The following is a 56,685-nucleotide window of genomic DNA, read 5'->3' as shown; positions in this document are numbered from 1 at the left end:
CGTCTGCGCCATGCTCCGAGAGCCTGTCGTCGCGCAACCCCGAGCAGGGCGCAGGCGGCCTTGGCCTGACTGCACGCGGCTCAGCGGGCATCGCATCAGGAAAGTGGAACCTGAAATGCGTCCATGTAATTATATCCGCATGAAGCATGACCTCCGCTCAATCATGAGGTAATCCCCATGCGGACCGTAGATGACTGGCTCGAAGACTGGCTTGCCGAGCATCGCAATGTCAGGCTGGAAGACGCGCACCCGATGGCCAATGCCGTGCGAGCCGCTGCGCTCGCCGATGGTTATAGCCTGGAGCTACTTCGTGATGCCGGCGACGGCGACATAGAACGGTTTGTAGGTCCCGTGGTGGTTTCGCAGGTTATCGCGGGGTCTACCGTAGCGCCGCTGGAGGGGACAATCGGAAGAGTTTAAGGCGGGCTCAGAGAATGCCCTGTTCGGCTTCCACCTCAGCAATGGCCGCTTCAAGCTTTTCCATCATCCTGCGCAGTGCCGCCTCTGACGGCCTTGGATCCAATCGATCCACGCTTTTGGTCACGCCCTCCCGCGCCTTGGCGTATACCTCAAGGCGGGCTGTTGGCGTGTTTTCCGGTAGCCGGGCGAGAGTGCTGCGCAGAATGATGAGGTAAGGGTTCATGGCCTTGGACCGTACCCGAAGCATGTAAACCGCGTGTTAAGCTCAAACTTGGCCGTCCAGCCTGGCGAGTATCCTCAGGGCCTCCACACGGTCAGGCTCCCAGAATTTCAGGCGGGTCCTTCCGTCCTCACCGGTAGTCACAGTAAACGCTTCGCGGTGCATTCCCATTTCGAGCAGCCGCTCTTCCACGGCCGCTATGTTTCCGGCGAGGGACGACAGCGGATCCACGACCACGTATTGAGCGCGCATCTGTGCCAGCATTCGTTCCCCCTTGCCGCTGAGGAGCCCCATCGGGTGAAAACTCTACAATTCAGAGATGCTAAGCAAGGACATGCCTGAATGTTGGTAAGCAGGTAAGGTTACCCGCTGAGGCGACAATTGATGCCGGGCGGAGCAAGTCATGAACGCACGACCAGACAACCTTTAGATGGACGAGAATTGACCGCAGGCGGGTCGCCGTGAAAGAATTCGTGGTGCCGGGATTGAGCAGGAAGCGTTGATCGGCTCGACGGCATTGAACCGTCCCGGCTTTGCCGGAGACCCCAACTCGTGAGAAGTAGGGTCTATTACAAGCAAGACGACAAACAAGTTTTCTCCTGAAGTCCGCGGCCGCGCCGTTCGCATGGTGTCGGAACATGAAGCCGAATATCCGTCCCGCTGGGCGACGGTCTGCTCGATAGCGGCCAAGATCGGCTGCTCGGCACATACGCTCAATGAGTGGGTGAAGAAGGCCGAGATCGACAGTGGCAAACGGGCAGGCCTGCCCAGTGATGCCGTCGCCAGGATGAAAGAGTTGGAGCGGGAGAATCGCGAACTCCGGCAAGCCAACGAGATTTTGCGAAAGGCGTCAGCTTATTTTGCGATGGCGGAGCTCGACCGCCCACTGAAGCGATGATTTCCTTCATTGACGAACACCGCTCGGCGCTCGGGGTCGAGCCGATCTGCAGACTGCTGCCGATTGCCCCGTCCACCTATTACGAGGTCATCGCCAAGCGCAACGATGTGGACCGACTGTCGGCCCGCGCTCGGAGCGACATTGCCATGAAGATCGAGATACAGCGTGTGTTCAACGAGAACTTCCAGGTCTATGGGGTTCGGAAGGTCTGGCGGCAATTGCGGCGGGAAGGTTACGGCATCGCCCGCTGTACAGTCGCTCGGCTTATGAGGGGCATGGGGCTGCAAGGCGTTATTCGAGGCAAGCCTGTCAAAACCACGGTGGCCTACAAGACCGCGCCATGTCCGCTCGACCGGGTGAACCGGCAGTTCTTCGCGCCAGCGCCGAACATGCTCTGGCTTTCTGATTTCACCTATGTGGCCACTTGGCAGGGCTTCGTCTACGTGGCTTTTGTGATCGACGCCTTCGCTCGCCGCATCGTCGGTTGGCGGGCAAGCCGGACTGCCCATGCGGGCTTTGTGCTCGATGCCCTCGACCAGGCACTTCATGATCGGCGGCCCGGCCACCGTGGCGGACTGGTCCATCATTCCGACCGCGTCTGGCAATATGTGTCCATTCGCTATTCCGAGCGGCTGGCGGAGGCAGGCATCGAGCCTTCCGTCGGAAGTGTCGGCGACAGTTACGACAATGCTCTCGCCGAAACGATCAACGGCCTTTACAAGGCCGAGGTCATCCATCGGCGAGGACCGTGGCGAAACTTCGAAGCCGTGGAGTTCGCCACGCTGGAATGGGTAGATTGGTTCAACAACCGCCGCCTCATGGAGCCCATCGGCAACATACCGCCAGCCGAGGCCGAAGAACGATACTATGACATGCTGGACGCGCCAGCCATGGCCGCATAACTTAAACCAAACGGTCTCCGGTAAATTCGGCGCGGTTCACATCGCCAATGCAGCGATGATTTGAAATCGTCGACTTACGACTTTGAATTGGCCGTAATTTGGTTTAAAAACAGTCGAATGAAGACTGAAGATTCGTCGCTACATTACTACGATCGGAAAGTCGCCCCGAAAATCCGGGACTCGCTGGAAGATACCCGTGTTGTTCTCATTTCCGGCCCACGACAGGCAGGCAAGACAACCCTTGCGCGGCAGTTCGTCGCAAACGGTCGGCCATATTTCACCCTCGACGACATAGGTACCTTGGCGGCAGCCCGCAGCGATCCCGTCGGATTTATCCGAGGGCTGGATGGGGCAGTTATAGACGAGATCCAAAGAGCCCCGGAGCTTATGCTCGCGCTCAAAGAAAGCGTCGACGTCGACACCAGACCGGGTCGGTTCTTGATTACTGGCTCTGCCAATCTTGCGACGGTTCCCGCCATAGCAGATTCCCTGGCAGGTCGTATGGCCGTAATCTCGCTATTTCCATTGGCTCAAGCCGAAATCGTCCGCGCGCCGGGCGAGTTCCTGCACCGGCTGTTTTCAAACGAACCGTTTACATCAGCAGGGTCGCCCGTCAATGCGGGAGACCTTATCGAGATTGTCCTCAAAGGGGGATATCCCGAAGTCTTGCGAAGAAAGAGTGCCAGTCGAAGACAAGCGTGGCTAGACGACTATATCTCCTTGATTCTGGATCGTGACGTTCGTGATATCGCAAATATCGACCAACTCGATCGGCTTCCGAGGTTGCTGAGCGTATTGGCCGAACACGCGGGTCAACTTACGAACAATTCCAGTTTCGGATCGGCGCTGGCGATCTCCAGCGTCACAGCTCAGAAATACGTCGGCATCCTTGAGCGCCTCTATCTTCTGAAATTGGTCTCGCCTTGGTCGACCAATAGCCTCAGCCGTCTGATTAAAACCCCGAAGATGCACTTCGTCGACAGTGGCCTGCTTGCTGCCGTGCGCGGCGATGATGAGGAGAGGCTACGGCGAGACCGGGGGCGCTTCGGACCCTTGCTCGAAAGCTTCGTCGTATCCGAAATCCTAAAGATCGCAGCCTGGACCGATCTCCGGCTATCGTTCTCTCACTATCGCACCAAGGACCAGGATGAAGTGGATCTCGTGATCGAGGACCGTCGCGGTCGGATTGTTGGGATCGAGGTGAAGGCGTCGGCAACAGTCCGTCCGTCGGACATCAAGGGTTTGCGCCAGCTCAAAGCTGCGACAGGAGATCGTTTCCTGCGTGGGCTCGTTCTCCATGATCACGATCGGGTCACGCCGTTTGATGAGAATATTTCGGCAGCTCCACTGTCAACACTATGGACGTTATAACATCACATAATGCGATTTATGGAACAACACTTTAAAAGTGCGTGCCACCAGTCTTTAACCAATTCGATTCTAAGTATCCGGAAAATGCCTATGCCGATACCTTCTACGGCATGATGGCCAATCAAACCGCGTCAAATATGAAGGCAGCCAACACTCTCCGCTACACCAACTCGTGACGATCGATCAAGTTGGGGAGGCGGCCTTCCTGTTGGCCGAAAGGCCCGCTGCATTAGCGGCCAGACCATTATGTGGATGCCGGATACAGCGTGTGGGTCAATCTCGTGGCCGCCCTCCCCGGCGAAAAATTGGCCTCTCGCTACAGACTGCTGAATGGGCAAACCGCTCCGCCGAGGACCAGTGGCGGCATTTCAACCTACGGCCGAGGATGAGGCCATTTCCAGTCGCGGATTTCCGGCATGTCCTCGCCGAATTCGCGCACATAGGCGTGATGCTCGGCAAGCTTGCCCTTCAGCGCGTCTACCATAGACACCGACCTTTCGCCCGGAACCGGCAAGCGCTCGATGGCCTCGATGGCGAGGTGATATCGATCGAGCTCGTTCATTACCGCCATGTCGAAGGGCGTCGTCGTCGTGCCCTTCTCGATGAAACCACGCACGTGGAAGTTCGGATGGTTGGTGCGTTTGTAGACCAGGCGGTGGATGAGATAGGGATAGCCGTGATAGGCGAAGACCACCGGCCGGTCGCGCGTGAAGATCCGGTCGAAATCCGCATCGGGAAGCCCATGCGGATGGTGATGCGGCGATTGCAGCGCCATCAAGTCCACCACATTGACGACGCGGACGCGCAAATGCGGCAGCGCCGCGCGCAGGAGAGCGACGGCAGCAAGCGTCTCCATTGTCGGCACGTCGCCTGCGCAGGCCATCACGATATCGGGGCTCAGCCCCTCTTCCGTGCCCGCCCAGTCCCATATGCCAATCCCGGCCTCACAGTGGTGTACCGCCTCGGCCATCGTCAGCCATTGGGGCGCCGGCTGCTTTCCGGCGACGATGACGTTGATGCGGTTCCATGTCTTCAGGCAATGATCGCCGACCCATAGCAGCGTGTTGGCATCCGGCGGCAGATAAACGCGCACAATATCGGCGCCCTTGTTGGCGACGAGATCGATGAAGCCCGGATCCTGGTGTGAGAAGCCGTTATGGTCCTGGCGCCAGACATGGGAGGTGAGCAGGTAGTTGAGCGAGGAGACCGGCTTTCGCCAGGGCAGTTCGCGCGCCACCTTCAGCCACTTTGCATGCTGGACTGGCGCGAGGTATCGTCGTCGTCATGGACGCGGGCAAGATCACCGACACCATCCTGCATTGGACCGAGCTGTCGGTTGCCGGACTGGGCAAAGTCGCCTTTATCAACGTCATGTACTGGCTTCAGGTGCTGCTGTCGTTCTTCGTGCCTTCGTCATCGGGCCTCGCGGTTCTGTCCATGCCGATCATGGCGCCGGTTGCGGATTTCGCCGGCGTCAGCCGAAGTCTGGTTGTCACCGCCTATCAGTCCGCCAATGGCCTCGTAAATCTCATCAACCCGACCTTCGCGGTTGTCATGGGCGCGCTTGCCATCGGCCGCGTGCCCTATGAGCGCTGGCTGCGCTTCATGTGGCCGCTGCTCGTGATCCTCACCGTTATCATCATGGCGAGCCTCAGCATCGCCACCATCATTGCCTGAAGGAGATTTTCAATGGCTATCACCTATGGTGTCCACTCGGAGGTCGGCAAACTGCGCCGCGTTCTCGTCCACCGTCCCGGCGCGGCGCTTGCCCGTCTTACTCCGTCGAACTGCCACGAACTGCTGTTCGACGATGTCATCTGGGTGAAACAGGCACGTATCGAGCACCTGACCTTCGTGGACGTCATGCGCCATCGTGGCGTCGAGGTCGTGTTCCTGCGCGAAATGCTGGCGGAGACTCTGCAAATTCCTGAAGCCCGACGCTGGCTTCTTGAACGTCGCGTCAACGACGACACCGTGGGTACCGGTTTTGCGGACGATCTGCGGGCTTATCTCATGGAAATCGATGCCGACGCCCTTTCGCTAATTCTGATGGGCGGCATGAGCAAGGCGGAGCTCCCAATTAAGGGCGGGGGTCTTCTGGTGGAGACGCTGCGCCCGGAAGATTTCGTTCTGCCGCCGCTGCCCAATCATCTGTTCACGCGGGATACGACCTGCTGGATTTATGGCGGCGTCACGCTCAATCCCATGCGCTGGAATGCACGCAAGCTCGAAACCGTCAACATCGCCGCCATCTATCGTTTCCATCCGGATTTCCGCGATGCCGGCTTCCCGGTCTGGTGGGGTGATCCCGACAAGGACCACGGCCTCGCCACACTGGAGGGTGGTGACGTCATGCCGATCGGCAACGAAACCGTTCTCCTCGGCATGGGCGAGCGGACGACACCGCAGGCCATCGGCCAACTCGCGCGCTCCCTCTTTGCGCAAGGCGGCGCAGAAAGAGTCATTGCGTGTAAACTGCCGATTGAGCGTGCTTCCATGCATCTCGATACGGTCTTCACCTTCTGCGACCGCCATCTCGTCACCCTCTTTGCGGAGGTGGCAGATAAGATCGAACCATATTCGATCCGCCCAGGCGAACAAGAAGGAACGATCGATGTGCGGAAGGAAGAGCGTCCGCTCATCGAGGTCGCGGCTGAGGCTCTGGGTCTGAAGCAGTTACGTGTAGTCGAGACGGGCGGCGACGCTTATGTCGCCGAACGCGAGCAGTGGGACGACGGCAACAACGTCGTGGCGCTGGAACCGGGCGTTGTCGTCGCCTATGACCGCAATACCTACACCAACACCCAGCTTCGCAAGGCGGGCGTGGAAGTTATCACCGTGCCGGGCGCGGAACTCGGTCGGGGTCGCGGAGGCGGCCATTGCATGACATGCCCGCTGATCCGAGACCCCGTGTAACAGAAGGAAGCCATCCATGCCCATCAACATGCACGGCCGCAGCGTCCTGACGCTTCTCGAATTCTCACCTGACGAAATTCGCTTCCTGCTCAAACTGGCCGCCTCGCTGAAGCAGGCAAAATATGGCGGCTACGAGCAGCCACGTCTGACGGGCAAGAATATCGCGCTGATCTTTGAGAAGGATTCCACCCGCACGCGAACCGGCTTCGAGGTTGCGGCCTATGATCAGGGTGCCCATGTCACCTATCTCGGGCCGTCCGGAACCCAGATCGGCAAGAAGGAATCGATGAAGGACACCGCGCGCGTGCTTGGTCGGCTCTACGATGCGATCGAGTACCGCGGCTTCGGTCACGCCGTGGCCGAGGATCTCGCTCGCCATGCCGGAGTGCCGGTTTATAACGGCCTGACCGACGAATTCCATCCCACGCAGATTCTCGCCGATTTCCTGACGATGCGCGAATATACGCGCAAGCATCTGTCGGCGGTCAGTTTCGCCTTCCTCGGCGATGCTGGAAACAATATGGGAAATTCGCTGCTGGCGGGGGCGGCCCTCATCGGAATGGATATCCGTCTTGCGGCGCCAAGGCAATACTGGCCGGATGCAGAACTGGTCGAGCGGTGCCGGGCCATTGCGGCGAACACCGGTGCCAGGATCACCTTGACCGAAGACGCAAAGGAGGCGGTCGCGGGCTGCGACTATCTCTATACCGACGTCTGGGTGTCGATGGGCGAGCCGGATTCCGTCTGGGCCGATCGCATCGAAAAGCTCACGCCTTACAGGGTCACTGCCGAACTGATGGCGGCAACCGGCAATCCGCACGCAAAGTTTATGCACTGCCTGCCCGCGTTCCACAACCGCGAGACCGAAATCGGCGAGAAGATGTTCCAGCAATTCGGCATCGACTGCATGGAGGTAACGGAAGAGGTATTCGAATCGCCGGCGTCCATCGTCTTCGACCAGGCCGAGAACCGGATGCACACAATCAAGGCGATCCTCATCGCGACAATCGGAGGCTAGCAATGCTCATCGTCATCGCATTGGGCGGGAATGCGCTGCTGCGACGCGGAGAGCCTCTCACGGCCGAGAGCCAGCGCGCCAACGTCAAGCGCGCCGCGGCCGCCATGGCCGAAGTGATCGGCGCCGGCCACCGCGTCGTCGTCTGCCACGGCAACGGGCCGCAGGTGGGCCTGCTGGCGCTTCAGTCGGAGGCTTACAAGCCGGAGGAAGCCTATCCGCTCGACGTGCTCGGCGCCCAAACCGAAGGCATGATCGGGTATATCATCGAGCAGGAGCTCGAGAACGCACTGGCCGGCCGGAAACGCGTCGCGACGTTGCTGACTCAGGTAGAAGTCGATGCGGACGACCCCGCGTTCCGCAAGCCGACAAAGCCGATCGGCCCGGTCTATTCCGGTACGAAAGCCGAGAAACTGGCGCGGCAACGGGGTTGGAACATTGCGGCGGATGGCACGGGCCACCGGCGCGTCGTTGCGTCTCCCCTGCCAAAGCATATTCCGGATGTGTCGGTCATCCGGATTCTCGTCGAGCAGGACGTGATCGTCATCTGCGGAGGCGGGGGCGGCATTCCTGTCATCCGCCGGAGCGACGGCAGCCTCATCGGGATCGAGGCCGTCATCGACAAGGATCGGGTGGCGGCACTGCTCGCGGAAGAGTTGGGCGCAGACATGCTGCTGATGCTGACCGACGTCGATGCCGTCTATCGAAACTGGGGCAGTTCCTCCAAGGAACCCATCCGAACGATGTCAATCGATCAGATCCGGTCGGAGGAATTCCCGGCCGGCTCAATGGGGCCAAAGATCGAGGCCGCGCGCGACTTCGTGGCGGCGACAGGAGGTACCGCCGGCATCGGCGCGCTCGGGGATGCAATCGGGATCATCGAAGGCCGTTATGGCACCCTGATCTTTTCCGGCGACCCGACCGACATTCCCCCGGTTCCCAAGTTTAAAACAACTGGAGATAAGAGATGATACTTCCCAACGATGCGACTATTGCCGTGGCGGACGGCAGACGGATATCCCTGTTCCGCAAATAAGGGAGCCGAGCCGCATATCCGGCTTGTCGAACTGCCGGAACCGCAGATCGACGCCTTAAACCACGGCTCAGGCGCACGACACCGCAGCGCAGCGGCCAACCCGGATGCCGCCAGACGCTCAAAGGCGAAATCGGCGCCCTCGTCATCGCCGATCCCAGGACGCTCGGTGAAATGCGCCGCCATTTCCACGACGCCGTGAAGGCAAACCTGATCGGCGAACTGGCCAGGGTTTTAGAGAGCGGCACGAAGCCAGCTCACCCCGCGGAGGCCACGTCTTGTCAGCCTGCGAAGGAATTCCGTCCAGATCGGCTCAGCTTCTGACGTGCCGACCGCATGATCACAAACATTGATCGATGACGAATTCATCCTGCTCTGCCGACCTTTGGCCACTGATGACAGCGTCTGCCGATGGTAGTCTGTACAGTGCCCACAGCACCCAATGTCGAGGGGACGGCGTCTAAGAGATGCCTTCCCCTCGTTTCGTGTAGATCTGAGACGACCCTTTGCCTCAGATCTCATCTCAAACTATTGCAGCAGCGGGTGTCGTTTGGCAGTTAACCGCAAGAATCTGCCTCAACATTTTCAATAAGATAGCGCGGCACCTAATTTGATACTCGGCAGTTAATCTGAGAATGTCGCATGGAATATGGCATCTAACTTGAGAAACAGCGGGCCACGACGTCGAGATGAACTTTGATGATTTCGCAATCGCTGCGGCGGAAATAGAGGTTTGGAATACCTCGTTTCTTCAACAACTTGGCAGCTCGTCCAGGCCAACTCGGGATAGCCCATACCTGCAACTGATTTGCAACGGCACTTGACGAAGTTCTCAGATTAAATGCCAAACGAGATCCAAACATCCGCATTCTTACGATTAAGTGCCACGCGACAATCTCCTCTTGGACCGTTCGCGGATACGAACATTGCCGAGTTAATTCGGTATCGGCCCGTTCTGGAAGCCAAGACCTTCGCGAACTTCTGTCAAAATGCCCAATTGTGCCCTTCTGCAAGCGACGCCGGATAGGGAACTGCACGACAAGTTGAGGGCATTGGAAATGCCGGTGAACCCTTCGTTATCGCCGCGCCAGCGGTACCGGAAGTTGCTACGCACTCTCACGCGAGATGATCTCAAATCCGAGCCGCGTCGCCCGCCCGGACGGGGTTTTGCCTGCCAGGCGCGCCAGGAGCATTCGGCCCGCCTCCATACCGGTTTCCCGCACCGGAAACCTGATCGTGGTCAATCCCGGCCTGATCCAGCCGGACACGATGCTATCTCCAAAGCCCGCAATCGCGACGCGACCGGGGACATTCAGGTGCAGGTCAAAGGCGTGGCGGATGGCTCCAACCGCGACATAATGACCGGCAAACACGACTGCATCCGTCTGCGGATGTTCGCGAATGATCGTGCCGATGATCTCTCCACCCTGCCCTGTTCCCGGCGTGGCCGTGATGTCGTAGACGACCGGCGCATCAAGACCGGCTTCTTCAGTCGCCAGGTGCAGACCTGCGAGACGATCGGCCATGCGACTGTCGTCAAGTCCGACATGGCCGACGAATGCCAGGTGCCGACGCCCCCTGCCTATCAGGTAGCGCCCGAGTGCTGCACCGGCATCCACATTCGACGAGCCAACGCTCATGTCGAGCGGCTCAGGATTATAGTCAAACATCTCCACCACGGGCGTGCCGGAACGGCGCAGGAGATCGACGCAGTCTGGACTATGATCCTTGCCGGTCAGCAGTATGCCATCCACCCTATGCCCCAGAAATGTCCGCACGAGCTCGCACTCAGCCTCAACGGAAAAATGCGAGTGGCCAAGCAGGATCTGGTAGCCCGCCGGTTCAAGCACGTCAGCGGCCCCTTGCATCACCATGGAATGGATCGGGTTGGCGCTCGTCGGAACCACAACCCCGATCACCCGGGTGCGTGCGGAGGCCAGGCTCGAGGCTTGACGATTGGGGATATAACCAAGCTCGGCCGCGATCGTCAGCACGTGCTCACGCGTCTTGCGCGAGACGCGGTCCGGATTGCTGATGCAGCGAGACACGGTGACGGCAGACACGCCCGCAGCTTGTGCGACCTCCTGTAAACGGACGGGGGTATTTAAGGGTGAAACTGGTTGCGACATATCCGTCCAGGGTTGTGAGGCCGACTTGAAGGAGCCGGCTGCGAATGAACAAGCTTGCTTGACTTCTCCATGCCATAGATCCTATCAGAATGGAAAGCGTTTTCCAAATGAGTTTCTCCATGGCGAAGATCCGAGCCTCAGTTATCGGTGCTGGCTGGTACGCAGCGCAAAACCACATCCCTGCTTTGGCGCGGCGCAGTGACGTCATCCTGGATGGGGTATCGCGCCTGGGCCAGGAAGAACTTTCAAAGGTGAAGGAGCATTTCGGCTTTGCCTTTTCGTCTGAAGATTTCCAGGAGGTTCTTTCGCGATGCCCCGATGTGGTCATCGTCGCCTCGCCCCATCACCTGCACTACCAGCATGCCCGCGCAGCGCTCATATCGGGAGCGCATGTGCTTTGCGAAAAGCCGATGACGCTGGATGTGGGCGAAGCCTGGGATCTGGTGGCCCTGGCGAAGGAGCATGGGCGCCATCTTCTCATCGCCCACGGCTACAATTATCTGCCGCACGTCGATCAGTTGACCCTCAAGATCGCCGAGGGCGCGATCGGAACAATCGAGCATGCAGCGGTCAGCTTCATCTCCGCCACGCGCGATGTCTTTCAAGGCCAGGCGGGTCTGCGGCAGTGGGAAAGCGCGCTCTTCAGGCCGGATCGCAGCACCTGGCAGGATCCTGGGAAAGGTGGTGGGTTTGCCTATGGGCAGCTCAGCCACGCCCTGTCGCTCTTGTTTCTTCTCACTGGCCTTGCGCCGACGAAAATAAGCGGATCGACCTTCGACCGCGACGGCATTGACCTTGCCAATGCCGCCAGTCTTTGCCTATCCAATTCAGCCGTGGCAGCAATCTCGGGGGCTGCAGCCATGCCGCAGGGAAACCGGGCATTGATGCGCATCTATCTCGCCGGCAGCTGCGGTGTCGTCGCTGCAGAATTTGATCGCGACTTTTGCGAAATTCGCCAGGCAAGCGGCAGGGTTGAGCGCCTGGGCCTTTCCGATGGAGACTGGGCCTATCGCTGCGATGGCCCGGTGGATGCGCTCGTCGATCTTGCGCAAAATGCCGGTACGAACCGGTCCACCAGCATCAACGGCGCCCAGACCGTCGCAACCATTGCGGCACTGCTGCAATCGTCGCGGCAGGACGGCCAGGTTCAAACCATCCGGGCTCATCTGTGATGGCAGAAGCGATGGGCTCCACCAAGGCATTCCTGCTTCGCATCCGGCAAGGCAAGATTGCAGAATACAAGCGGCGCCACGCGCAGATCTGGCCGGAGATGGTCGAGGCGCTCGAACAGCTCGGCTATCGGCACTACGACATCTTTGTCCATGAGGGCAGTGGCTGCGTCTTTGGCCATGTCCTGATCGATTCCACGGTCACTGGCCAGGCTGATCATCCGACCATCTTGCGATGGCGAGCCTATATGGCCGACGTGCTTGAGATGGATGGCGAGCTCCCAGTTCAGGAAGTCCTGGAGAAGGTGTTCACGCTTTCAAACCACGTGAAAGCGGCGCCGTAGCATCGATCAGACCCGCTGCCCTATTGACGCGTGCAGTCGGTTGGCGTAAATGGACAGCGCTTTCCATTTTATGGAAATGGAGATCGCGGAGAAGCGGCGCGAGGCCGCGCAGGGGGCATGGGGAGGCCTCTTGTCACTTTCGATTGGGAGGAGTGCATGCCAAAATTTCGTTCAACTGGGGCAAAGAGTGCCGGTGCAGCCGTCTTGGCCGCCGTCTTGCTCTCCACGACAATGGCCTATGGCCAGACCGTGCCGGATGTGCCGCGCAATCGCACCTTAATCAGCCAGGGTTGGGATTACTATAATGCGGTCCCGTCGACAGAGAATTTCAATCCCTATGCAGGGGTTTTGCTCCACCAGCGCAACAGCCTGCATTACACCGTCAATGAAGCGCTGTTTTACACCAATCACTTCACTAATGAGCTGATCCCCTGGATCGGTGAAAGCTACAGCTACAACGACGACTATACACAAGTGACCATCAAGCTGCGCGAAGGCGTACGCTGGAGTGACGGTGAGGCCCTGGATGCCGAGGATGTCGCCTTCACCTTCTCCATGCTGAAGGCCGCAGCACCGGATCTGCTGTTTTCGAGCGCGATCGACGAATGGGTCGCCTCGGTCGACGTCATCGATCCCTTGACCGTCAAAGTGTCCTTGACGAAACCAGGTCCCAGATGGGCTGCCGATTTTCTGGCAACGGGCCAGTCAACACGCTTCGTGGTCGTCCCCCAGCACATCTGGGAGGGGAAAGATCCCAAGACCTTCAATAATTTCGATCTCGCCAAGGGCTGGCCGGTCGGCACTGGACCGTTCAAGCTTGTCAAATCGGATGCCAGCTCACTGTTTCTCGATCGGCGTGATGAATGGTGGGCACAAGATGCTGGGCTTGTTGAGGCAATGCCGAAGGTGGAGCGGGTCATCTATGTCCCCGCGACCGCCGAAGCCATGCCCCAGCTTTACGCCACCAACCAGATAGATATCGGTCGCAACATTCAATCAGGTGTGTTCGAAGCGATCCGCTTCCAGAACCCAAACCTGACAGCCTGGAACAATGAGGGACCTGTCTGGGGCGCCCCGAATGGCTGCGTCGTCGGCATCCGTTTTAATACGCAGCGCCAGCCTTTCGATAATGTCGCCCTGCGTCAGGCGATCAATGCCGCAATTGACCGCGACCAGATCGTCAACCTCGCTTATGAGGGCTCCGTCAAAAAGGCAATCTTGCCGTTTTCGTCCTATCGTGGAATGCTCGACTATGTCGATCAGCTTGAAAAGAGCCTCGATGTCAGCACCCTGGATCAACACGATCTTTCCAAGGTCGAACAACTGCTTCAGGGCGCCGGCTTCACGAAGAGCGCCGGCACATGGGTGCAGCCGGATGGAAGCCCGCTGCAGATCGCTGTTCAAGTCGGACAGGGCGACCCCGTCGGCCCGGTTCTCGTCCAGCAACTGAAATCGGCAGGCTTCGACGCCATCGTCAATGTCCAGCAGGTGACCGCCCAGACGGAAGCGCTGTCGACCGGCAATTTCGGATTAAGCGTCTATCCCCATTGCGGCAGCCTCTATGATCCCTGGCAAACCCTGGAGCACTTCCATTCCAAATACGCAGCGCCAGAAGGGCAGGCGGCGAACAATCTGCGCGCCGTCACGCGCTACGGCAATCCCGACCTCGACGCTTTGCTCGACAAGATGGAAGCGTCCCAACCCTCGCCGGATAATCCCGAATACACAGAGCTCGTTGAGCAGGCGACCGCTATCTTTGTCCGCGACTTGCCGGAAATCCCGCTGTTTGAGGAAATTCAGACGCAACCGTTCAATACGACCTACTGGACGGGCTATCCCTCCTTTGACAATCCCTATGTCGCCCAACCCCTGCCGTGGGAAGGTTTTGCATTGGTGATCCACCGTCTTCAGCCCACCCAGTAACCCCTGGCGAGCGGGTCTTGCCAAAGGCCCGCTTTCCACGAGCTTTATGACTAGAGTGAACGCGGTGAAAATCAAGCAGATCAGAGCCTTTGCCATCCGCAGCGAGATGGTCGGTGCGCTTTACAGGGAAAAGACGCCTTCGGGCGCACAGCCGCGGCGAGATCCATGGACCCGCCAGGCGCGGGTGGCGGGCCCGATGTCCGGCTACTCACAGTTTAAGGCCAGCAGGTCGAGCTGGCGGCTCGATGGCGCAGTCGGATGCCTGGTCACGGCCGAAGACGGTACGACCGGCTTTGGCGTCAGCCGCCATGGGCGCGCCGTCATCAGTCTGATCAATGATCATTTTTCCCCCTTGCTGGAAGGTCAGGAGGCACTTGCCACCGATCGGGCCTGGGACATGATGATGCGGGCCTCCTCCCCCTATGGATCCTCAGGGATCGCCGCCTATGCCATCAGCGCGGTCGACCTTGCGCTGTGGGACCTGAAGGGCAAGGTTCTCGACAGACCCGTTTATGAGCTGATCGGCGGGCCCGTCCATGACAGCATCTTCTGCTATGCCACAGGAAACGACACCGACTGGCACATGGAGCTCGGGTTTCAGGCAACGAAGCTTGCATGCCCCTATGGCAGCTTTGACGGGCTGGCAGGACTGACGGCCAATGAGGAGCTCGTTCATCGAACACGCGAGATGATCGGCCCGACGGTGGAGCTGATGCTTGACTGCTGGCTCGCCTTCGACCTGGAATATGCCGTTCGCCTTGCAGAGCGTCTTCGCCCCTATGGATTGCGCTGGATCGAAGACTGTCTGCTGCCCGATCAGTTGGAAGCCCATGCCGGACTTCGCAACCGACTGCCGTGGATGAGCCTTGCAACTGGTGAACACTGGTACACGCCCTCAAGCTTTCTGACTGCCGCCAGCCGTCAGTTGGCCGATATTTTCCAACCCGACATCTGCTGGGCTGGCGGGTTGACCGGGTCAATGCGCATCAATCACATTGCCGAAGCGGCCGGGATCGAGGTGATCCTGCATGCCGGGATGAACACACCCTATGGGCAGCATCTCACCTATGCGAGCGCCAACATGCGCTGGGGGGAATTCTTCCTCGGCTCGGCTCCGGGCGTGCCGCTGAAGGACGCCTTGATATTTCCTGGCATGGCCGTGCCCGACCAAGGCCTACTCATACCCAATGCCGAACCCGGCTTTGGACTGGGTCTGACCGAGGCGGTTTTGCAAGACATGCTGATCTGAGGGCTCGCCATGTATTTCCGCTACGTCACTCGCCGCTTCGGCCTCATGCTTCTGGTCATCATCCTAGCTGTCTCGATTAACTTCCTGCTGCCCCGCCTGATGCCCGGAGATCCCGTCGAGGCCCAGCTCAACCAATTGCTGGCGACCGGTAGCGGGGGTGGCGACATCTCGGCAATGGTGGAGTCCTACAGAAGCCGTTTTGGTCTGGATCGGCCATTGTGGGAACAATACCTGTCCTATTGGGGTGCCACGCTTCGCCTTGATCTGGGTGTATCCCTTGCGGCCTATCCCGAGCGTGTCGTTGATGCCATCCTGGCCGGCCTGCCTTGGACGCTTGGCCTTTTGGGCTTTGCGACACTCGTCAGTTTTACGCTTGGCACGCTGCTTGGTGGTCTGATGGGCTGGCCGCGCGTGCCGCGTTGGCTGCAGCCCTTCGGGTCGTCGGTGGTTCTATTGTCCTCTGTTCCCTATTTCCTCATCGGGATGGTGCTGCTTTACGTCTTCGCCATCGTCTGGCGCATCTTCCCCGCGGGCGGAGGATTGCCCTTCGGCATCCAGACCGGCTTCAACTGGGAGACCATATCGGCCATTGCCATGCATGCGGCGCTGCCCGCCGCCTCCATCATCCTGGCCGAGATCGGCGCCTGGGCGCTTGGCATGCGCGGCATGATGGTGAGTGTTTTAGGCGAGGACTACATCTCGCTGGCTGACGCCAAAGGGCTGAAGCCACGCCGCATCTTTTTTTGGTACGCAATGCGCAACGCGTTATTGCCACAGCTGACAAAGCTTGCCCTGGCAATGGGCCACATCGTATCGGGCGCCATCCTAGTTGAGGTAATCTTCTCCTATCCGGGGATTGGCTTTCGCCTCTATCAGGCCATCCAGTCGAATGACTACTTCGTCATCCAGGGCATCGTCCTGGTTCTTTCGATCTCGATCGCCGTGGCGATGTTCATCCTTGACCTCATCTATCCTTTGATCGACCCGCGTATTGCTGCGGAGGAGGCGTGACCATGGCCGCCATTTTCGTCCAGCCGCGACAGCTTTTGCGAAACCGACCGCTCGCCTTCGGTCTTGGAATTTTGGCCCTCATCTGTCTCATCGCAATCATCGGTCCTTTGCTCGTCGATCCTACAGCCGCGCGCGTCGGCGCCACGATTGCCCGCCAACCCCCCTCTCCCGATCATTGGCTTGGTACAGACGGACAAGGTCGCGACATGGTGACCGTGCTGATCCATGCCATGCCCAACACGCTGACGATCGGGGTAGTCGCCGGCTTGATCAGCCTGACCCTGGGAGTGGCCCTCGGACTGATCTCAGGCTTTGTCGGGGGGGTGGTCGACACCATCATCCGCGTGCTGACCGACGTCATGATGACGATTCCAGGGATTGCCATCCTCGTCCTGGTTGCCGCCAATGTGCGCGAAATGACGGTGGGATTGATGGCGGTCATCGTCGCCTCCCTGTCCTGGATGGTGGCAACGCGCACCATCCGTGCGCAAACCCTGTCCTTGCGCGAGAGGGGCTATGTCCAAGTGGCGCGGCTCAATGGCAGCAGTGGCCTGAAACTCGTGTTCGTCGAGGTCCTTCCCAATCTCCTGCCCTTTATCGCGGCAAGCTTCGTTGTCACCGTATCGGGAGCCATGCTGGCCACGATCGGACTGGAGGCACTTGGTCTTGGTCCGCAAAACCAGCTCACCCTTGGAACGACCATCTATTGGGCCCAGTTCTACGGCGCCATCCTGCGCGGCATGTGGTGGTGGTGGGGTCCGCCAATCGTCGTGATCTCCATCATCTTCGTCGGCCTCATGCTGACCGCAATGGGACTGGACTCCTTCGTCAACAAGCGTCTGGGAGGCCACGCATGAGCGATCCTCTCCTCGATATCCGCAATCTCACCATAGAATACCCGACCCCTGCCGGTCGCTTTGTTGCCGTCGACGACGTCAGCTTTGACATCGGCGCAGGAGAGCGGTTCGGGCTGGTGGGCGAGTCAGGCTCGGGCAAATCGACCACCATTCTTGCACTCATGCGCATGCTGCGCGGCGGCGTCGTGTCGAAGGGGCAGATGCTGTTGAACGGACGTGACCTGGCGCAGGTGCCGGACGCAAGCTATCGCCGTTTGCGGTTTGCCGAGATGTCACTGGTGCCGCAGGGCGCCATGAGTTCGCTGAACCCGGTGCTGCGGATCGGCCGCCAGATCAACGATATCTTTGAGGACCACGGCGTCATCCATCCGCCCAAGGACAGGGTTTCCATCATCGAGGACCTCCTGCAGCGCGTCGGCCTGCCTGCTGCCGTGCGCCATCGCTTCCCCCACGAACTGTCCGGTGGGATGAAACAACGCGTCTGCATCGCCATGTCGATCGCGCTAAAGCCAAGCGTCATCCTCGCCGACGAACCGACCAGCGCCCTTGACGTGATGGTGCAAAAGCAGGTCCTGGCGACGCTCGGGCGGGTGCAGAAGGAGCTCGGAGCCGCCGTCATCCTGATCGGCCATGACATGGCGCTGATGGCCCATTTCGTCTCGAAGCTGGGGGTCATGTATCGCGGAAAGCTCGTCGAGATGGGACCGGTCAAGGAGGTCTTCGCCAATCCGCAACACGACTATACCAAGATGCTGATCAACTCCCTTCCCACCTTTGAACGGCGAACTCGTGCCGCTGCGGCCGATAGGAGGTCAAGTTAATGGGACTTCTGGAAGTTAGGGCGGCAAGCGTCGTCTTTCATGCGGGGCGAGCAAGCGCCAAGACGGCCTTGCACGACATTTCCTTGTCGATTGGAGGCAAGACACCCTCAATCACGGCGGTGGTGGGCGAAAGCGGCAGCGGCAAGAGCACGCTGATCCGCCTCTTGCTTGGCTTCCGGAACCCGACGCTCGGCGAAGTCCTGTACGACGGAGACAACATAGCCGGCTTGACGCGTGATGGCGCGCGCAAGTTCCGGCGCCAAGTTCAGGCCATCTTTCAGGATCCTTTTGACGCCTTCAATCCCTTCTACAAGATCGACCATCCGCTGGTGACACCCCTGCGCAGCTTCGGCCTCGCAGCATCGAGGGATGAGGCCTATGCGCGTATCGAGACAACGCTGAGAAGCGTCGGCCTCGTTCCCGAAAACACGCTTGGGAAATACCCTCACCAGCTTTCGGGAGGTCAGCGGCAGCGCATCATGATTGCCCGGGCCTTGCTGCTCGATCCAACCGTCATCTTGGCTGATGAACCGGTCTCCATGGTCGACGCCTCCTTGCGCGCAACCATTCTCGACATCCTCTATGAGCTCCGGCGGGATCTTGGAATATCGCTCATCTACGTGACGCATGATCTGACGACAGCATATCAGGTCGCAGACACGATTGTCGTCCTGCATGGCGGTCAGATCATGGAGGTCGGCGCGGCCGAAAAGGTCGTGCATGACCCGCGCCATGCCTATACGAGGGCGCTGATCGATGCCGTCCCGTCTCCAGATCCGGATGTCGCTTGGAACCTTGATGACGACATTGCGCCGCCCGAGGCCTTCCTGGCGGGTAAAACCAAACTCGCCCTTTATGCGACCGAGCCGGATCGCGCCATTGCGTCGGTGGCAAGACCCGGGCAAGCACCCGTGACGGCCGCCGAGATCCAAAGAGTTGTCTCTTTGCAAAAAGCGCTGGCCGCATGAGGATCGACGCCCATTGCCATGCCTGGCGCCGCTGGCCCTATCAGCCTGCGGTTCCAGATGCGACAAGCCGTGCCAGTGCTGCCAACCTGATCCATGAATTGGACCGGTTAGGCGTAAAACAGGCCGTGCTGATCGCTGCGGCAATCGGAGACAATAGCGATAATACCGACTATGCCTTCAAGGCAGCTGCGGACTACCCTGGCCGGTTCGTCGTCTTTCCCGACCTGGAGTGCTGGTGGTCTTCAGCTGTCGGGCAACCGGGGGCGGCCGCGCGCCTGGAGGCGGCACTGTCGCGCTTTCTGTTTCGCGGCTTCAGCCTCTATCTCGCCGAAGACGAAGATGGCAGCCGTCTGGTGGGTCCGGACATGATGGACTTTTTCAGGCTGACCCGTGATCAAGGCCTGATTGCCAGCCTGTCTGTAATGCCGCATCAGATCGAAGCAGTCATCCAGCTGGCCAACAGGATGCCGGAGATCCCGATCCTGCTGCACCATTTCGCCTTTATGGGGCCCCGAAGCCGCACGGGCCCTGGCGACAGTGAAGCCGTGATTGCAGCCGCCGCCTGCTCCAACATCTACGTTAAATATTCCGGTATGGGGAATATCGCTGCGAGCGACCATGAATACCCCTATTCCCCCTTGCGCTGGATCCCAGATTGTTTTGCGCAAGCCTTCGGCCCCCACCGGATGCTCTGGGGGTCCGACTGGCCGGTCTCAACCAAACACATGACCTATCCCCAGACCCTGTCGCTCCTGACGCGTCACGGTCCGTTTCGGGGCGAGGATCTATCGGCGGTGCTCGGCCGCAACATGCATGACCTTCTCAACCGCCAACCCAATGGAGCCCCAAATGAACCAGATTGATCTGATCGGCAAAATAGCTGTCGTGACAGGCGGCGCTCAAGGAATCGGCTTCGCAGTCGCGCGGCGTCTTATCGCCTCTGGCGCCTCAGTCAGTCTCTGGGACATGAACGAAGACCTGCTGAAGGCGGCGGTCCGCGAACTCGGTGAGAAAGCTTCGTCCGTCGTGGTGGACATCAGCGATCATGCTGCCGTCGCTGCCGCGGCAGAACATGTGGAGGCCGGTCTCGGCAGTCTCGATATCCTCGTGCACTCCGCCGGTATCGCCGGCAAGAATGCTCCCCTCGATGTCTATGAGATCGATGAATGGAAACGAGTAATCGACATTGACCTTAACGGGACGTTCTACGTCAATCGGGCCGTGATACCGGGCATGAAGAAGCGCAATTACGGCCGTATCGTCAACATCGCGTCGATTGCCGGAAAGGAAGGTAATCCCAATGCGGCGGCCTATGCCGCGGCCAAGGGTGGCGTGATCGCGATGACCAAAGCCGTCGGCAAGGAATGTGCCGGATTTGATATCGCCATTAACGCGATCACACCGGCAACGGCAAAGACAAGAATTCTCAATGAACTGAAGCCGGAATTTATTGACTATATGTTAAGCCGGATCCCGAGAGGCCGTTTCCTGGAGGTCGACGAGGCCGCCAACATGGTGGCTTGGCTTGTCTCAGCCGAAAACAGTTTCACGACAGCCTCTGTCTTCGATCTTTCAGGAGGCCGCGCCACCTATTAGACAGGTGTTGGCGCCATAGTCACTCCATTGGAGAGATAAGGTTGCGTCCCAGCATCGGGTGCACCGGGAAGGGTTGTCAGGGACAGACGTCCCAGCCGCCGACTTTTCATCCTCGGCGGCTGACCGTTTCTGGCTGACCCGTGATATCCAGGATCGACGGTCTGCAGTGGGCGAACGTCAATCCTTGGAGCGCTTTCACTGCGGATTGCAGATATCCCTCACCGACTGCTTGACCGCCGCTAATGAAAAGATACGATCAAGCCAGTCATCCCTGAAAATCAGCGGGCGAGCCTGGCGGATGGCGTGAAGAGCCCCGTCTGAGAATTTTCCCTCCGGAAAGGCTTCGAAGGCTATCCCGAGTTCGATCTTCAGGTGGCCCAGCATGAAGTCACGTGCCGCATCAGCAGGAACACCCATTGAAACGGCCCGATCAGTCGCATCGCGAAGGGCAAGCGCCAACGTTGCGCCCACTGTCTCTGATAGGGCCGGTTCGAGGATGGCAATGCTCTCCAGCGAGCAGCGATACGCCCGAGTAACAGGCGCATATATCGTGCGGGCGATCTCCTCACACAACTGATAGTGCTCCTCGGGTCCTTGAATCAAAGCGCATACGATTCCTTGGGGGCCGCTGATGCCACCAAAGAAGTCCTTCTGGGCATCTACGTCAGGTGTGAAATCGAATAATGCCGGATGGCATGGATGGGTGCAGAAGTATGTCACATCTGCGCGTTCCGGCATCTCACCAGCATAAGGGGCAGCCGCATCGAGCACAATAATCGCAGCACCGGGCTTGAGATGATCGATGATCGCATGGGAGATTTTCCCGATGAGTCGATCCGGCACGGCGAGAATGACGACATTGGCATTCGCCAAGGCGGCGACTTGATCCACAGTTTCAACACCGACTTCTTCGCGCAGCCTTTGACGTCCCTCGTCGGAAATTTCGACGTGCGAAACTGTAAAGCGGGACGGCTTCAGGTTCTTTGACAGGCGCACGCCCATCTTCCCGCCAGCTCCAAGCAGGGCGATATTGGTCATTGGTTTTCCTTTCCCGTTGCGATCTTTTCGGTAACGCTTGATGCTCATGCAGACGCAGGGCCTTGACTGCCAAAGCGCTGTTGCGCTGGCAGGAGGCAGTTGACCCGGTATTACTTCTGTTCTTGGCTGACGTGCCGCTACGGCGGTTCGATGTGTTCCATGTCAGGTTCACCTCATGACGATCTAAGGGGGCGAATTGTCCGCGCGAGTTTGTCGCGCAGCCGCCGGCCCCGTATTCCGTCGGCGACCATGGCTGCGAAAATCACCGTTCCCAGTATAATCGGCTGCATGTAAAGGTTGACCCCGGTGAAGACGAGGCCGAGTTTGGCGGTCTGGATCAGCGTTGCCCCAGCAACAGCACCGAGCGCAGTGCCGACACCCCCGAAAAGGCTCGCTCCACCCAAAACCGCTGCTGCAATGACATCGAACTCACGGCCCTGCCCAAACCCCACATCGAGGCGGCCGATCTGCGAGATCATCACAAAGCCTGAGATCGCAGCGCAAACCGCGGAAATCATGTAGGCCCTGGCTTCAATCCGCCCGACCGCCAAACCAGCCTTGCGCGCCGCTTCTCGATCATTGCCAAAGGCGTAAATCTGACGGCCGGCGCCAGTGTGACGCAACACGATGTGAATGATCACAGCGGTGACGACGAAGACGAGGATAGGCGTGGGGATCCCCAACACGTTCGACAATCCGAACGTCCGCATGCGCTCAGGAAAATCGAACTGGGTCGAACTGGTGAGCCAGGTCCCGAATCCTCGAAAGACAAAGAGGCTCGCAAGGGTGACGATGAAGGGTACGACTCGAAGCACGACAATGAAGAAGGCATTGAGACCGCCAAGCCCCGCGCCGACGACCATGGCCACGACGAAACCAGCCTCAACCGGCAGCCCGAAGGATCGCATCGCCATGCCGGCGATCAGCGGTGCGAGGAACATCACAGACCCGACCGAAAGATCGATGCCTCCCGTGATCAATACGACCGTCATGCCAAGTGCCGCGATGCCGATGAAGGATGATTGCTTGATGATGTTGGCCAGGCTCTCAGGCTGCAGGAATTGTGGGGCCTGAACTCCAAACCACAAAAGGATCAACACAAAGAAAACCGCCGTCGAATGGCTGAGCGTGAAGCCGACCAGTCCTTTCATGATCCGCTTCATTCTGCGATCTCCCCAAATGCCAGTGCGAGGATGCGCTCGCGATCGAAATCCTGGCGCAGAACCTGTCCTTTGATTTCTCCGCGGTTCATCACGACAATCCGATCGGCCATTCCCATCAATTCCTCAAGCTCCGAGGAAATCATCATTATGCCGCCCCCGCGAGCGGCGATCTCATCGATCAGGCTGTAGATTTCGTATTTGGCGCCAACATCAACACCCCGTGTGGGCTCATCGAGGATGAATAGATCGGGATCGCGCAGTTGCCACTTGCCGATCACGACCTTTTGCTGATTGCCACCGGAAAGAGCCTTGGCGGGCTGGCTGTGGATGTCGTTGGCCTTGATGTTGAGCTCTTCGCGCATTCGTTCAGTTCGCTCCGCAACGCGATCGCGGTCGATCAGTGCAAAAGGTCCTCGGCCAAAAGCGGCCAGTGAGGCAAGAGTCAAGTTATCGGCAACGCTTGAATCCATCATGAGCCCTTCTTCACGCCGATTCTCGGTCACAAACGCCATTCCGGCCTCGATGCGGGCTCGAACCGGCCCCTCCAGCGGTCGCCCCTTGAGGCTGATTGTGCCTTTTGCGCATTTGTCGAGACCAAAGAGAATCCGCGCCAGCTCTGATCGACCAGCACCCATCAGTCCAAAGAGACCGACGATTTCCCCTTCATGCACGGCAAGGTCGACATCCTCGATTACGCCTGGCTGAGTGAGTCCACGCGCCTCCAACACTGTTGCCCCTTGCGGCTGATTGCTGCGCGGCGGGAACATCCCGCCCATGTCGCGACCAATCATACTCCGGATCATCAGCGGGATCGGAAACTCGGCAATCGTTCCCCTTGAGACGACTTCGCCGTCGCGCAACACGACGATGTCATCACAAAGCCGCTGTACATCCGACAATATGTGCGAGATGTAGATGATCGTGCAGCCTTGGCCTTTCAGAGCCTCGATCGTCGCAAACAGCCTCTCGCTTTCACGCGGCGTCAGCGACGTCGTGGGTTCATCAAAGATCAGGAGGCTCGCCTCGTTGTGAAGCGCCCGGGCGATCTCCACCAGTTGTCGCTCGCCCGGTGACAGTCGGCCAACTTCGACAGAAGGGTCGAAATCCAAAGAGAGGCGAGAGAGGACTTGCCGACTTCGCTCGTTGATCCGCTTCCAGTCAATGAGGCCCATACGCCTCGGAAAGCCATCAATGTAGAGGTTTTCCGCCACCGAAAGATTGGTGAAGAGGTTGAGCTCCTGGTGAATGAAGGCAATGCCGATGCGCGTTGCGTCAGCGGCTCCTGCCGGTTCATAGGGCAGACCGCGCCACATCATATGACCTGAGGTCGGTTTTACGACACCCCCGATCATGTTCATAAGCGTCGATTTGCCCGCGCCGTTCTGGCCGATGATGCCGAGCACTGAGCCTTCGCGGACACTAAAGCTGACATCGCGGTTGGCCGGGATCCCGAACCAGGATTTTGACAGGCCTTGGAGAGACAGAAGGTCCGTCATCGTACCCGCTCCCGCTTCAGCCGTGTGCGCAAAACATCGAGCAAGGCCGCACATAGGATGATACCGCCTTTGACCATGTCGATCTGGAAGGCCGAAAGGTTCATCGCCGAGAGCGAACTTGCCATGATGACGTAGAACATGACGCCAAAGAAGGTCCAGATGACCTTTGCCTTGCCACCGAACAGGCTTGTTCCGCCAATCACGGCAGCGCCAATGACATCCAGAAGGAAGGTGCCGCCACCTAGCGTCGGTCGCCCGGCTTCAAGGCGGGCGGCAAACAACAGCCCGCCGATCATCGCGCAAACCGCCGAGATTACGAACACAGCAATGATGATGCGCCTGACGCGCACACCGGAAATTTCGGCAGCCTTGCGGTTCATCCCGATGGCCAGCACCTGGCTGCCAAACACCGTCCGATTAAGGAGTACGTGCGCCGCCAGTGCGACGCACAGGGCGATGACCATGGGATAGGTGACAAGAGAATAGATGGCGCGTCGGGCTATCTTGGCCTCTTCCTTGGCACCGAAATAGACAGAGACGATATCGCCACGGCCCAGACGAATGAAATCGTCAGGCAGGTTTGCCACATTACCCGATTGCGTGAGCCAGAGTGCAAAGGCCGAGAAGATCATCATCGCGACCAGCGTCACGATGAAGGCCGGCATCGCAAACATGGCAACCGCCATGCCATTGATAAGGCCGATGATCACGGCAGCGACGAGCATGGCGGCGATTGCCAGGACCACGCCGTGGTCCACTCCTGCGAGCGGCCCTCCGGCGTCTGTGAGCAGCCACCCCCAGATGGGCGTGTTGGCAAAGGTTGCCGGATCTGCAGCTCCCGTGATCAGCACCGCGCCAAGGACCGATGTCAACGCGATGGCTGCCCCTTGGCTGAGATCAATACCTCCGATCGCAAGCACAAAGGTCTGGCCAATCGCAACGATGAGCAGCGGCCACATATTGGACAGGACATTCACCAAATTCGCCGGTGTGACCAGCATCGGCAAAAATGGCGCCAAGAGCAGCACGTAGAAAACAGAGAGATACAGAACGAACTGGTCGGAGAGCAGCAGGTCAACCGCCTTGTCCTTCAGTTCTCTTCTCGGCACCGGTGATGAAGACATAGTGTACCTTTTCGCCATCGGACCCGGCCGGGCATCGCCAGCTGGGTCCCATGTCGTTTGTCAGCAGATCAATTGTCGAGGAAGCCTTCTGCAAGCAACTTGCAGCCCCACATATCCATCTCGCGTTCAGCGAGATTGGCAGACGTCAAGGCAAAGCCCGGGTCGGCGATCACTTCGTTCGGATCTGTCTCGCCGGCCTCAATCGCTTTAACGATGGCATTCACCGAAGCCTCGGCTTCGAAATAAAGATCCTGGACCCCGGTTGCGTCGACATAGCCTTCCTTGATGAGCTTGCAGGCCGTGGCATCACCATCCAGACCGGCAAGCGGGATATGGCCTTCTTCGCCAGTCTTCTTCCACATGCCGCGCGGCTCCAGTACCGATCGGATGGTGGGGAAAAGGAAATCAGACGAGGTGAACATTGCGTCGATCTTCGGCTTGGCCGTGACCGCGGCCTCCAGATTGGCAAGGGCAGTCGCCGCGTCCCAGTCGGAGGCGACTTCCGTTACATCAAACCGGTCCGGGAATTTGGCAACTGCTGCCTCAAAGCCCTTCTTGCGCTGGATGGCGTTGGTATCGCCCAGGTCACCGACGATCACCACTGCATGAAGCTTTGCATCCGCCGGCGCTGCAGCAATTGCCTGCTCCAGCACAAAGGCTGCAGCCGTTTCGGCAATGGCAGCATTGTCGGCGACAACGATTACGCCATTGTCATTGTTGGCTGGCGGCCGATTGAATACGACGATGGGCACGTCATTCGACGCCGCCTCCTTGACGATGGTCACAGCACTCTCACCGTCCTGCGGAATGAGGATGATGCCGTCGACGCCTTGAGCAACACAGTCACGTACCTGCTCCAGCTGTCGGTTGACATCTTCGTTTGCATTGCGCTCGATGACGCTGTGGCCCATCTCAGTGAGGGTCTCAACGATGGCCTTGTGACTTGCCACCCAGAACTCCGTTTCCAGATCCTGGAACGCAAAGCAGATATTGGCCGCACTGGCTGTAGAGCCGAAACCGGCGGTCGAGGCCGCAAGAGCAAGACCGAAGGTGATCTGTCTGAGATGTTTCATGTATTCTCCTCCAATAGATTCTGTGGATTGGGCCGAGATGGCCCCTGCGGAGGGTGGCCCTTTGCTCCATCCGCATGGCTGATCAGGCTGACGGCGGTTCCTCCCCGCTGGCAGCGAGCTTCACTTGCCGCCCACCGTTTCTGGCGGACTGCACGGCCGCGAAAGTGAGCCTCAGAGTTTCCAGATTGTCGGCGCCGGAAGGTTGTGGCTTCGCGCGTCCGGCCAGCACGTCAAGGACATGTTGTTGAAACGCGATGACGGAGTCCTGTACGAGGTTCCAGGGCCGCGCACCCCACGATGGGACCGGCGGCTCCACCACCTCCTCCAGGCATTCGCCCTGGCGATGCACCCACAAGCGGTAGCCATCGCCAAGCTCGATGGAGCCTTCGTCGCCCTCGACCAGCGCAAGTGTCTGTACGAACCTGTCGGGTGCATAATGGCTGAAGAAGCTGCATTCAACACTGGCAACAGCCCCGTTTGCATGCCGCATCTGTGCCAGGAAGGCGTCCTGGCCCGTGACATTTGGATTGAGGCGCTGGGTCTCGCAGCTGATGCGGATCACCTCACCAAATAGTCGACGTGCAACGTCGAAGAGATGCAGCCCGACATCCGACAGCGCCAGATCCTCAACCTGCGCCAGATACGGCTGGTTGGCATAAATATCAAAGGCATGGCGGAAATTCAGCCGCAGGAACTGCGGCTGGCCGATGGCACCACTGTCGATGAGCTCCCCGATGCGACGGATTGGTGCCTGCCAGCGGAAATTCTCATGGATGAGCAACTCCACGCCTGCATGTTTGCATGCGTCGACCATGGCATCCGCATCGATCAGGTTTTCTGCGAACGGCTTCTGGCAGATAACGGCGCAGCCATGGCCGGCTGCCAGCTCAACCAGGCTCCGATGAGAGCTCACCGTCGTGGCGATATCGGCAAAGTCGGGGCGGACCTCCTTGAGCATCTGAGCCGCGTCGCCATATGCCCTGGCACCAAACTCCTCTGAGAACGCCGCAGCCTTGGCGGGATCCAGATCACACACAGCGACAATCGTGACGTCCGGAAGGTCGCGCCAGGCCAACATATGGTTGCGTGCGAAGAACCCACAGCCGATGAGAACACCGCGGCGCGTCATTGACTATCGTCCGCAGTAGCGTCTTCAACAAAATGGTAGATGAGACTGAGATCGCCTTTTGCCTCAGCAGTGACACTATACCCGCCCCGCCTGGTCATGACGCTCCATTTGTCGGGCTCGACGATGACATCCGCCGTGGCCGCCGCGGTTTGCTGAGCGAATTGTAAGAAGCTGGCAAGCGGCCCGGCCGCTGCGAGCGGCCCCGAAGTCATTGCCAGCGCAATGCTTGCACAACCTGCCTTCGCGGCGAGCGCGAGGACTGCAGCCGCATAGGCCGCCGCATAGTCTGTCTTCTGCCGCGGATCCTCATTGGTCATCGTCATGTACCGGCCTTGGGGATTGGCCGCTAGTCCATCGCCATAAGGATTGGAACGCATGCCGATGGAGAAGAGCCCCAGATGAAGCGGCTTGGCCGGCAAGAGCGCTGCCGCCGAGGCGAAAATGTCGGGCAAGGCCTCCAGGGTCTGGGTGATGGAGCGACCATCAGCTGCGTGAACAATGGCGCTATTGCCGAAGGTGATGAAGTCCGCATCACTGGCAGGCGGGCAGCGATTGGCTTCCGTGAAATGGGTAAGGCTCCCACCGCCCAAGGCAATCCCTGGCAGGAGCCTGCGCAGGACGGGCAAAGCGTCGGATGGTCTCGGCCCCTCAGGCCATGGCCCCTCGGGTTGATAGCTCTTCAGGTAGGGCCGCGGCAGTGCCGTCAGCCGATCAAGTTTGGGATAGTGTTCCACTAGGCGCAAGACGGTCGCCTGCAGGTCGGAAACCGCATCAAAAACCACTTCGACGCCGCCGACTGGCGTGCCTTCTATACCGGCGAAATCATCTTCCGTGGTCTCGGGGAAGACCCGCAACAGAAGCGGCGCAGCCTTGATGACCGGTAGCGATCCTGCATCATGCGCCAATAGCACTTGCGGCAGCCGAACGCGCTCAGCCTCGGCGCGCGGAAAGGCTTTCACCTTGGCAACCTCGCCGGAAATGCGGATGACGATGGATTGGTCGACAGATTGGCCGCGCTCAAGCACGAATGGACGCGGCAGCGCCAGTGGCCGGCAATAGGTCTTGAAGGATGCGTCTGACCAATTGCGCTGATCCTCCATTTCGAACACGTCGCCTTCGAACCGGATATCCACGGACAGAGAGCCGAGGGCGTGCTCCATTCCGGCGATGTTCATCGCAGGCTGAGCCGGGGCGATTTTGAGTGGGAAAGCGGCCTGAGTTGATCCACCGCCCGGATGACGAAGGGTGAGGCAGCTTCCCGCCACTCCCTTGATCGGATGCAGAAGCGTAAAACCAGCGCGGTTAAGCAAGACCGCCTCATGCGCCTTCAATGAAAAATGTGCCCGCAGCTCGCGTTCGTCGGTCATTTCGACGCTGAAACTCCCCTCCACGGGTGCGTCCTTGCCCCTGAACCGGCGTCGATAAGAATGACCGATCGCCTCCTCCAGCACCGTCTCGATTTCAACCACACCCCAGTTTTCATCACGCAGGGGCGCATTCAAGCCACGCAGGATTTCGGCGCCATCAAAAGTAAGGCAGCGTAGTTCGCCGGCGACAGCGGCGGCTTGCAGCTTCCCACATCTGAGGACGACAGAGCCCACGGCGTCAGCCACCGCTTTTCCACCCTCATCCATGTCGGATCCCGCTGTCGCCCTCGTCTGCACTGGCACCCTCCCCGGCCTCTCCACCTCATATACTCATCATATCAGTTCTTCGTCAACACCTTAGGCGGCCCCCGCTGCAGATTGGTTGGACACCGCTAAGTGTGGCTTCTCCAGCCTTTCTACAGGCGACCCGCTTGATGGGCATGAATGACTGGTATAATGAGTTAACAGACCCGACAATTGGAGGACATGATGCTCGAGCGCATCGAAGCCGACTACCTGATCGAGACCCCCGGGGATCCCGAGAAGGCAGCAGACGTGATGGCAGGCGAACAATCTTCAGGCACCTTCGCCCCCATTCCTGGGGAAACGGTGGAACTGAAGGCACGCTCGGCAGCGCGCGTCGAGGCGTTGGAGCTCCTGGAAGAAGTCGCGTCACCCAGCCTTCCGGGATCAATTGCAGCGCCTGGCTCGGCATGCCGTCGCGCCCGCGTCACCCTGTCTTGGCCGCTCGACAACATCGGCACTGATCTTATCGGCCTAATGGCCACCGTCTCCGGTAATCTCTTCGAACTAAAACAATTCTCAGGCCTGCGGATCCTCGACATCCGGCTGCCGGAGGCTTTCGCCGCCGCCTATGACGGGCCCAAATTTGGCATTTCCGGCACGCGCAGCTTAGCCGGCGTGGATGCAGGGCCGCTGATCGGCACGATCATCAAGCCAAGCGTGGGGCTGTCAGCTGCCGAAACGGCGGCGGCCGTGGCGGAGCTCTTGGAAGCGGGGATCGACTTCATCAAGGACGACGAATTACAGGCGGACGGATGGTACTGCCCCTTTGATGAGCGGGTCAAAGCGGTAATGCAGGTCATCCGATCCCATTCGCAAGGAACCGGCCGCAAGGCGATGTTCGCCTTCAATGTGACTGGCGAGGTTGATCAGATGCGGCGCCGGCACGATCTCGTTCTCGCCGAGGGTGGAACCTGCGTCATGGCAAGCCTGAATTCGGTGGGCCTATCGGGGCTGCTGGGGTTGACGCGTCACAGCCAGTTGCCGATCCACGGCCATCGTAACGGTTGGGGCTATCTCAGCCGCGCGCCGATGCTGGGTTGGTCTTATATCGCCTGGCAGAAGTTTTGGAGGCTGGCGGGTGTTGACCACATGCATTGCAATGGCCTCAGCAACAAGTTTGCCGAACCCGATGAAAGCGTCATTGCATCAGCGCGTGAATGCCTGACGCCGATGTTCGACAGCAAACCATGTATGGCAATGCCGGTATTTTCCTCCGGCCAGACGGTCCACCAGGCACAAGACACGTATCAAGCTCTTGGCAGCGCCGACCTGATCCATGCAGCAGGCGGAGGCATCATGGCTCATCCAGGCGGCCCTGCCGCAGGGGTCGCAGGACTACGGCAGGCTTGGGACGCTGCGATGGCGGGCATCCCGGCCGGTGACTACGCCCTTGGCCATCCCGAATTGGCCGCTGCCTTGAAGGCATTCCAGAAATGACGCAGGTCGAGCAATTCCCGCCGGGTCCGCTGATTGCCTGGTATGGTGATGATTATACGGGCGCGGCTGCGGTGATGGAAGTCCTGAGTTTTGCCGGCTTGCCTTCCATCCTTTTTCTCGATCCGCCTACCCCCGAGCAGCTCGCCCGCTTTGGACAGATGCGTGGGATCGGCATCGCAGGCACTGCCCGCTCTGAAAACCCCCAATGGATGCAGGCAGAGCTCCCCCGCATGTTTGCTGCTTTGCGCAAGACAGGCGCGCCGCTTCTGCACTACAAGATCTGCTCGACCCTCGATTCAGCACCGGACATCGGCTCAATCGGCGCTGCCATGGAGATTGCCGTCGCCACATTGGGGACAAGGCTGATGCCAGTTTACCCTGCGGCAATCCCCCTAAAACGCTATCAGGCCTTCGGCTCTCTCTTTGCCGCGGCCCCTGATGGCGTGTTTCGGCTGGATCGCCACCCTGTCATGGCGCGCCACCCAGTGACGCCAATGGACGAGGCTGATGTTGTACAACACCTTGCCCGGCAGACCCGGCTGCCGATCGAAACGCTAAGGCTAGATCAACTGCACCAGGGACAGGCAGATGCGGTTCTTGCCGCCGCCGAACGCGAGGGAGGGGCCGGCATTGCTTTGGACAGCGTTTCTGAAGCCGATCAACGCGAAATCGGGCGCATCCTTTGGCAGCGACGCAACACTGATATGATGTGCTTTGGCTCGCAAGGGATCGAGTATGCGCTTATTGCACATTGGCGCGCTGCAGGCATGATACCCCCGGTTGCTCCGCGGCCGTCGGCCGGAGACTTGGGTCCGATTGCGGTCGTTTCAGCTTCCGTGTCGCCAGTGACGGCGCAGCAGATCGCCAATGCAGCCGCAAGCGGATTTCGCTTGATCGAAGGCGATCCACGTCATCTTGCGAGCGACAATGCATCCGCTGCGGAAGAGACGGTTGTAACCGAGATGCTGGAAGCGCTTTCGCGTGGGCAGGATGTGCTGCTTGCAACAGCGCGAGGACCGGATGATCCGGCCGTAGAGCGGTTCCGCACCTGGCTCGCTGACAACGCCACGGCTGCAGCCGGCGCAAATCGCAACATTGGCAAGGCTCTCGGCCGGATCCTCCACAGGGTCGTGACCCGGAGCGGCTTGCGAAGGGCAGTGATCTCGGGCGGCGATACGTCTGGCCATGCAGCACGGGAACTGGGAGTGACGGCGCTTCAAGCACTCGCGCCGACCGTGCCCGGCGCCTCCATCAGCGTGGCCCGCTCCGAGGATCCGCAAATCGACGGATTGCAGCTCGCTCTCAAAGGCGGGCAGATGGGTACAGTCGATTTTTTCAGCTGGGTCAGAGCCGGCGGTGGCGTGGATGGCAAGCTGAGATAAGGCGTCGACGCGCAGCCCGGAAATTTGATAATCACATACCTTCTGGGTCACGGGTGATGATGACCCGATCATGCCGCTGATCCGCCGCCCGGAGCCGTAATGGAACCCATTCAGAAAAAGAAACTGTATCAGTCCGTACTGGATCGCCTCATCGAGACGATAGCCTCGAAGGAGTTCCCGCCAGGATCACAGCTCCCCTCTGAGCGAGAGTTGATGGCGATGATCGGCGTGGGACGGCCCTCCATCCGCGAGGCGATGCTCACGCTACAGCAGATGGGGTTGATCCGCATTTCGCATGGTGAGCGTGCCCGTGTCGTCAAGCCAACGCCCGAGGCGATCATCGATCAGATCTCTGCCGCCATGATCATGCTCCTGGCCGACAACCCAAAAGGTCTTGAAGATCTCAAGTCAGCGCGAATCATGATCGAGGTGGGACTTGCGCGAATGGCCGCAACCAGCGCGACAGCCAACGACATCCGATTCCTTGATGAGTGCATAAAGGAGATGCAAGCGCGGCAGGGTGATTCTGCCGTTTTCGTGGCAGCCGACATGCGCTTCCACGAGATCCTCGCCGGCATCAGCGGCAATTCCCTTATAGCTGCCGCGGTGTCGGGCATGCTTGTCTGGCTGACCCGATTCAAGCAGGATATGGTGGTTGTTAAAGGCGCGGAACAAGTAACGATTGAAGAGCACAAGCTCATTCTGAATGCTATCCGCAACAATGATGCCGAGGCAGCAGGAGCTGCGATGCAACGTCACCTCTCGCGTGCAAATGCTCTCTACTCCAACTACACGTGATTTAGAGCCCAGCGGTCATTGCGCGCGTGCCGCGAGTGGCTCATGAGATTCGCGTTGCCGGCATCGTGCTCTTGAACCGACTCGAACCATCGACCCGTCTTTGTTGGCAACCTAAAGTCCGGCCGTTGAACGCCTCCACACCAGCCATGCTTCTCGCCCACGAGCGGATAACTCTTTGGAGTTATGGCAGCGGTTGACAGCTTTACTCATTGTTTCAGGTTCGCCCCGTCCCGGTAGCCCCTCTGCATATTGCGTGGCCTTAGCTCGAAAGTAAGCGCGACGAACACCCCACCTTTTAACGGCGCGATTTGGGCTTGAGATTCTGCTCGTTGATTTGGAAGGACGATTTTTCAATGGACGAGCGGAACGATGGTGCCAGGCTTGAAGCCATGTTTGATGCCAGGCACGAAGGGCAGTATCGGCGGGTCGAGGTGATTACGGGACCTGTTCGCCGGCGGAATTGGACGGATGAAGAGAAAGCGCGGATGCTTGCCGAGAGCGCTGAGCCGGATGCGAACATCTCGGCCATTGCGCGTCGGTTTGGCGTCAATCGCGGACTTTTGAACACATGGCGGCGGGCGGCAGGGCAGATTGGTCCGGCTTCAGCCGTTGCCGCGGTGGAACAACCCGCTTTCGTGCCGATCATGATCGCCGATCCTCAAAATGAACGGCACGCTGATGAAGCAGATGCCAGCGAGGGCACCGCCGGCCGGATCGAGATCGAACTCGGCGGCGGGCGGATGATCGTTACAGGCAATGTTGCTCCCGACCTGGCGCATGCGGTGGTGACAGCGCTACGGGGTAGACGGTGATCGGTCCTGCGAGGGGGCTGAGGATCATGGTGGCAACCCAGCCGGTCGATTTCCGGCGCGGGATGAACGGCCTGATCGCATTGGTGGCGTCTGCCCTTTCGGCCGATCCCTATTGCGGCGACATTTTTGTTTTCCGGGCCAAGCGGCGCGACCGGTTGCGCTGCATTTATTGGGACGGGTCAGGGATGATCCTTTCGACAAAATGGCTGGAAAGCGGGACGTTCACTTTCCCGCCCGTCAAGGATGGCGTTCTTCACATGACCCCCGAGGAGTTCGGCCTGCTTGTTGCGGGTCTGGACTGGACGCAGGTCCAGCAAAAGCCCGTGAAGCGCCCGACGAAAGTCGCTTGATCCCATTGTATTTGCTTGCAGATTCATGCCGGTGTGGTAGTTTTCGGCATGTCTCTTCGCCACGATCAGCTCCCGCAGGATGTCGAGCAACTGAGCCGGATGGTCCTCGATCTGAGGGCAGAGGTTGCCTATCTGAAGCGGCTCATCCACGGCGCAAGATCAGAGGGGCTTTCGACAATCGACCCCGCACAGACCAGTCTCGATCTCGGTGATCTTTCGGCTGTTCCGGTCGCCGCCAACGACGATCAGCCTGACGGTTCCCGGCACAAGGCTCGTGGCCGACAATCCGCAGCCCGCAATATCGGCTTTCTTCCCAAGCACCTGCCGCGCTACGACGTCATTATCGAGCCGGAAAGCCGCGCGTGCGCCTGCTGCTCCGGCACGCTCCATCACATTGGAGAGACGACGAGCGAGGCACTCGATGTCGTTCCGCCCATTTTGCGCGTCAAACGAACCATTCGCCCTCGCTATGCCTGCCGGGCATGCGAGAATGGCGTCGTCCAGGCTCCCGCGCCGGCGCGCTTCATGGATGGCGGCATGGCGACGACAGCATTGGCGGCCCATATCGTCGTTTCCAAATTCGCGTGGCACCTTCCGCTCTACCGGCAGACCCAGATCTTCGCGGGCCATGGGATAGCCCTCGATCGTGGAACGCTTGGCGCCTGGGTCACGCGCGTCGCCTGGTGGCTCAAACCACTCTACGACAGGCTGCTGACCTTCATCCGCTCCCAGCCAAGGGTTTTTTCCGACGAGACCCGATTGCCGCGGCTCGATCCGGGGCGAAAGCGAACGAAAGTCTGCCAGCTCTGGGCACAGGCCGTGGATGATCGCCCCTGGAAAGGACCAGCTCCGCCCGCGGTCGGCTATATCTTCTCCGAGAGCCGCAGCGCCCGTGAGGCCGAGCGCCAATTGGTATCCTTCAACGGCGTGCTTCAGGTGGACGGATATACCGCCTACAAGACGCTTGCCAGACATCGCGGCAAAAGCAATTCCAAACCCTTGAGGCTGGCATTCTGCATGGCTCATGCCCGGCGTAAATTCGTCGACGTGGTCAAGCTGACCGGATCGCCGGAAGCGCTCGAGATTGTATCGATCCTCGCCGGCGTCTACCAGATCGAACAGGAGATCAGAGGGCAAAGCGCCGAGGATCGTCACAATACCCGCCAGCTCCGCTCAGCTCCCCTCATGCGCCAGTTGAAGGCGCGCCTGCTCGACCTGAAGGACGACATCTCAACGCAGTCCGCCCTCTCCAAGGCCATCAATTACGCGCTCACCCATTGGACGGGCCTGAACGCTTTCCTCGACGATGGAACGATAGAGATCGACTCCAACATCATCGAGCGTTCGATGAAGTCCGTTGCCCTGACGAGAAAGAACTCGATGTTCGTCGGCAATATCCAGGGCGGCGAGACCTTCGCGATCCTGGCCTCGTTGATCAACTCGGCCAAATTGAATGGGCTGGATCCATACACCTGGCTTGCCGATGTTCTCGAACGGATCGTATCTGGCCGCACGACGATCAACCAGCTCGATACGCTGCTGCCCTGGATCACAATACTGCAAGCATGAACGTCGCCAGCACCAGCCCCCCAAGAAAGGCCGCAACCATCGTGGTCGTCCGCGCGTTCGGGCGTTCCGGTATCGTTGTCCGCGATGAGTTCTCGTCGGGTGACTGACCAGCGTTGGTAGTCCCGGCTAACGGCTCCTGATGCAGTGCCTGGCCTTCTGGAGATGATGAATCCATCTCCTCCAGTGCTCTGTCCAGCATTACGCAGGTGATCGTCGTTTCATCGAATTTCACTTCGAACTCGAGTTTCCGACTGCTTTCAATTTTATCGAGAGCTTTGACAGCAGCGGCCTGCTCGCTATCAGCTTCAACGAGTGATCGATGGGTGACAAGAAAAAATGGCATTCGCTCGCCAACAACTCTCGAGGTGAAAGAGAGCCGGAGACAGTCAGATCGCGCCCGGAGGCTTCCCCATGACTGCATCCAGACTTGTGATTTGGTCCGTGTGTTCGGTATGGACCAACGGTTTACCGAACACACGAATGAGCAATTAGCTTGATAAACTGGATGAAGTCAGCGCTCTTACGGCATATTTTTCATCATCTCCGGTGACATGGGCATCATGTTGGTGTTGAGGTGATACATAACCCAGATTGATCCGACGAGCACGATGACAAGGATCACGATCGTAAAAATCAGTGCCATCATGGTCCACCCTCCTTCAGAGCGGCTGTTCATGTGCAGGAAGTAGGTCATGTGGACAAGCATCTGGATGCCGCCAAGGATCATGATCGCCGCGATCGTTATCATCTTGCACTCGATGACGTCGCCCATCACAAGCCAGAACGGGATGGCCGTCAGAATAAGCGACAGGATGAATCCCGTCATGTAGCTCTTGAGAGAACTACGCCCCGAGCGGTGACCGGAATGCCCTCCGTGTGCTCCATTATGAGAAGAATTCGACGTCATGCGACAACTCCCATAAGATAGACCACTGAGAAGACACCGATCCAGATGAGGTCGAGGAAGTGCCAGAACATTGACAGGCACATCAGTCGTCGATGGTTCTCCGGAGTGAGGCCAAACTTCGACACCTGTATCATAAGCACCACAAGCCAGATGACCCCAAACATGACATGGAGGCCATGCGTGCCGACGAGGGCGAAGAATGACGACAGGAAGGCGGACCGCTGGGGACCAGCACCCTCCGCGATCAGATGATAGAATTCGTATGCCTCCAGCCCCAGGAATGCGAGGCCGAGCAGGCCTGTGACACCAAGCCAGAAGATCGTCGCACCCTTTGCATTGCTCTCGGCACGGATCATCGCAACACCATAGGTAATCGATGACACCAGCAGGATTACCGTCGCAACCCCGATCAACCTGAGATCGAAAAGATCGCCAGGTGCAGGACCGGCCGCGTAATTACGACCGAGCACCGCATAGGTGGCGAAGAGAGCCGCGAAAATAAGCAGGTCACTCATCAGATAGAGCCAGAAGCCCAGGTTCGTGCTTCCTTCAGGATGATGTTCCTCATCGAGATGGAATTTCTTGTCAGCCCGGGGGGCGTGAATCGGGTTTGCCATGTCAGTTCCCCTGGGCGAGCAGCTTCGAACGTGCGTCTTCGACCTCGGCAACTGTTGCTGCCGGGATATAAAAGTCGCGGTTGTAGTTGAAGGTGTGGGCGATCGAGATGATAATGATCGCTGCGAATGATACGATGGCGAGCCACCAGATGTACCAGATGAGCGCAAAGGCGAGCGCGATGCTGATACCGGAAAGGATGACACCGGCACCAGTATTTCTGGGCATGTGAATCGCCTTGTATCCGGCCAGTGGTCTCGCGTATCCACATTCCTTCATGTCGTGCCATGCGTCCATCTCATGGACCACTGGAGTGAAAGCGAAGTTGTATTCTGGCGGCGGCGAGGAAGTAGCCCATTCCAGGGTTCGGCCACCCCATGGATCGCCCGTCGTGCAGCGGAGCTGGTCGCGTCTCCTCACGCTGACGACCATCTGGATAATGAAGAACAGGATACCGAGTGCAATCAGGCCCGCCCCGAATGCGGCGATGATGAACCAGATCTGTAACGAGGGATCATCAAACTGCGAAACTCTGCGCGTCACGCCCATTAGTCCGAGCACATAGAGCGGCATGAAGGCGACGAAGAAACCGATCTGCCAGAACCAGAAGCTCATCTTGCCCCAGAACGGATCGAGCTTGAAACCGAAGGCCTTCGGCCACCAATAGGTTACTCCTGCCATCAGGCCGAACAGCACGCCGCCGATGATGACGTTGTGGAAGTGGGCAATCAGGAAGAGCGAATTGTGCAGCACAAAGTCAGCAGGAGGTATAGCCAGCATGACGCCTGTCATACCGCCGATGACGAATGTCACCATAAAGCCGATCAACCAGTACATCGGCAGTTCGTAACGGATCCTTCCCTTGTACATCGTGAACAGCCAGTTGAACATCTTCGCACCCGTCGGGATCGAAATGATCATCGTTGCTATTCCAAAGAAGGCGTTGACGGACGCACCTGCTCCCATCGTGAAGAAATGATGCAGCCAGACCACATAAGAAAGAAGCATGATCGTACATGTCGCGTAGACCATCGACGCGTAGCCGAACAGCCGCTTGCCCGAGAACGTAGATGCAACTTCCGAAAAGATGCCAAAAGCCGGGAGGATCAGGATGTAAACTTCCGGATGACCCCACATCCAGATCAGGTTCACGTACATCATCGGGTTACCGCCGAGATCGTTCGTGAAGAAGTTGGTGTCCAGATAGCGGTCTGCGGTCAGCAGCGCAAGCGTTGCCGTCAATATCGGGAATGTCGCCACGATCAGGATGTTGGTGCAAAGCGAGGTCCAGGTGAAAACAGGCATTTTCATCAGAGACATCCCCGGTGCGCGCATCTTGACGATGGTCGCAACGAGGTTGATGCCCGACAGCGTTGTTCCGATGCCGGCTACCTGCAAACCCCAGATGTAGTAGTCCACACCGACGCCAGGGCTGTAATCGGCACCCGACAACGGCGGATAGGCCAACCAGCCGGTCTTTGCGAATTCTCCTACGAATAGCGAGATCATGATGATGATCGCACCCGCCGTCGTCATCCAGAATGAGAAATTGTTCAGGAACGGAAATGACACATCGCGAGCACCGATCTGGAGCGGCACAATGTAGTTCATGAACCCTGTTATGAACGGCATGGCGACAAAAAAGATCATGATCACGCCGTGGGCGGTGAATATCTGATCATAGTGGTCGGCGTTCAGGTATCCCTCGTTGCCGTTGAAGGCGATGGCCTGCTGAATACGCATCATGATCGCGTCGGCGAAGCCGCGCAGAAGCATGACGAGCGCCAGAACGATGTACATGATGCCGATCTTTTTGTGATCGACAGATGTGAACCATTCCCTCCAGAGATAACCCCACAGTTTGTATTTCGTAATCAATCCCACGATGGCCAGGCCACCGATAACCACGGCAACAAACGTGCTGCGGATGATTGGATCGTAAGGGATCGCTTCCCAGGTGAGCCGCCCGAAGACGAGTTGAGCGAGTGTTAGATTTTCGAACATCTTATCTGTCGAATCCTTCAGGGTTTTGCGGGCACTTCAGCGTCGAGCCGGTCGGGTGCCTGCCCGCTCTCATCGCTTTCGGGTGTGGTGGGATGCTGCATGTTCTTCATGCTATGGTTCATCGGCATCGACGGCTGGCTCACCTTGCTATCGATGACGTTCGCGGGGCTCTCGCCGCGGGTCGGGGTGCCTGTGACAGGGGCGGGTGCGACATCGTTGTCTTCGGCTGCGCCGGTCGTCCGGCGGTTGTCGTATTCCAGGCGCGCCCGGTTTTCCCGGCTCTCCACACCTGCCCCGCCCATCTTGTCGATGTGCATCATCTCATCCATGCACATCTGGCCTTCACGGGCGCACATGTTGAGCACCGAGCGGTAGAGACCTTCCTGCACCGTGGAGTAATAACGTACAGGTTCGGCCGTGCTCGGTTTCTCAAGCTTCAAGTAACTGTCCCGGTTGAGTGCCGTGCCGGTCCGTTTGACACGCGCGACCCATTGATCGAAATCACCCTGGTTCAATCCAAGGAACTTGAACCGCATCTGAGAGAAGCCGTCTCCACTATAGTTGGCAGAAAGACCATCGTAGGTGCCGGTCTCGTTGATGACGGCATGGAGTTTCGTCTGCATTCCGGGCATGGCATAGATCATCCCGGCGAGCGCCGGCACATAGAATGCATTCATGACCGATGATGCAGTTAGCTTGAAGTTGATCGGTACATCTACGGGCGCAGCAAGCTCATTAACCGTAGCAATTCCGTACTCCGGATAGAAGAACAGCCATTTCCAATCGAGTGCGACCACTTCTACGGTGATCGGCCTGATGTCGGGTGTAACAGGACGATTTGCATCGATCCTGTCGAGTGGGCGATATGGGTCAAGTCTGTGAGTGCTGATCCACGTGATAGTTCCCAGCGCAATGATGATGGCAAGCGGCGCTGACCAGATCACCATCTCGAGTTTTACGGAGTGATGCCACTCCGGGTCATATTTCGCCTTCTTGTTGGAATGGCGGTAATGCCAGGCAAAATAGAAGGTGAGAAACAGGACCGGTACGATGATGAGGAGCATCAGCACGGTTGCGATGACGATGAGATCCGCCTGCTGACGTGCAATATCGCCGGATGGCGACATTACGACCATCTTGCATCCACCGAGCGGGAGCAAAAAGGTGCCAACAGCGAGGAGAAAGAGCTTTTTTGACAAAGACACCTTCGACTCCCGATGTAAGGGATTATGAGTTCAGGATGGAATCCGGCTGCTCTTGAGAAGTCCCGATACGTAGCTCACACGCTCCGCCAGATATCGGCGAAGAATGGCTTGGGCGTAAGAGATCCATGGTCGAACTGATTCAGTAAGACGTACGTGCGCAGTGCCGAACAGATTGCCTTAGCTCAGGTATTTTGGCGGGCGCGAGATCAGATAGATCTGGCTTTCACGAAGGAGGTCCGCGGATACGGAATATCGCAGTCCTTCCGAGAATCTAAAATCATACAGCTCTGCTTGTAGAGACCGCTGCTCGCAGCGGACGTGATGGTCGGCCTCAGACAAGAGGAGTTTCCTGTTATCCACCGGTGAACCTCGTTCCTGCACGAAGGTAGCGACACCGGGCGGAACAAATGTGCGATTTTCCAACGGAGTCGAGCAGAGGCTTCCGGAGATGATCTGAATGAAGATCATCGTCAGGACAGCCACGGTCTTCCAACTGGTTAAAACGCTGCGGATCATTCGTTCCAGACAAGCAAAATGACATAAATCAACAGATGACTAGCAAAGGTCGAACTGAAACAAAAGCTGCGAATCTGGGACTGCGCCAATTTGTCCCTGATGATAAGGCGCACTCCATCACGAGCCTTACACAATTAGTTGAGACCCGACCTTAGCTGTCAGCAAGCGCTTGAACCTCAAGCTACTAGAGATCGTAGAATTGTACGGAATCAGTAATGTGGAGGATTCAAACGTGTCCTTCAAATGGGGATATGCATGCTCAAACCGCGTCTGATGAAACGTCGGTCACTCGTCGCTCTATCTGGTGGTGCATTGGCATCAGCCGTCTTTGGAAGCCCGGTTTCTACAGCGGCGGCTGTCGTCAGGCCCGCCAGTCAAATGGAACCGAGCGAACGTGAGCTTGAGGCCCGCTACGCTGCAAGGAGCGACGGCGGCTACCGGTTACCTAGAGTTCCCTTTCGAAAGATCGACCCGAGATACTATCGGCAGCGCGTTGAAAACCTCACCGGCGAGCCTGCGGGCGTTGTTTTCGTCGATGTTCGCAGCAGGTTCCTCTATCTCACTGAAGATGCTGGCACGGCAATGAGATACGGTATCGGTATCGGGCGCGTGGGCTTCACCTGGTCGGGTGAAGGAATAATCCAGTGGCGGCAGAAATGGCCCCGGTGGACACCGCCTCCGGAGATGATAGCGAGACAACCAGAGCTACAGAAATATTCATATGCGAACGGCGGCCAGGCACCCGGCCCCAATAATCCGCTTGGTGCTTGTGCTCTTTACATCTTCCAGCATGGCAAGGACACGCTTTACCGGCTTCACGGCACCACGGACTGGCGTTCAATCGGCCACGCCGTTTCGTCAGGCTGCGTTCGCCTCATCAATCAGGATGTGATGGAGCTTTATGAAACCGTCCCGTCAAAGGCCCGGATTGTCGTCATGCAACAGGGAATCCGATGAAGGCATCATTAAACAAGATCACAGCCAGAGCCGCTCTCGTCCTTCTCTGGGTTGCCGCGCTATGCTTGATCGATCTTACCACGAAGTATCTGGTTGTAACCGAATTGATGGATCCACCGAGAGTAATCCCGGTAACCCCATTCTTCAACCTGGTGCTTGCCTATAACCCGGGTGTCAGCTTCGGCCTTTTCTCCGACACGATGGGATCGGCTCCACGACTGTTCGCGCTGCTTCAGGGCGTAATCGTGATCGCGCTGGTGATCTGGGCGGTAATGGCAAAGACTGCTGCAGAGAGGGTTTCGATCACGGCGATTGCAGGAGGCGCGAGCGGCAATGTCATCGATCGCTTCTGGAACCTGAGCGTCACGGACTATCTGGATTTCCACGCCTTCGGTTGGTCATGGCCAGCCTTCAATCTGGCAGACGTATTCATCGTCTGTGGGGCCTTCCTTCTTGTCGCGATCTCGTTGCGTCCGGACCGACATGCGATTTCGTTGGCGAAGACATGATTGTCAGGCGTAGCGACACGATCGCAGTGGAACTTGATCTCAACAACTCAATCCTCATATCAAAATTCTGTGCTGGATACCCCCATCACGTCTCGATGGCGTCAGTTTCTTTTCAAACTCGAACAAACCGCAGTGGTTCGACGCTGCATGTCATGACTGGAGTATTCATATGCTGACAATCGGTGATCTATCGAAGACGACTGGGGTAAAGGTTCCGACGATCAGATATTACGAGCAGATGGGGCTTCTCTCGCATACGGAACGCTCGGAAGGAAATCAGCGACGCTATTCGAAGACGGAAGGTGAGCGGCTGTCCTTCATAAAGCACGCACGCGAGCTTGGACTGACGATCGAGGCCATCCGCGAACTCATCGATCTTAGTCAGCATCCGGAGAAACCTTGCGAGGAAGCTGACGGTATTGCCGCCAAGCAACTCGTAACCGTCCGTGAGAAGATCCAGCGCCTAAAAAAATTGGAAGCAGAACTGGAGCGGATCTCAACGCACTGCAATTCCAACCAGGTACGCGACTGCTACGTAATTCGGGCTCTTGCCAACCACTGTCTTTGCTCGACGGAACACGACTGACAGGTTGCTCGTTTCGCGCTACGTTTCGTTCATCTCGTCTGCAATCTGGGTAACTCATGACCCTTTCAACCACCGCCTACATTAGGGCTTTCCGTTGAGATGAGGCCGCTGCCGCCGGAAAGCGCTCCTATTTTCAGTATAGGAAATGAAGATAGCAGAAGGGTCTGAAGCCTTCTCGCCAGTCTCAGGAAGCTCAGGGTTTTTTCGCCCATGAGAATATACTTGGCGGCCCATCATAAATCATAATCATCTTCGCATCCTTCCGTGTCAGAGGGCGAATTTCGTTACGTTAGGACGCGACGAAATCCACAAGAAGCTTGATGTTCAGGAGGGCGATCACGATTGCAATCAGCCAAGCGAAAGCAGTCAGCCAGTAAGGAGCCGTCAGTTCCCCCATCTTCGCCCGGTCGGATGTGAACATCACAAGCGGGAACACTGCGAACGAGAGTTGAAGACTGAGCACCACCTGTGTCAAGATTAAGAGTTGCGCTGTTCCACCGTCTCCAAACAATATCGTAACCCCGGCAGCCGGAATAATGGCGATACCGCGTGTGATCAATCGTCGTAGCCAGGGCGCGAGCCTGATGTTCAAAAAGCCTTCCATGACAATCTGTCCAGCCAGTGTCGCCGTAACCGTCGAATTGATACCGCAGCATAGGAGCGCGATACCGAACAACGTTGGGGCGATTGCAAGACCGAGCAGCGGTGCAAGAAGGCTATGCGCTTCACCGAGTTCGGCCACCGTCGTCTGGCCTGTCTTGTGGAATGTGGCCGCTGCGAGGATCAGAATTGAGGCATTCACGAGCAACGCAAACATCAGGGCGATTGTCGAGTCGAGGGTGGCGAACTTGAGTGCCTCCCGCTTCTGGGGGACTGTTGTGCCGTAAGCGCGTGTCTGCACGATCCCTGAGTGGAGATACAGATTGTGCGGCATGACGGTTGCACCAAGAATCCCTAGCGCGAGGTAGAGCATATCCGGGTTGGTGACGATCTCTGTGGTCGGGGCAAATCCGAGGATGACTTGTCCCCAGTCGGGATCCGCAAGCGCGATCTGGATGGTGAAGCAGACGGTAATCACACCCAGCAACGTGATTACGAGCGCTTCGACCCAACGGAAGCCTAACTTCTGGAGATACAGGATGAGGAAGACGTCCAGTGCCGTGATGACGACTCCCAGTTCCAGTGGGATGCCGAAGATCAGGTTGAGCCCGATCGCAGTGCCGATCACCTCCGCTATGTCGGTAGCGATGATCGCTATTTCTGCCAGGATCCAGAGGACGATGCCGACCGGTCGAGGGAAGGCATCGCGGCAAGCCTGCGCAAGGTCTCGCCCGGAGCCGATCGCCAGACGGGCGCAGAGCGACTGGAGCACGATCGCCATGATGTTCGACACAAGTGCTACCGTCAAAAGCGCATAGCCGAAGCGGGATCCGCCGGCGAGAGAGGTCGCCCAGTTTCCAGGATCCATATACCCGACCGCCACCAGGTAGCCTGGACCAAAGAAAGCCATGGCCCGGCGAAATGTGCCCTGCCCGGTCGCCACCGCGATGGATCGATGCACGTCAGACAGCGACGCTTCCCCTCCGGCCCGCCGCCAGCCCTTTACCGGACTGTCCATAGATTCACCTACGATTCTTGGTTTTTGCTTAGTTGCTATTGCAAATCATTCGCATGAAGTTTGAGAATTGACAAGTGCATTTTCCAAGGCGGGCGATGAACCGGGATCTGCTCGGGTCGCACCTGCTCTGATGCCGTTCAGCATCGAAATACAAGAGGAACCCAGCAAGTATCATCGCACTCAACCATATTAGCAGTCGCCTGAGGCTTCACCAGGCAACTGCGGAGGGATTGTCGACCCTGAGGTTGATAGAGGTCCTGTGAAAACGCTCTAGGCCACTAATCATGGATCTTGATGGCCGGAATGATCCTCGCCCGACTCTCGTTTCGGCCTCTGCACAACGAACTCGACCTCCACTGCTCCTGCTTTCTCGAACAGGAGCGTCGCCTTGAACTTCTCACCTTCGACGGGCCGATTTATGGGCTTGACCAGCATTATGTGGGTTCCACCCGGTTGAAGCGCCAAGGTAGCACCGGGGGCAATTTCGAGGCCTTGCTTCGCCGGACGCATTTTCGCTACCCCTTCCACCAGGGAGGACTCGTGGATTTCCAGTCTCTCGGCGATGTTAGTCGTGCCACCGACAAGACGGTCAGACTCCTGTCCGGTATTGACGATCGTCACATAGCCACCCAGCACCGGAGCGACCGGAGGAGCCAGTGCCGACCAAGGATGCCTAAGTTCCAGCTTTCCTGCCTTGAAGTCATGTGCAAACGCCGTTCCAGCCAGCAGACATGCAAAGATTGTCGCGGCGACGCGGATTGTCGAATTCGATCTCTTGTTCATTGCTTCCTCCTTCTTACTGCGACACCGTCTGACCGTCTTGGTACTGGAAAAGCTCCTTTGGATTCCAGACAGCGAGGACCCCGACCAGACTGAATACGACCGAGGTCGCTACCATCAGCAGGATCCCTCCAAATACAATTTTCCTGATCATTTTACTGCCTTCAACGTATGGGGCGCAGGAGGCGCAATGCGTTTATCGTAACAAGCACAGTTGCACCCGTATCTGCCAGGATGGCGGGCCAGAGGCCAGTGATTCCTATAATGGTGGTGACGAGAAACACAGCCTTGAGGCCGAGCGCGATGGTGATGTTCTGAAAAATGTTTCGCATCGTACGCTTCGAAAGATCGACCATGAGAGCGACATCCCCGACTCTGCCGTGGAGTACCGCGGCATCGGCGGTCTCCAGCGCGACGTCCGTGCCGCCACCCATGGCGATGCCTATATCTGCCGCAGCGAGAGCGGGAGCATCGTTGATGCCATCCCCGATCTTGCCGACCACGTAACCTTCCTGTTTGAGTTCGCCAACAATACGCTGCTTGTCCTCAGGCATCAGTTCTGCACGAACTTCAATGCCAAGCTGAGCGCCAATGGCTGATGCCGTGCGAGCGTTGTCGCCCGTAAGCATGATTGCTTTGATCCCGAGATCGGTCAGTGCCTTAAGGCCCTCGATCGCGTCCGCTCGGGGTTCGTCGCGCATGGCGATGGCACCTGCAAGTACATCGCCGATTACCAAAACGGATACAGTCTTGCCATCCTCGTTCAGAGAGGTAATCTGCAGCGAATGCGCCATCGGAATCGTCACACGCTCGGCAGCAGCCTTCGGAGATCCGAGGAAGACTTCCACGCCGTCGATGACCGCGGTAACGCCTTTGCCGCCGAGTGCCTTGGCATCGGTCGAAGCTGGAGCATCGAGCCCATCTTCATCCGCCCTGGCGAGGATCGCGACCGCCAGCGGATGGCTTGATCCGGTTTCAAGTGCCGCAGCATAACGGAGTACCTCGGGACTACTGCGGCCGAAAGGAATAACGTCCGTCACCTTGGGCTTTCCTTCGGTCAACGTCCCCGTCTTGTCGAACGCGACTGCAGTCACCCTGCCGACCCCTTCGAGAACTGCGCCGCCCTTCATGAGAAGGCCGCGCCGTGCGCCCGCCGACAGTGAAGCGGCAATGGCAGCAGGTGTCGAAATGACGAGGGCGCAAGGGCAGCCGATCAAAAGGATCGCAAGCCCCTTGTAAATCCATTCACTCCATTCGCCGCCAACAAGTAAAGGTGGGATGATGGAAACCAACGCGGCAACGACAACCACGCCCGGTGTATAGTATCTCGAAAAGCGATCGATGAACCGCTCTGTCGGAGCCTTCGATTCCTGGGCTTCCTCGACCAGGCGGACGACGCGAGCAATGGTGTTGTCTTCGGCTGCAGCGGTGACACGAACGCGCAGTGCCGCGTCGCCGTTGACGGTACCTGCGAATACGTTATCACCGATCACCTTGCGGACCGGTACGCTTTCACCCGTCACGGGTGCCTCATCGACAGAACTTTCACCTGACATTATCACGCCATCGGCCGAAATCCTGTCACCGGGGCGAACAAGTATAATTGAACCGACAGCAAGCACCTCTGCCGGAACCTCGCGGGTCTTCCCACCCTCTTCCAGCAAAGCCGTCTTGGGCACGAGGTTTGTCAGAGACTTGATACTGTCGCGAGCCTTGCCAGCCGCAACGCCCTCGAGGAGCTCACCAACAAGGAATAGAAAGACAACGGCCGCCGCCTCTTCGGTAGCGTTAATAATCAATGCGCCGACAGCGGCGATCGTCATCAGCATCTCAATGGAGAAGGGAGTGCCTGCCCTCGCAGCCATAAAAGCACGACGGGCGATGGGTATCAGGCCAACCAACATGGCGATGATGAAGGCGTAAGTATCTATGGCCGGAACCAGATTGCCGATAGCATATGCGGCAGTCAGAGATCCGCCTGCGATTATCGTCAGGCGCCCCTTGCGGCTACTCCACCACGGCCCTTCGCTTGGCCTATGATCATGACCGTGAAGACCCTCCAACTCAACGTCCGCTGACGCCTGTCCGTTGGTATGGCCAGCATCGTCTTGCGATCCTGAATAAGTAGCGGGGGACCGCTTCGCGGTAGGAATGATCGGTGCGACCGAGTATCCAAGGCCAGAAACCTGCTTCTCAATAGCTTTGAGATCAGCGAACGCGTGCTTGACCGTCATCGTCCCCGAGGTCACCGAGACACTAACATCTTCAACACCCGGAATGCGACGGACGGCAGTGTCGATCTTGCTTGCACATGAAGCACAATCCATTCCACCAACGTGGAAACGGGCCTGACCATCCGGGATCGGCCTCTGGCTTGATTGAGAGGTTGCAGAGTGATCGTGCCCACCGTTGTTCTCATGGGTATGGTCGTGGGAGTGCGTCTCGTTGCCATGCTTGTTCATGCAAGCAAAGCCATGCTCGTGGGGAGTCGTACCATGATCGTGCGCCTGCGCGTGCTCATCAGGTGAATGATCATGATCGTGGGAACAGCCTGGCCCATGGACGTGTTCTATAGCAGATGGCACCGCTTTAGACTTGGCGGGAATAAGCTTCGTCGGATATCCAAGGCCGGTGACCTTTTTTCCCATATCCTCGACATCGATTGTGTCGTCATGCTCGACTGTCATGGTCCCGGCGGAGACGGAAATCGAAACATCTTGAACGCCAGGCATGCGCCTGATCGCCGTATCGATTTTGGTTGCACACGAAGCGCAGTCCATGCCCTCGATCCGGAATCTCGTCTGAAGTGGCTCAACCATATCATGTATCCCCATATTGATACGGCAAGCTTTACGACCTCTAGCCACTAGAGACGCAATGGGAAATTTTTGCTCTTTTGCATTTCGGTGAAAACTGCTGGATTTCACGATATCCGTGACGAGTTCTCGGAAGCGAACAGATTATTGCATACTCGCTTTGATATATTATTAAAGCTAATATGTTAAACTTACCGTCTCGGCTCTTTATGCTCAATGTGGTGAAATGAATGACTTCTGTCCGCAACGGTAAGCTTGGAAAAAGTCTGCTTTTTATTTCGATTTGCAGTTTGAGCGGCGTTCTTTCTGCATTGATATTCGGAAGTAGCCTCTGGCTATTCGATATTGTTTTCCTGTTCTGGCCCTACGTCACTCTATCCGCTTTTTGCCTGCTGCTCGCGACGTTCCTTCTTGGGGAGCGACCGGCGCGGCTTTTGTGTTCCCTTGCATTTCTGGCAAGTCTGATGCCGTTCTTTATGCAGCCTCAGGCACCGCAGGGGGCTGCGGACAGGAATTTAGATCGTGTCCCGCAGCGTGGTGTAGCTTCGGCGCTCGCCGTGCCTTCCGGACAGAGCCGGGAACGTGTCAGCTTGCCGCTGGCAGGCTGATGAGCGGATCATCGCTCATTGTGGCGATGGTCTCAAGGGTCATGTATCGGGACCGCTGGACGGCCCATTCGTCGTTCTGTTCAAGCAGCAGTGCGCCGACGAGGCGGACGATGGCGCCATCGTTGGGGAAGATGCCGACGACCTCGGTGCGCCGCTTGATCTCGCCATTGAGACGCTCGATCGGGTTTGTCGAATGAAGCTTTGCCCAATGCTGCTTGGGAAAGGTCATGTAGGCGAGCACGTCCTGCTCGGCGCTGTCCATGAGGGTTGCAAGCTTCGGCACTTTCGGCCTGATCTGGTCGGCGACGTTGCGCCATTGAGCGCTTGCCGCTTCTGGCGTGTCCTGGGCAAACGCCGTGGCAATGAAGGCGGACACGACACGCCGTCCGCTCTTTCCGGCATGGGCCAAAGCATTGCGCATGAAGTGGACCCTGCAGCGCTGCCAGGTGGCGGAAAGCGCCTTCGATACGGCTGCCTTGATCCCCTCATGCGCATCGGAGACGACGAGCTTGACCCCGCGCAGGCCCCGCCTGGTCAGCTTGCGCAGGAATTCCGTCCAGATCGCCTCAGCCTCGGACGTGCCGATCTCCATCCCAAGAACTTCACGTCGGCCGTCGGTGTTGACGCCCACCGCAATGATGACGGCAACAGAGACGATGCGGCCGCCGCGACGGACCTTGAGGTAGGTCGCGTCGATCCAGAGATAGGGCCATTCACCTTCAATGGGCCGGTCGAGAAAGGCCTTCACCTTGTCGTCGATCTCTTCGCACAGCCGGGATACCTGGCTCTTGGAGATGCCAGACATGCCCATGGCCTTGACCAGGTCGTCGACGGAGCGAGTCGAAACGCCCTGGATATAGGCTTCCTGGATCACCGCCGTCAGAGCCTTCTCAGCCATCCGGCGCGGCTCAAGGAAACTCGGGAAATAGCTGCCTGTGCGAAGCTTCGGAATGCGCAGCTCGACGGTGCCAGCACGTGTCTCCCAATCCCGGTCGCGATAGCCGTTACGTTGGGCAAGTCGGAACTCATTCTTCTCGCCGTAGCCCGCGCCGGTCTTCGTGCCGACCTCCAGCGCCATCAGCTTCTCGGCAGCAAAGCCGATCATCTCGCGCAGCAAATCGGCGTCGGCACTCTTCTCAACGAGTGAGCGCAGGTTCATCATGTCGTCGGTCATCGGTGATCTTTCCATCAGGTTGGTCTTCAACAACCCGACCCTACCGGAAAAACACTGGTGACCGCCGCTACCCTGCTACACCACCTCCTGGGACACGATCGGAATTTACGCGTTATCTCAGCCAACCTGCTGATGCACAATGATGCGGAACCTGGGGGTTTTCTGCGGTTTCTGACGGAGCAACAGCCAGATGTCCTCTTTCTTCAAGAGACTGAAGACCGCTGGCAGAAAGCAATCGCGGCTAGCGGCCTGTTTGGCTATCAAAGCAGTTCTAACCTGCCAGCGCGCGACGATATGAAAGTCTTTTCGCGTCTTCCTATTCTCTCGGAGGTCAGGCTTTCGTCCGCGCAGGCGTATGAGCGATATCCGATGCGCCTCGTTCTGGGGACGGAAAATGATCCGCTGATTCTTTATGCACTACATCCCGATACACCGCGTTCGCCAGCCCGCTGGAAAGGCCGAAACGCTTATCTCGACGGATTGGCGGATGCTGTCCTGTCTGAAAAAGAGGGCGCGAAGCTTATTGTTGCCGGTGACTGGAACACACCGCCGTGGTCACCCTACTTTGCGAGATTTTTTGAGAAAAGCGGATTATTCTTCGCACGTGCAAGCAATGTTCCTGTGATGACACGATTCAGCCGTCGGCTACCGTTCAGATTCGGTTCCATGATTGACCATATCGCGGTTTCGGGTGCTTTAAGACTGGCAAGTTGGCGGGTCGGCCCCGATTTTGGATCCAATCACATTCCGGTTGTTGCGGATCTGTCATTTAATTAAACTCAGGCTGGCGGTTTGTGGTTTTTGCATCGGTTCAACACGCCGGGCATATATATGCCCGGTAGAAGCCATAAAATCTGCTGTTAGCTGTCTATTGTTTGACGACGATCCGAGCCTTGTAGGGAACCCTCTCATAGAGGTCGATGACATCCTGATTGATCAGACGGACGCAGCCGGAGGAAACCGATTTGCCGATGGATGACCATTCCTTCGTGCCATGTAGACGATAGAGCGTATCCTGACTGTTCTGGAAGATATAAAGCGCGCGTGCGCCGAGCGGATTGCTTGGTCCCGGTTCCTGTCCACCGTTCTCGACCGAGTATTTTTCCAGTTCGGGTTGCCGTGCAATCATTTCTGCCGGTGGTTTCCAGCGCGGCCATTTCTGCCGCCACTGGATGATGCCTTCGCCTTGCCAGGCGAAACCGGCGCGGCCGAGACCAACACCATAACGCATGGCCGTGCCACCTGGTTCGACGACATAAAGGAACTTCGATGGCGTATCTACGACGACCGTTCCCGCAGGTTCGCCTGTCGGATCTTCGACGCGCTGACGGTAAAACTTGGGATCGATCTGCTGAAACGGTACGGCTGGCAGCTTGTGGCCGCCATCTTCGAGGCCCGCGTAGCGTGTGATCATTTCGGCTTCGCCTGGCGGGCCGATCGGCCTGCGGGCAATGGCCGGTGTCGGAGCAGGCTGATTTACCGTCGCACATCCCGCCAGCATCGTGGTCAGGGAAGCGGCTCCCAGCAGGAAGCCCCGGCGTTTAAGCTGTTTATCATCGAATAGCATTCAAGTCCCCGTGATTTGCAATTTCAGTTATTGAGAGAGGGTTGGTGTTGGCCGCCACGGCAGGCCGCAAACATGTCCAGATCACGCTCGTAAACGCTGGTGGATACATTCATCATGCCGAGAAGACTGGAAAACAGGTTGTCGTGCGAAAATGTGTTTTCGCGTCTTTGTTGCTGGCAGCGGATATCAAGCCCCATCGAGGCTGCGAACTCCGGGCTGAACCAGGTTAGCAGTGGAATGCGTGTCTGTTCGTCGGGCGCTATAAAATAGGGCGTGCCGTGCAAATAGAGGCCATTTTCCCCCAGCGATTCCCCGTGGTCGGAGACGTAGAGCATACCTGTCGCCAGCGTATCGGTCCGGGCTTTCAGGCGGTCGATGATGCCGGATAGGACGAAATCGGTGTAAAGGATGGCATTGTCATAGGCATTAACGATTTCTTGGTCCTTGCATTTCGCCAGCTCGGTGGTCGTGCACTCGGGCACGAATTTACGGAACGCCTCAGGATACCGCTTGTAATAGGCCGGGCCATGATTGCCCATTTGATGGAAGACGAGGACGCTGTCCTGCTTCACGTTTGAGAGCCACTCATCAATCTTTTCGAGAACGATCTCGTCGTCGCAGGTGCCATCGGCACAGAAGCGTGGATCGTTGGAATTGTAAATATTGACGACGCGAACCCGGTCCGCAACGCCCTTGCTGCCGGTGTTGTTTTCGATCCACGTCATGTCGATGCCTGCCCGTCTGAGAACATCGACCGCCGTTTCATTCTCTAATCCTCCAGCATGGGTGTAGCCCGAACGTTTCAGATTGGAGAACATGCACGGCAGGGAGACGTCGGTTGCCGTGCCGCAGCTGGCGAAATTGGAGTAATAGGTGACGTCCTGTTTTTTCAGAAGCGGATTGGTTTCGCGTTCATAGAAACCGAGAGAGAAATTAGCACCGCGCGCCGTTTCCCCAACGACGATGACAGCAACGCGTAGCTTGCTTAAGCCGTCCACCGGAGTGGTCACGGTTGCATCCTCACCCAGCGGCTTGACGACAACGTTTCTTTCATTTCCTGTCGCCAGAGCCACTTTGGCGATAGAGACGAGAGGTGTAACCGGATTGAGGGTTTTCGCCAGTTCACGCTTGGTCCGTATAACGGCTGAATAAGGCTTGTAGTAAAGCGCTCCGCTACCGGCGATGATTGCAATGCAGGAAGCCGTGATGCCAACATTCCACAACACGACGCGTTCGGCGGATGGAAATCTGACCCGAACCCACAAGATGAGGAGAGAGGGAATAACGGCAACGAGAAGCATGTGCCGGAAGTAACCGGCAGTCAGCAGGTCCCCGGCCTCGGCAGAGGTCGTTTCAAAAACGTTGCGCACCATATCCGTATCGATCAACACGCCGAGATTGTCGATGAACCAGGACGCGCCTCCAGCCAGCAAGACAAGCAACACAAGCACTGGCTTGAAGAGATATTTGACAGCTGAAAGAATCGTCAGGACAAAAAACAACGCAACTATGACGAGATTGAGCGCCAAGAATGCGCCCATCTCGTCCGCCAGATAACGCCCGGCCTTTTCCCAGAATGTCGCGTTTGAAAACGCCCAGAAACATAAGGCTGCCAAAAGTGCGAGCAGACGGTAGTCTAGCGACGGGCGATAAGTTTTAAAGAACCTCAATCTGGCTCCCTTGCCGCAACGTCACGAGATGAGGTGCGTTGCCTTGAATTTAAGAGTTAAGATTTAATTTCCCGCGGACTGTACAGGTCTCCAAGACCTCGAGGTCTCATGGGGATCGGCAAGCGCCGCATCCGGCCGGCTGACGGGATACTTGATGCCCGATACCGCCTCCGCCATCTTTGTCGCTCCCTGTTTCTTCAACAGTGAGCGGAAGCTCGGATGCATACCGCCATCGACATAGGCGAGGGCCGCGACGGAGGAAGAGGCCGACAAGGCCGTTTCGGCTTTCTGGCGCTCGGTATCGAGTTGCGCAACGAGACTTGCTGCATTCTGCGACACGCCTGCCGGGCAGGCGGCGAGAGGATCTCTGGGTTCCCCGCCCGTGAACTCGGTGTTGAACACGTAACGCCGGTCGCAGACGGAAACTTTCGGCTGACGGCGCGTCACCGCGAATATGTCGTACCCTTCCTTCAAGGTCCGCCAGAAGGGCATATTCGGATCGTCGCGGTGACGCGCCATGTTCTCGGCCGTCATTCGAAATGGATAGGCCTGAACCTGAAAGCGGTCCTGTCCGCTTCGCAAAGCCTCCTGCACGATCGCATAGATCTCTCCAACGCCCTGATCCGTCATGGCGTAGCAGCCGGAAGACGAGCACGCGCCATGCACCATCAGCGCATCGCCGGTATAGCCAAGCGCCGATTCCAGACGGTTCGGATAGCCGAGATTGAAAGAGACATAATATTGCGACTTAGGATTCAGCATTCCAGCGGAGACATGGTAGAAACCTTCCGGCGCCTGCCGGTCTCCGTCGCTTTTCTTGGGGCCGAGTTTGCCGGACCAGCGGCACATCGGGTAGGTCTTCAGGAGCGCATAATTGCCTGTGCGGTCGATCTTCCAGACCTCCAGCTCACTTTCCTTCTTGAAAATGCGAACCAGCACAGGGCTTGCGGGCGTCATGCCCTTTTTCGACATGTCCGCGATGACCGCGCCTGACAATTTCGGCGGCTCTGAGGAAAGCTCGGAGAGGCCCATGTCCATCGCAACACAACCCGACATGAGCATGCCGGCGAGAGCGAGCGCCGCCAGCCGCGGAAGGCGGCAGACAGCGTCGTAGCGGCGAAGACAGACACGGCTGAATTTCGATGTAGGCATGAGTGTGGCTTATTCCGCGTTCTGGCCGTCGTGATTATGACCGTCGTCACTTGCCGCCGGCAATGCGACGTCTGGTACCAGCTTTTCCACCTTGGCGCTGGACCGCAAGCCCGTGACGATCCGGCGAATTTCTGCCGTCTCTAGAGATTGACGGATTTGCGGCGCAACGGTTTCGAACGAAGGGGGAGGTGTGTTTCTCATTTCGTCCAGCCGCACAACATGGAAGCCGAACGCTGTCTCGACCGGCGTTTTTGCGAAATCGCCCGGCTTAAGCCCATCAAGTGCTGTGTTGATTTCCGCTGGCAGTGCCTGGCGGGGACGAAAACCCAGATCGCCACCCTTGCTGCCGGTGACCGTATCGGTTGAGCGGCTGGCGGCCAATGTTTTGAAGCTTTCGCCTGCGGTCAGCGCCGCGATGACTGCGGTCGCGTCCTCGCGGCTTTTCAGCAGGATATGGCTGAGTTTGATTTCCTCTGAGGGCGGAATTGCCGCGACCTGCTGATCGTAGATCTTGCGTATCGCTGCATCGGAGACGGCCTTGTCGAGCTGCTGCGATAGATAGGTCGAACGCAGTGCCTGTTCGGACAGAAAGTTCAGCTGCCGTTGATATTCCGGGTCTTTATCTATCCCTGCTTTGCGCGCGGCCTCAGCAAGCAGCTTGATGTCGACCAGCGCATCGACCACGGCAGAGGTGCGGGCTTCGGGGGATATGTTGGGAGCCGGGTCACCGAAGAGGGGTGCGGCGAAGGCGACGTCCGATTGGGTGATTTCGGCGCCATTTACACGCGCCGCCACATCTTTTGCCGTATCCTGTGAAAAAGCGGTGGTGGCACAAAGAAGCGCAATGGTGGTGATGATGAATGCGTGACGCGGATGGTGGATCATTTCCCGGCTTCCTTGAGAAGAGGCTCAACGATCGAGCGGAATTCATCGACCGGAATGACGCCTTCATACTTATTCCCGTTGATGAAGAACGTGGGTGTGGAAGTGACGCCAAGCTCCCGGCCCGTCGCTGCGATCTTGTTAACGTTGTCCAGCAAGGCCTGATCGGCAAGACAGGCCTCAAGCTGCTTTTCGTCCAGGCCGGTCATGGAAAGTGCGGACAGGAAACCCTGCTTGCCGTCGGATGCACGCGCCCATGTCGACTGGCTGCGAAACATCAGGTCGACCGTCGCGTACCATTTGTCATCCCCCACGCATCGGGCCAGCATGAAGGCTGCCGTCGAGCGCGGGTCAAACGGAAACTCGCGGATGATGAAGCGCACCTTGCCTGTATCGACGAACTCTTTTTTGAGCGTGGGCCAGATGTTGATGTGAAAATTCGCACAGTGCCCACAGGTCATCGAGGCATATTCGATGACCGTCACCGGCGCATCCGCTGCTCCGAATATGCGTTCGGGAAGCGGGCCGGGATCCATCAGTCCAACCGGTGCGCTCTGCGCCTCAGCCTTGCGGTTGTAAAACAAAGGCGCTGTGATTGCCGTAACCGTTGCCCCGATCATTATCTGTCTGCGCTGCATGTGCTCTCCCGACTGCAAATCGCGCGCAAGATAAAACCTCTAGTAGCTTGAGCTGCAAGAGGCGCAATGCAGATTTTGAGCGACAGCGGCATCACATTCCGCTGATCGCCATAGTCATGGCCTGAATTTTAGGTATTTGATCCCTCTGCTTTCACGAGCGAGCCAGGTGGATCGACCTGAACCGTGACGTGATCGATCGCGTAGCGCTCTTTCAGCCAGCCTGCCACCAGCTGGGGAAGCGATAGCGGATCGGTATTTTCAGCCGGAGTGACGTGGATCGTCGCCACGATGGTATCGTCCGTCAGCGTCCAGGCGTGAAAATGTCCAGCTTCGGATATCTCGGTCAGCGCAGCCAGACCCGTTTCGACACTTCGGGCCTTGATGCCGCGGGGAACAGCTTGCATCAGAACAGTGATCGAATCCGTCACCAGACCCCATGCCGAGCGGACGACGAGAACGGCAACGAGAACTGAGAGCAAGGGATCGAGGATGGTCCAGCCGGTCAGCATGATGCCGACCGCTGCTGCAATTGCACCTACAGATCCAAGCAGGTCGCCGATGACGTGGAGGAATGCGCCGCGCAGATTTGCGTCGC

The 56,685-nt window shown here is 58.1% G+C and carries 54 protein-coding genes, 2 pseudogenes and 1 other annotated feature (2 of these 57 cut by a window edge); of the genes and pseudogenes, 30 read left to right on the top strand and 26 right to left on the bottom strand.

Annotated elements, in window-relative coordinates:
- Together EGT36_RS28890 and EGT36_RS28885 are read left to right on the top strand one after the other, a co-directional pair.
- A protein-coding gene (locus tag EGT36_RS28890) for a hypothetical protein (protein ID WP_125271679.1) crosses the window boundary here: on the top strand, positions 1-143 show its final stretch. 280 nt of this gene lie to the left of the window's left edge; only the last 143 of its 423 coding nucleotides appear in the window; its start codon lies beyond the left edge, outside the window; the stop codon is at positions 141-143.
- A gap of 34 nt (positions 144-177) precedes the next feature.
- The gene (locus EGT36_RS28885; RefSeq protein WP_080823665.1) at positions 178-420 is read left to right on the top strand and encodes a hypothetical protein; all 243 of its coding nucleotides are present in this window, start codon (positions 178-180) and stop codon (positions 418-420) included.
- Between the two features lie 7 nt (positions 421-427).
- On the opposite strand, the gene EGT36_RS28880 is transcribed toward EGT36_RS28885, so the two are convergent.
- Entirely contained in the window at positions 428-667 is a 240-nt protein-coding gene (locus tag EGT36_RS28880) for a hypothetical protein (protein WP_125271678.1), read from the bottom strand.
- Positions 668-685: 18 nt separating this feature from the next.
- Complete coding sequence (locus tag EGT36_RS28875) at positions 686-904, bottom strand: hypothetical protein (RefSeq protein ID WP_286084379.1); 219 nt, start codon at positions 902-904, stop codon at positions 686-688.
- A 361-nt stretch (positions 905-1,265) separates the two neighbouring features.
- On the opposite strand from EGT36_RS28875, the gene EGT36_RS28870 reads away from it, so the two are divergent.
- Together EGT36_RS28870 and EGT36_RS28865 are read left to right on the top strand one after the other, a co-directional pair.
- Positions 1,266-2,440 (top strand): IS3 family transposase gene (locus EGT36_RS28870; protein ID WP_125271677.1). Its coding sequence is split into 2 segments (ribosomal slippage): positions 1,266-1,503 and positions 1,503-2,440, totalling 1,176 coding nucleotides; the frame shifts between segments, so codons are not numbered across the junction.
- Positions 1,493-1,609 (top strand) — a sequence feature (AL1L pseudoknot). (Overlaps the previous gene by 117 nt.)
- Before the next feature lie 117 nt (positions 2,441-2,557).
- On the top strand, positions 2,558-3,811 hold the full coding sequence (locus EGT36_RS28865; protein WP_125271676.1) for an ATP-binding protein: 1,254 nt from the start codon (positions 2,558-2,560) through the stop codon (positions 3,809-3,811).
- Positions 3,812-4,184: 373 nt separating this feature from the next.
- Here the strand turns inward: EGT36_RS28865 and EGT36_RS28860 are convergent.
- Positions 4,185-5,069, bottom strand: a pseudogene (locus EGT36_RS28860) (phosphoketolase family protein); the annotation flags it as partial.
- Between the two features lie 26 nt (positions 5,070-5,095).
- Here EGT36_RS28860 and EGT36_RS28855 point away from each other — a divergent pair.
- From EGT36_RS28855 to EGT36_RS31590, 5 genes and pseudogenes are all read left to right on the top strand, one after another.
- Positions 5,096-5,488, top strand: a complete 393-nt coding sequence (locus tag EGT36_RS28855) for a TIGR00366 family protein (RefSeq protein WP_286084378.1) — start codon at positions 5,096-5,098, stop codon at positions 5,486-5,488.
- A gap of 12 nt (positions 5,489-5,500) precedes the next feature.
- Positions 5,501-6,727 (top strand): arginine deiminase, encoded by a 1,227-nt coding sequence (gene arcA / locus EGT36_RS28850; protein ID WP_125271675.1) that lies wholly within the window; start codon positions 5,501-5,503, stop codon positions 6,725-6,727.
- A 16-nt stretch (positions 6,728-6,743) separates the two neighbouring features.
- Positions 6,744-7,745 (top strand): ornithine carbamoyltransferase, encoded by a 1,002-nt coding sequence (argF, locus tag EGT36_RS28845; RefSeq protein ID WP_125271674.1) that lies wholly within the window; start codon positions 6,744-6,746, stop codon positions 7,743-7,745.
- Positions 7,746-7,747: 2 nt separating this feature from the next.
- Positions 7,748-8,713, top strand: coding sequence for a carbamate kinase (arcC, locus tag EGT36_RS28840; protein WP_125271673.1), 966 nt, complete (start codon positions 7,748-7,750; stop codon positions 8,711-8,713).
- A gap of 194 nt (positions 8,714-8,907) precedes the next feature.
- A pseudogene (locus EGT36_RS31590) lies at positions 8,908-8,994 on the top strand (host cell attachment protein); the annotation flags it as partial.
- An 887-nt stretch (positions 8,995-9,881) separates the two neighbouring features.
- Here the strand turns inward: EGT36_RS31590 and EGT36_RS28830 are convergent.
- On the bottom strand, positions 9,882-10,904 hold the full coding sequence (locus tag EGT36_RS28830) for a LacI family DNA-binding transcriptional regulator (protein WP_082342813.1): 1,023 nt from the start codon (positions 10,902-10,904) through the stop codon (positions 9,882-9,884).
- Between the two features lie 119 nt (positions 10,905-11,023).
- On the opposite strand from EGT36_RS28830, the gene EGT36_RS28825 reads away from it, so the two are divergent.
- From EGT36_RS28825 to EGT36_RS28780, 10 genes are all read left to right on the top strand, one after another.
- The gene (locus tag EGT36_RS28825) at positions 11,024-12,076 is read left to right on the top strand and encodes a Gfo/Idh/MocA family protein (RefSeq protein WP_172965750.1); all 1,053 of its coding nucleotides are present in this window, start codon (positions 11,024-11,026) and stop codon (positions 12,074-12,076) included.
- Positions 12,076-12,417 carry an L-rhamnose mutarotase gene (locus EGT36_RS28820; RefSeq protein WP_082342817.1) on the top strand — a complete coding sequence of 114 codons (342 nt, stop codon included), beginning with the start codon at positions 12,076-12,078 and terminating at the stop codon, positions 12,415-12,417. Before EGT36_RS28825 ends, EGT36_RS28820 begins: the two co-directional genes overlap by 1 nt.
- A 156-nt stretch (positions 12,418-12,573) precedes the next feature.
- On the top strand, positions 12,574-14,340 hold the full coding sequence (locus tag EGT36_RS28815; RefSeq protein WP_172965749.1) for an ABC transporter substrate-binding protein: 1,767 nt from the start codon (positions 12,574-12,576) through the stop codon (positions 14,338-14,340).
- 55 nt (positions 14,341-14,395) lie between these two features.
- Positions 14,396-15,589, top strand: coding sequence for an enolase C-terminal domain-like protein (locus EGT36_RS28810; protein WP_077548952.1), 1,194 nt, complete (start codon positions 14,396-14,398; stop codon positions 15,587-15,589).
- 9 nt (positions 15,590-15,598) lie between these two features.
- On the top strand, positions 15,599-16,600 hold the full coding sequence (locus tag EGT36_RS28805) for an ABC transporter permease (protein ID WP_050746592.1): 1,002 nt from the start codon (positions 15,599-15,601) through the stop codon (positions 16,598-16,600).
- A gap of 2 nt (positions 16,601-16,602) precedes the next feature.
- Positions 16,603-17,457 carry an ABC transporter permease gene (locus tag EGT36_RS28800; protein ID WP_050746593.1) on the top strand — a complete coding sequence of 285 codons (855 nt, stop codon included), beginning with the start codon at positions 16,603-16,605 and terminating at the stop codon, positions 17,455-17,457.
- Entirely contained in the window at positions 17,454-18,278 is an 825-nt protein-coding gene (locus tag EGT36_RS28795; RefSeq protein WP_050746594.1) for an ABC transporter ATP-binding protein, read from the top strand. The genes EGT36_RS28800 and EGT36_RS28795 overlap by 4 nt, the downstream gene beginning before the upstream one ends.
- Positions 18,278-19,246, top strand: coding sequence for an ABC transporter ATP-binding protein (locus EGT36_RS28790; protein ID WP_082342823.1), 969 nt, complete (start codon positions 18,278-18,280; stop codon positions 19,244-19,246). The genes EGT36_RS28795 and EGT36_RS28790 overlap by 1 nt, the downstream gene beginning before the upstream one ends.
- Positions 19,243-20,109: an amidohydrolase family protein gene (locus tag EGT36_RS28785; RefSeq protein ID WP_050746595.1), complete on the top strand. Its 867-nt coding sequence runs from the start codon at positions 19,243-19,245 to the stop codon at positions 20,107-20,109. Before EGT36_RS28790 ends, EGT36_RS28785 begins: the two co-directional genes overlap by 4 nt.
- On the top strand, positions 20,096-20,842 hold the full coding sequence (locus EGT36_RS28780) for an SDR family NAD(P)-dependent oxidoreductase (protein ID WP_050746596.1): 747 nt from the start codon (positions 20,096-20,098) through the stop codon (positions 20,840-20,842). Before EGT36_RS28785 ends, EGT36_RS28780 begins: the two co-directional genes overlap by 14 nt.
- Before the next feature lie 195 nt (positions 20,843-21,037).
- On the opposite strand, the gene EGT36_RS28775 is transcribed toward EGT36_RS28780, so the two are convergent.
- The 7 genes from EGT36_RS28775 to EGT36_RS28745 form a co-directional block, all read right to left on the bottom strand.
- Positions 21,038-21,880 carry a phosphogluconate dehydrogenase C-terminal domain-containing protein gene (locus EGT36_RS28775; protein WP_050746597.1) on the bottom strand — a complete coding sequence of 281 codons (843 nt, stop codon included), beginning with the start codon at positions 21,878-21,880 and terminating at the stop codon, positions 21,038-21,040.
- A 173-nt stretch (positions 21,881-22,053) separates the two neighbouring features.
- Positions 22,054-23,043 carry an ABC transporter permease gene (locus EGT36_RS28770; RefSeq protein WP_050746598.1) on the bottom strand — a complete coding sequence of 330 codons (990 nt, stop codon included), beginning with the start codon at positions 23,041-23,043 and terminating at the stop codon, positions 22,054-22,056.
- Positions 23,040-24,539, bottom strand: coding sequence for a sugar ABC transporter ATP-binding protein (locus tag EGT36_RS28765; RefSeq protein WP_125271670.1), 1,500 nt, complete (start codon positions 24,537-24,539; stop codon positions 23,040-23,042). The genes EGT36_RS28770 and EGT36_RS28765 overlap by 4 nt, the downstream gene beginning before the upstream one ends.
- The gene (locus tag EGT36_RS28760; protein ID WP_172965748.1) at positions 24,536-25,663 is read right to left on the bottom strand and encodes an ABC transporter permease; all 1,128 of its coding nucleotides are present in this window, start codon (positions 25,661-25,663) and stop codon (positions 24,536-24,538) included. Before EGT36_RS28760 ends, EGT36_RS28765 begins: the two co-directional genes overlap by 4 nt.
- Before the next feature lie 68 nt (positions 25,664-25,731).
- Complete coding sequence (locus EGT36_RS28755; RefSeq protein WP_125271668.1) at positions 25,732-26,736, bottom strand: sugar ABC transporter substrate-binding protein; 1,005 nt, start codon at positions 26,734-26,736, stop codon at positions 25,732-25,734.
- An 82-nt stretch (positions 26,737-26,818) separates the two neighbouring features.
- A complete protein-coding gene (locus EGT36_RS28750; protein WP_077548959.1) occupies positions 26,819-27,865 on the bottom strand; it encodes a Gfo/Idh/MocA family protein in 1,047 nt (348 codons plus the stop codon).
- A complete protein-coding gene (locus tag EGT36_RS28745) occupies positions 27,862-29,478 on the bottom strand; it encodes a D-apionate lactonase family protein (RefSeq protein ID WP_125271667.1) in 1,617 nt (538 codons plus the stop codon). The genes EGT36_RS28750 and EGT36_RS28745 overlap by 4 nt, the downstream gene beginning before the upstream one ends.
- Before the next feature lie 243 nt (positions 29,479-29,721).
- On the opposite strand from EGT36_RS28745, the gene EGT36_RS28740 reads away from it, so the two are divergent.
- From EGT36_RS28740 to tnpC, 6 genes are all read left to right on the top strand, one after another.
- The gene (locus tag EGT36_RS28740) at positions 29,722-30,975 is read left to right on the top strand and encodes a ribulose-bisphosphate carboxylase large subunit family protein (protein WP_125271666.1); all 1,254 of its coding nucleotides are present in this window, start codon (positions 29,722-29,724) and stop codon (positions 30,973-30,975) included.
- Positions 30,972-32,357: a four-carbon acid sugar kinase family protein gene (locus EGT36_RS28735; protein ID WP_125271665.1), complete on the top strand. Its 1,386-nt coding sequence runs from the start codon at positions 30,972-30,974 to the stop codon at positions 32,355-32,357. Before EGT36_RS28740 ends, EGT36_RS28735 begins: the two co-directional genes overlap by 4 nt.
- A gap of 99 nt (positions 32,358-32,456) precedes the next feature.
- Complete coding sequence (nanR, locus tag EGT36_RS28730) at positions 32,457-33,155, top strand: transcriptional regulator NanR (RefSeq protein ID WP_125271664.1); 699 nt, start codon at positions 32,457-32,459, stop codon at positions 33,153-33,155.
- Between the two features lie 353 nt (positions 33,156-33,508).
- A complete protein-coding gene (tnpA, locus tag EGT36_RS28725; protein WP_125271663.1) occupies positions 33,509-33,967 on the top strand; it encodes an IS66-like element accessory protein TnpA in 459 nt (152 codons plus the stop codon).
- Between the two features lie 26 nt (positions 33,968-33,993).
- The gene (tnpB, locus tag EGT36_RS28720; RefSeq protein ID WP_380689341.1) at positions 33,994-34,317 is read left to right on the top strand and encodes an IS66 family insertion sequence element accessory protein TnpB; all 324 of its coding nucleotides are present in this window, start codon (positions 33,994-33,996) and stop codon (positions 34,315-34,317) included.
- A 48-nt stretch (positions 34,318-34,365) separates the two neighbouring features.
- Positions 34,366-35,886, top strand: a complete 1,521-nt coding sequence (tnpC, locus tag EGT36_RS28715; protein WP_125271661.1) for an IS66 family transposase — start codon at positions 34,366-34,368, stop codon at positions 35,884-35,886.
- Here the strand turns inward: tnpC and EGT36_RS28710 are convergent.
- From EGT36_RS28710 to cyoA, 5 genes are all read right to left on the bottom strand, one after another.
- On the bottom strand, positions 35,867-36,229 hold the full coding sequence (locus EGT36_RS28710) for a hypothetical protein (RefSeq protein ID WP_003501174.1): 363 nt from the start codon (positions 36,227-36,229) through the stop codon (positions 35,867-35,869). The genes tnpC and EGT36_RS28710 overlap by 20 nt on opposite strands.
- Positions 36,230-36,406: 177 nt before the next feature.
- The gene (gene cyoD / locus EGT36_RS28705; protein WP_035228678.1) at positions 36,407-36,793 is read right to left on the bottom strand and encodes a cytochrome o ubiquinol oxidase subunit IV; all 387 of its coding nucleotides are present in this window, start codon (positions 36,791-36,793) and stop codon (positions 36,407-36,409) included.
- Complete coding sequence (gene cyoC / locus EGT36_RS28700; RefSeq protein ID WP_003501178.1) at positions 36,790-37,410, bottom strand: cytochrome o ubiquinol oxidase subunit III; 621 nt, start codon at positions 37,408-37,410, stop codon at positions 36,790-36,792. Before cyoC ends, cyoD begins: the two co-directional genes overlap by 4 nt.
- A gap of 1 nt (position 37,411) precedes the next feature.
- Entirely contained in the window at positions 37,412-39,412 is a 2,001-nt protein-coding gene (gene cyoB / locus EGT36_RS28695; protein ID WP_003501180.1) for a cytochrome o ubiquinol oxidase subunit I, read from the bottom strand.
- Positions 39,413-39,429: 17 nt separating this feature from the next.
- The gene (gene cyoA / locus EGT36_RS28690) at positions 39,430-40,548 is read right to left on the bottom strand and encodes a ubiquinol oxidase subunit II (protein WP_107341912.1); all 1,119 of its coding nucleotides are present in this window, start codon (positions 40,546-40,548) and stop codon (positions 39,430-39,432) included.
- 840 nt (positions 40,549-41,388) lie between these two features.
- Here cyoA and EGT36_RS28685 point away from each other — a divergent pair.
- From EGT36_RS28685 to EGT36_RS28675, 3 genes are all read left to right on the top strand, one after another.
- Positions 41,389-42,090: a L,D-transpeptidase gene (locus tag EGT36_RS28685; RefSeq protein WP_003501186.1), complete on the top strand. Its 702-nt coding sequence runs from the start codon at positions 41,389-41,391 to the stop codon at positions 42,088-42,090.
- On the top strand, positions 42,087-42,599 hold the full coding sequence (gene lspA, locus EGT36_RS28680) for a signal peptidase II (RefSeq protein ID WP_003501188.1): 513 nt from the start codon (positions 42,087-42,089) through the stop codon (positions 42,597-42,599). Before EGT36_RS28685 ends, lspA begins: the two co-directional genes overlap by 4 nt.
- A 169-nt stretch (positions 42,600-42,768) precedes the next feature.
- A complete protein-coding gene (locus tag EGT36_RS28675; protein WP_003501190.1) occupies positions 42,769-43,185 on the top strand; it encodes a MerR family transcriptional regulator in 417 nt (138 codons plus the stop codon).
- Positions 43,186-43,474: 289 nt separating this feature from the next.
- Here the strand turns inward: EGT36_RS28675 and EGT36_RS28670 are convergent, their stop codons facing one another.
- The 3 genes from EGT36_RS28670 to EGT36_RS28660 form a co-directional block, all read right to left on the bottom strand.
- Entirely contained in the window at positions 43,475-44,803 is a 1,329-nt protein-coding gene (locus EGT36_RS28670; RefSeq protein ID WP_003501192.1) for an Nramp family divalent metal transporter, read from the bottom strand.
- Positions 44,804-45,085: 282 nt separating this feature from the next.
- Positions 45,086-45,586 carry a copper chaperone PCu(A)C gene (locus EGT36_RS28665; RefSeq protein WP_003501194.1) on the bottom strand — a complete coding sequence of 167 codons (501 nt, stop codon included), beginning with the start codon at positions 45,584-45,586 and terminating at the stop codon, positions 45,086-45,088.
- Positions 45,587-45,747: 161 nt separating this feature from the next.
- Positions 45,748-48,402, bottom strand: a complete 2,655-nt coding sequence (locus tag EGT36_RS28660) for a heavy metal translocating P-type ATPase (RefSeq protein WP_080723265.1) — start codon at positions 48,400-48,402, stop codon at positions 45,748-45,750.
- A gap of 227 nt (positions 48,403-48,629) precedes the next feature.
- Between EGT36_RS28660 and EGT36_RS28655 the strand changes: the two genes are divergently transcribed.
- On the top strand, positions 48,630-49,007 hold the full coding sequence (locus tag EGT36_RS28655; protein WP_286084377.1) for a hypothetical protein: 378 nt from the start codon (positions 48,630-48,632) through the stop codon (positions 49,005-49,007).
- Here EGT36_RS28655 and EGT36_RS28650 read toward each other — a convergent pair.
- Positions 48,985-50,181: an IS256 family transposase gene (locus EGT36_RS28650; protein WP_080823681.1), complete on the bottom strand. Its 1,197-nt coding sequence runs from the start codon at positions 50,179-50,181 to the stop codon at positions 48,985-48,987. The two genes, EGT36_RS28655 and EGT36_RS28650, sit on opposite strands and share 23 nt — an antisense overlap.
- A 57-nt stretch (positions 50,182-50,238) precedes the next feature.
- Here EGT36_RS28650 and EGT36_RS28645 point away from each other — a divergent pair, with 57 nt between their 5' ends.
- Entirely contained in the window at positions 50,239-50,958 is a 720-nt protein-coding gene (locus EGT36_RS28645; RefSeq protein WP_286084376.1) for an endonuclease/exonuclease/phosphatase family protein, read from the top strand.
- Positions 50,959-51,049: 91 nt separating this feature from the next.
- Here the strand turns inward: EGT36_RS28645 and EGT36_RS28640 are convergent, their stop codons facing one another.
- The 6 genes from EGT36_RS28640 to EGT36_RS28615 form a co-directional block, all read right to left on the bottom strand.
- On the bottom strand, positions 51,050-51,748 hold the full coding sequence (locus tag EGT36_RS28640) for a L,D-transpeptidase (protein ID WP_003501207.1): 699 nt from the start codon (positions 51,746-51,748) through the stop codon (positions 51,050-51,052).
- A 23-nt stretch (positions 51,749-51,771) separates the two neighbouring features.
- Positions 51,772-53,418 (bottom strand): phosphoethanolamine transferase, encoded by a 1,647-nt coding sequence (locus EGT36_RS28635; protein WP_035226354.1) that lies wholly within the window; start codon positions 53,416-53,418, stop codon positions 51,772-51,774.
- Between the two features lie 63 nt (positions 53,419-53,481).
- A complete protein-coding gene (locus tag EGT36_RS28630; RefSeq protein WP_107341923.1) occupies positions 53,482-54,480 on the bottom strand; it encodes a L,D-transpeptidase family protein in 999 nt (332 codons plus the stop codon).
- A 99-nt stretch (positions 54,481-54,579) separates the two neighbouring features.
- The gene (locus tag EGT36_RS28625) at positions 54,580-55,455 is read right to left on the bottom strand and encodes a peptidylprolyl isomerase (protein ID WP_003501213.1); all 876 of its coding nucleotides are present in this window, start codon (positions 55,453-55,455) and stop codon (positions 54,580-54,582) included.
- Positions 55,452-56,090, bottom strand: a complete 639-nt coding sequence (locus EGT36_RS28620; protein ID WP_035226356.1) for a DsbA family protein — start codon at positions 56,088-56,090, stop codon at positions 55,452-55,454. The genes EGT36_RS28625 and EGT36_RS28620 overlap by 4 nt, the downstream gene beginning before the upstream one ends.
- A 128-nt stretch (positions 56,091-56,218) precedes the next feature.
- A protein-coding gene (locus EGT36_RS28615; RefSeq protein WP_003501216.1) for a cation diffusion facilitator family transporter crosses the window boundary here: on the bottom strand, positions 56,219-56,685 show its final stretch. It continues 472 nt past the right edge of the window; the window shows 467 of its 939 coding nt (coding positions 473-939); its start codon lies beyond the right edge, outside the window; the stop codon is at positions 56,219-56,221.

The sequence above is a fragment of the Agrobacterium sp. FDAARGOS_525 genome, assembly GCF_003938925.1.
GTDB lineage: Bacteria > Pseudomonadota > Alphaproteobacteria > Rhizobiales > Rhizobiaceae > Agrobacterium > Agrobacterium pusense.
Note: the sequence above shows the minus strand (reverse complement) of the source record. Positions and strands in the feature narration are given on the sequence as shown.

Excerpts from the sequence above, each read along its gene's own strand:
- EGT36_RS28775 (WP_050746597.1), bottom strand. The coding sequence starts at position 21,880 with ATGACCAATATCGCCCTGCTTGGAGCTGGCGGGAAGATGGGCGTGCGC.
- EGT36_RS28815 (WP_172965749.1), top strand. The coding sequence starts at position 12,574 with ATGCCAAAATTTCGTTCAACTGGGGCAAAGAGTGCCGGTGCAGCCGTC.
- EGT36_RS28820 (WP_082342817.1), top strand. The coding sequence starts at position 12,076 with ATGGCAGAAGCGATGGGCTCCACCAAGGCATTCCTGCTTCGCATCCGG.
- tnpA (WP_125271663.1), top strand. The coding sequence starts at position 33,509 with ATGGACGAGCGGAACGATGGTGCCAGGCTTGAAGCCATGTTTGATGCC.
- EGT36_RS28675 (WP_003501190.1), top strand. The coding sequence starts at position 42,769 with ATGCTGACAATCGGTGATCTATCGAAGACGACTGGGGTAAAGGTTCCG.
- EGT36_RS28805 (WP_050746592.1), top strand. The coding sequence starts at position 15,599 with ATGTATTTCCGCTACGTCACTCGCCGCTTCGGCCTCATGCTTCTGGTC.
- EGT36_RS28710 (WP_003501174.1), bottom strand. The coding sequence starts at position 36,229 with ATGCCATTTTTTCTTGTCACCCATCGATCACTCGTTGAAGCTGATAGC.
- EGT36_RS28885 (WP_080823665.1), top strand. The coding sequence starts at position 178 with ATGCGGACCGTAGATGACTGGCTCGAAGACTGGCTTGCCGAGCATCGC.
- EGT36_RS28740 (WP_125271666.1), top strand. The coding sequence starts at position 29,722 with ATGCTCGAGCGCATCGAAGCCGACTACCTGATCGAGACCCCCGGGGAT.
- EGT36_RS28865 (WP_125271676.1), top strand. The coding sequence starts at position 2,558 with ATGAAGACTGAAGATTCGTCGCTACATTACTACGATCGGAAAGTCGCC.
- EGT36_RS28640 (WP_003501207.1), bottom strand. The coding sequence starts at position 51,748 with ATGCTATTCGATGATAAACAGCTTAAACGCCGGGGCTTCCTGCTGGGA.
- EGT36_RS28660 (WP_080723265.1), bottom strand. The coding sequence starts at position 48,402 with ATGGTTGAGCCACTTCAGACGAGATTCCGGATCGAGGGCATGGACTGC.
- EGT36_RS28650 (WP_080823681.1), bottom strand. The coding sequence starts at position 50,181 with ATGACCGACGACATGATGAACCTGCGCTCACTCGTTGAGAAGAGTGCC.
- cyoC (WP_003501178.1), bottom strand. The coding sequence starts at position 37,410 with ATGGCAAACCCGATTCACGCCCCCCGGGCTGACAAGAAATTCCATCTC.
- EGT36_RS28880 (WP_125271678.1), bottom strand. The coding sequence starts at position 667 with ATGCTTCGGGTACGGTCCAAGGCCATGAACCCTTACCTCATCATTCTG.
- cyoA (WP_107341912.1), bottom strand. The coding sequence starts at position 40,548 with ATGGTCGTAATGTCGCCATCCGGCGATATTGCACGTCAGCAGGCGGAT.
- EGT36_RS28875 (WP_286084379.1), bottom strand. The coding sequence starts at position 904 with ATGCTGGCACAGATGCGCGCTCAATACGTGGTCGTGGATCCGCTGTCG.
- EGT36_RS28655 (WP_286084377.1), top strand. The coding sequence starts at position 48,630 with ATGACTTCTGTCCGCAACGGTAAGCTTGGAAAAAGTCTGCTTTTTATT.
- EGT36_RS28785 (WP_050746595.1), top strand. The coding sequence starts at position 19,243 with ATGAGGATCGACGCCCATTGCCATGCCTGGCGCCGCTGGCCCTATCAG.
- cyoD (WP_035228678.1), bottom strand. The coding sequence starts at position 36,793 with ATGACGTCGAATTCTTCTCATAATGGAGCACACGGAGGGCATTCCGGT.
- EGT36_RS28665 (WP_003501194.1), bottom strand. The coding sequence starts at position 45,586 with ATGAACAAGAGATCGAATTCGACAATCCGCGTCGCCGCGACAATCTTT.
- EGT36_RS28630 (WP_107341923.1), bottom strand. The coding sequence starts at position 54,480 with ATGCTCATGTCGGGTTGTGTTGCGATGGACATGGGCCTCTCCGAGCTT.
- EGT36_RS28830 (WP_082342813.1), bottom strand. The coding sequence starts at position 10,904 with ATGTCGCAACCAGTTTCACCCTTAAATACCCCCGTCCGTTTACAGGAG.
- nanR (WP_125271664.1), top strand. The coding sequence starts at position 32,457 with ATGGAACCCATTCAGAAAAAGAAACTGTATCAGTCCGTACTGGATCGC.
- lspA (WP_003501188.1), top strand. The coding sequence starts at position 42,087 with ATGAAGGCATCATTAAACAAGATCACAGCCAGAGCCGCTCTCGTCCTT.
- EGT36_RS28825 (WP_172965750.1), top strand. The coding sequence starts at position 11,024 with ATGGCGAAGATCCGAGCCTCAGTTATCGGTGCTGGCTGGTACGCAGCG.
- EGT36_RS28770 (WP_050746598.1), bottom strand. The coding sequence starts at position 23,043 with ATGAAGCGGATCATGAAAGGACTGGTCGGCTTCACGCTCAGCCATTCG.
- tnpC (WP_125271661.1), top strand. The coding sequence starts at position 34,366 with ATGTCTCTTCGCCACGATCAGCTCCCGCAGGATGTCGAGCAACTGAGC.
- tnpB (WP_380689341.1), top strand. The coding sequence starts at position 33,994 with ATGGTGGCAACCCAGCCGGTCGATTTCCGGCGCGGGATGAACGGCCTG.
- EGT36_RS28755 (WP_125271668.1), bottom strand. The coding sequence starts at position 26,736 with ATGAAACATCTCAGACAGATCACCTTCGGTCTTGCTCTTGCGGCCTCG.
- EGT36_RS28685 (WP_003501186.1), top strand. The coding sequence starts at position 41,389 with ATGCTCAAACCGCGTCTGATGAAACGTCGGTCACTCGTCGCTCTATCT.
- arcC (WP_125271673.1), top strand. The coding sequence starts at position 7,748 with ATGCTCATCGTCATCGCATTGGGCGGGAATGCGCTGCTGCGACGCGGA.
- EGT36_RS28620 (WP_035226356.1), bottom strand. The coding sequence starts at position 56,090 with ATGCAGCGCAGACAGATAATGATCGGGGCAACGGTTACGGCAATCACA.
- EGT36_RS28800 (WP_050746593.1), top strand. The coding sequence starts at position 16,603 with ATGGCCGCCATTTTCGTCCAGCCGCGACAGCTTTTGCGAAACCGACCG.
- EGT36_RS28780 (WP_050746596.1), top strand. The coding sequence starts at position 20,096 with ATGAACCAGATTGATCTGATCGGCAAAATAGCTGTCGTGACAGGCGGC.
- argF (WP_125271674.1), top strand. The coding sequence starts at position 6,744 with ATGCCCATCAACATGCACGGCCGCAGCGTCCTGACGCTTCTCGAATTC.
- EGT36_RS28795 (WP_050746594.1), top strand. The coding sequence starts at position 17,454 with ATGAGCGATCCTCTCCTCGATATCCGCAATCTCACCATAGAATACCCG.
- EGT36_RS28750 (WP_077548959.1), bottom strand. The coding sequence starts at position 27,865 with ATGACGCGCCGCGGTGTTCTCATCGGCTGTGGGTTCTTCGCACGCAAC.
- arcA (WP_125271675.1), top strand. The coding sequence starts at position 5,501 with ATGGCTATCACCTATGGTGTCCACTCGGAGGTCGGCAAACTGCGCCGC.
- cyoB (WP_003501180.1), bottom strand. The coding sequence starts at position 39,412 with ATGTTCGAAAATCTAACACTCGCTCAACTCGTCTTCGGGCGGCTCACC.
- EGT36_RS28670 (WP_003501192.1), bottom strand. The coding sequence starts at position 44,803 with ATGGACAGTCCGGTAAAGGGCTGGCGGCGGGCCGGAGGGGAAGCGTCG.
- EGT36_RS28855 (WP_286084378.1), top strand. The coding sequence starts at position 5,096 with ATGGACGCGGGCAAGATCACCGACACCATCCTGCATTGGACCGAGCTG.
- EGT36_RS28625 (WP_003501213.1), bottom strand. The coding sequence starts at position 55,455 with ATGATCCACCATCCGCGTCACGCATTCATCATCACCACCATTGCGCTT.
- EGT36_RS28735 (WP_125271665.1), top strand. The coding sequence starts at position 30,972 with ATGACGCAGGTCGAGCAATTCCCGCCGGGTCCGCTGATTGCCTGGTAT.
- EGT36_RS28790 (WP_082342823.1), top strand. The coding sequence starts at position 18,278 with ATGGGACTTCTGGAAGTTAGGGCGGCAAGCGTCGTCTTTCATGCGGGG.
- EGT36_RS28760 (WP_172965748.1), bottom strand. The coding sequence starts at position 25,663 with ATGTCTTCATCACCGGTGCCGAGAAGAGAACTGAAGGACAAGGCGGTT.
- EGT36_RS28765 (WP_125271670.1), bottom strand. The coding sequence starts at position 24,539 with ATGACGGACCTTCTGTCTCTCCAAGGCCTGTCAAAATCCTGGTTCGGG.